Raw genomic sequence first — 57,671 nt, 5'->3', positions numbered from 1 at the left:
CAGACGAGCTAACCGCTATCTCAGGCGCTGCATTGGCTGTGGCGATAGACATCACTGCGCCTGCCAACAGTGCTGATACTGCAGTAAATGTCGCTGTTTTTTGCATGCTACCTGATGAGCGATGAATAATAATGGTCATAATAAAGTCCTTTAAAGTTATAATAAGTAAAACAAAAATGACAAACACTTAGATAAAAATACCCTCGTTAATTGACTCTACAGAGCAGGTCAACGAGGGTAGCAGTATTAATGCAGTACTAACAATAGTCATAAACAGCCAAACAATATAAGCTATCTATCGAAGCGTGTTATCAAACGATTAAATCATAAACTATCGAATTACTGATTTATCCGTCATTATTTAAATGAAAAGCTAAGCATGTGCCATGCACCTAATTATTTAGCCATCTCAACTCAACAATTATGCGCTAAAACGAATTGAGTAGAAAAGCAGCGTTGTGTAACTGCTCTCCTATAAACGATAAATTTTTGTGTACTTTACTTTATATTCCTCTTAAGAAAATTACTATTTTACTCACTATAAAAACCAAACAGATTAATCGTAAATCACTTTCATGATTTCGTATTCGACCACACCTTTTGGTGTTTCGATACGCGCTTCGTCGCCTTCAGATTTACCAATCAAACCACGCGCGATAGGTGAATTAACAGAGATTTTGCCAGCTTTAAAGTCAGCTTCGTCGTCACCAACGATTTTGTATTGTTTTTCTTCTTCGGTGTCCATGTTTTCAATAACGACGCTGACGCCGAATATCACACGACCATCTTTTGGCAATGTCGTCGGGTCAATCACTTGCGCGCCGCCAAGTTTGGCTTCGATATCACGGATACGCGCTTCACAAAAACCTTGTTGTTCGCGAGCTGCATGATATTCAGCATTTTCTTTTAAATCGCCGTGTTCGCGAGCTTCAGCGATAGAAGCGGTGATACGTGGACGGTCGACACTTTTTAACTGTTTTAATTCGGCTTCTAGAGCCGCATGTCCTTGCGGAGTCATGGGATAACGTTGCATGTTTTTTCCTTAAACCAATAACACCACACCATCTCCTAGTGAATAGTGAGATGGTGTCAGTGTTGTTGCAATGAGTATGTGAAGATATAAAAAGAATGAGGTTTAGACGGCGTCATAAGTAAATGCGCGCTTATCTATGAGCGTATATACACTGATAGATGATACACATGAACCTTACGTAATAAAAAGCATAGTCGCAGTTTAGCCACTATGCTTTTTAGGTCTGTCTTTTTAAAACTTTGTTTTTTTTAAGCACTGCTTTTTTAAGCCGTACGTTTTTTAAGCATTACTGTTATATAAAAATAGATAACAAGTTTTGCAGCAGCGATTAAACAAGCACTGCAGTTATGCTTAATCTACTGAAATTATACCGCCAAGTCAATAGAGCTATGCGATAGTCTTTGCTTGTTCATGCAAATCTTGTAGCTTATACACATCAAACGGTAAGTCGATGGCATAAGATTTACAAACCGCATCTGCCGCGCCTAAGGTTGTCACATAAAAGACTTTACCTTGCAGAGCACTACGGCGGATAGAGAATGAATCCTCTTGTGCCTGTTTGCCTTCAGTGGTATTGATAATAAGGTCGATTTTACCATTTTTCAAGGCATCGACGATATGCGGGCGACCTTCGGTGACTTTGTTAATTTGCTTACATTCAATACCGTTTTCCGCCAGTACTTTTTGCGTACCAGTGGTGGCAACAATGTTAAAGCCAAAATCTAGAAGCTGGCAAGCGATAGGAGTAACTTGTTCTTTATCGCTATCACGCACCGAGATAAAGACAGTTTTGGTTTCGCCCTCAGTTGGTAGACCTGGCAGGCGCTCATTACTACCGATAACCGCTTTGTAGAATGCTTCGCCAAAGGTTTTACCCACACCCATCACTTCACCAGTTGATTTCATCTCGGGGCTCAAGATTGGGTCAACACCCGGAAATTTAGCAAATGGGAATACCGCTTCTTTGACCGCATAAAATGCTGGGACGATTTCAGTGGTAAAACCTTGATCTTTCAATGACGTACCAGCCATACAGCGCGCCGCGACTTGTGCTAATGACGTACCGATACATTTAGATACGAAAGGTACGGTACGGGCTGCACGTGGGTTCACCTCTAGAATGTAAACCGTTTCGCCTTTTACCGCGAACTGAACGTTCATCAAACCGACGACGCCAAGCTCTTTTGCCATCGCAACGGTTTGCGCGCGCATTTTATCGCAAAGCTCATCTGATAATGAGTAAGGCGGCAATGAGCAAGCCGAGTCACCAGAGTGCACGCCAGCTTGTTCGATATGCTGCATGATACCGCCAATCACCACGTCAGTGCCGTCGCAGACACAGTCAACATCGACTTCGATGGCATCATCTAAGAAGCGGTCAAGGAGTACAGGCGCTTCGTTTGACGCTTGAACCGCGGTGCGCAAGTAATGTCTTAACTCGTCTTCGTTATAGACGATTTCCATCGCGCGACCACCAAGTACATATGATGGGCGGACTACTAGCGGATAGCCAACGTCTTTGGCTTTAACCAAACCATCTTCTAAGCTTGTCGCTAACGCATTGGTTGGTTGCACAAGGTTCAATTGCTGAATCATATGCTGAAAGCGTTCGCGGTCTTCAGCACGGTCGATCGCATCAGGACTGGTACCGATGATTTTGACGCCGGCAGCTTCAAGGGCACGCGCCAGTTTCAATGGCGTTTGACCGCCAAATTGCACAATCACGCCGTCTGGATTTTCGATACGGACGATTTCAAGTACATCTTCTAAGGTGATTGGCTCAAAATACAGACGGTCTGAGGTGTCATAATCGGTTGAAACCGTTTCAGGGTTACAGTTAACCATGATGGTCTCGTAGCCGTCTTCGCGCATGGCAAGGGCTGCGTGAACACAGCAATAGTCAAACTCGATACCTTGACCGATACGGTTAGGACCACCACCGATAACCATGATTTTCTTGTTATCCGTTGGATTGGCTTCACATTCGCTGTCGTACGTTGAGTACATATAAGCGGTGCTGGTGGCAAACTCTGCCGCACAGGTATCGACGCGTTTATAGACAGGATAAACGTTTAAATCCCAACGCTTTTTGCGTAGCTGCTTTTGTGAGACGCCAAGCAGTTTTGCCAAACGTAAATCCGATAAGCCTTTACGCTTAAAGCTACGCAGGTTTTGCTCAGTTAAACCGCCAAAGCCTAGGGCTTTAACTTGTGCTTCGGTTTTGACAATGTCTTCAATTTGTACCAAAAACCATGGGTCGATTTTGGTTAAATTAAACACTTCATCGACGCTCATGCCGATACGGAAAGCATCGGCAAGATAATAAATCCGTTCAGGCGTTGGAATGGTTAAGCGATTGTTAATCTCGCTACGGGCTTTCTCAATACTGACTTTTGCTAAGTCGATTTGCTCATCAAAACCATCATTGCCGGTTTCCATGCCGCGCAGTGCTTTTTGCATCGATTCTTGGAAGTTACGACCGATTGCCATCACTTCACCAACCGATTTCATCTGTGTTGATAACACACTGTCGGCTTGTGGGAATTTCTCAAAGTTAAAACGAGGGATTTTCGTCACCACATAATCGAGCGCTGGCTCAAAGCTCGCTGGCGTTTTGCCGCCTGTGATGTCATTTTGCAATTCATCTAGGGTATAACCAATCGCCAATTTGGCAGCGATTTTAGCAATCGGGAAGCCGGTTGCTTTTGATGCCAATGCCGATGAGCGTGAGACACGCGGGTTCATCTCGATGACGACCATACGACCCGTGTCAGGGTTGATACCGAACTGGACGTTTGAGCCGCCTGTTTCCACACCGATTTCACGCAGTACGGCTAATGAAGCATTACGCATGATTTGGTATTCTTTGTCGGTCAAAGTTTGTGCTGGGGCGACTGTGATTGAGTCGCCGGTATGCACGCCCATTGGGTCAAAGTTCTCAATCGCACAAATGATGATGCAGTTGTCGTTTTTATCACGAACCACTTCCATCTCATATTCTTTCCAACCGATTAACGATTCATCGATAAGCAATTGATGGTTTGGTGATAAGTCAAAACCGCGCTCACAAATCTCGATAAATTCGTCACGGTTATACGCGATACCGCCACCTGAACCACCCATAGTAAATGACGGACGAATGATACATGGATAGCCCATTTTTTCTTGGGTCGCAAAGGCTTCTTCCATGGTCTCAGCCGTTTCAGCACGTGGACACTCAAGACCAATACGCTTCATGGCTTTATCGAATAAGTTGCGATCTTCTGCCATCTCGATTGAATCTTTGGTCGCGCCAATCAGCTCACAGTTATATTTGGTCAAGACGCCATGTTTGTCTAGGTCTAAAGCACAGTTTAGCGCTGTTTGTCCGCCCATCGTTGGCAGGATAGCATCCGGACGCTCTTTAGCTATAATTTGTTCAACCGTCTGCCACGTAATCGGCTCGATGTACGTCGCATCAGCCATGACAGGGTCAGTCATGATGGTTGCAGGGTTTGAGTTGACCAAGATGACGCGGTAGCCTTCTTCTTTTAGCGCTTTACACGCCTGCGCGCCTGAGTAGTCAAACTCACATGCTTGGCCGATGACGATAGGGCCTGCGCCAATGATAAGAATGCTTTTTATGTCGGTACGTTTTGGCATAGTTAGGGCTACCTTCGTTTGGGTGATATTTTGAGTAATCTGTATTTTAACGATATGTTCAATAACGCTTATCGTGTCTGCTATGGTGCAGCTTGAACCACCATCTGTGCTTCAAGCTTTATATTGATTATTTGCGTATGGCTAATTATCGATAACTTACGCTTTCGCCGCTGCCATCATATCGGCAAATTTATCAAACAATGGCGCAGCATCATGCGGGCCAGGGCTGGCTTCTGGGTGACCTTGGAAGCTAAAGACGGGCTTATTGGTCAGCTCAATTCCTTGGTTGGTACCGTCAAATAATGAGCGATGGGTCGATTTAACATTGGCAGGCAGCGTGTCTTCATCAACGGCAAAACCATGGTTTTGACTGGTAATCATAACCGTACCCTTGGCCAAGTCTTGAACTGGATGGTTGGCACCATGATGACCGGTTTTCATTTTGATGGTTTTTGCACCGCTGGCAAGACCAATCAGCTGATGACCTAAGCATATACCAAAGGTTGGAATCTCTGTTTCTTCAATGATATGACGTACCGCATCGATAGCGTAATCACAAGCCGCTGGATCGCCAGGACCATTTGATAAGAAGATACCGTCTGGATTCATCGCCAGCACGTCTGCGATAGGCGTTTGCGCTGGTACGACGGTTACATGGCAGCCGCGGTCAACAAGCATACGTAGGATATTGGTTTTGCTACCGAAGTCATAGGCGACCACGTTATATTTTGCTTCGACATGCGTACCCAAATGCTTAAAGAAGCCACCCGTACCGCTATCATGGCTACCAGCTACATCGCGGTTAAGCAGCGTATCTGATAAATCCCAGCTACCGGCTGTCCATTCAAACGTCGTCGGTGTACAGCATTCTTTTGCCAAGTCCATCCCTTCGATACCAGCAAACTCTTGCGCCAATTTAATTGCTTGCTGCTCGTCATCATGGCTGATAGTTTCGCCATTAGAAGGGGTCATGATACAGCCGTTTTGAGCACCTTTATCACGTAGTAGGCGGGTCAATTGGCGGGTATCAATATCAGCAATAGCGACCGTATCATGGCTCTGTAGATAATCAGTCAGTGACTCTGAGTTGCGGAAGTTTGAGGTCACCATGGTCGCATCGCGGATGATAAGGCCTTCAGCCCAAACTTTGTGACCGTTGCCAGACTCGACATCTTCAGCGTTGGTACCAGTATTGCCAATGTGCGGATAGGTAAGCGTGACCAGTTGGCGTGCGTAACTTGGGTCGGTTAGGATTTCTTGATACCCTGTCATGGCTGTATTAAATACCACCTCACCGACACGATGACCAAGACTACCGATACTCAAACCGCGAAAAATCGTACCGTCTGCTAGTGCCAAAATTGCTTGTATTTCTGCCGATGAATTCAAGGGTTGCCTCCGCTGTTATTAGTGAGTGCTGTGCTATTTTTAGGTTAAAATAAAGCGCTGCTTTTTTGATTATTGCTATTTAACTGCGGCTAAATAACCATAATAAAAGAGACAGCGCCAAAATTTTTCCACAAAAAAGCGAGAAGACATCATAGATGAAAAGGTACAGGATTCACTAAGGGGTGAATAAGTAACTTACATCATGTCCGCTCGCTTTGGCACAGATTTTGCGCATTATACTAGAGTTTTGCGTTAAGGGCTAGCACCTTAAGGTGAGGAAGGCGGATAAAATGGGCATAATGTTAAAACGGTTGTTATTTAATCAAAAACTGAGGCAATACCAAAAGCGTCTTTATTCTAAACAGGTTGTATAGTTGATGCCAAATAAAATAGACTCGCCATATCGTTTTTACATCGAACTGACTATATCTACAAGCAATCTAAAGCCTTAAAAATTATAATGAACCGATAGGCCGTAATAGTCGGGTGCTAAATTGGTGGCGATATGCAATTGATCATCATAATAGCTTTTGGTTAAATACATACTACTGGCAACCCCTAAAGCTGCCCCTGCCAATACATCGGCCACATCATGCTCATCGGCTTCAACACGGCTATAAGCCACGAAACCTGCGCCAATATAAGCAGGGATGCTATATTCTAAGCCATAGCGTTTATGAATAAAGCTTGCGCCCTGAAACGCCATTGAGGTATGACCAGAGGGGAAGGATTTCTCATCACGGCCATTGGGTCGCTCTTTATCTATCACTGACTTTAGCACTTGCGTCGCAGCAACGTTGGTCGCAAATGAATAATAAAATTGCTGACGACCCTCTTTATCATCCATATAATAAGTGCTACCGTAAGCAGCTGCTGGTATGGCAAAGGCCAGCACATCGCCTACCTTGCTAGTAGAGCTACTGTCTGCGTGGGCAGGGATGGAAGCCATCAAGCTGGTCGATAATAAAATGATAGGGACATATTTTTTGCTGATCATCACTGCGATCCTAAAAAGGGTTGGTGAGCGTTGATTGTCCGTATAAAATTTTATGGTTATTTTATAGGGAGAAATGGCATACGACTTTATGCTAATTGATCTATTGATTGGCTGCAGCATTATACTATAAAGTTTTTATCTGTCTTTACAACTATCACGCTTTAGATCACATTTATTTATGACACGTTTTTTACGCTAGGCTTTTTTACCACGCACTTTTTACCATGTATAAACTTATATAAAAATAACGATTAAGGATGGATGATGATTTATCAATATTTAGACAAAACGCCAGAGTTTGCAGCACCATTTAATGGCTGGGTAGCTGATTCAGCACGGGTGATAGGCGATGTGTATTTGGGTCATAAAGCCAACGTGTGGTTTGGGGCGGTGATTCGCGGTGATAACGAGCGCATTCATATCGGTGATTATAGTAATGTACAGGAAAACAGCGTCATCCATACCGATGCAGGCATTGAGGTTAAAATCGGTAATTATGTCACCATTGGACATTTAGCGATGCTGCATGGCTGCGAAGTTGGTGATAATAGCTTGATAGGTATTGGCGCGGTGGTGTTAAATAATGCCAAAATCGGCAAAAACTGTATCATTGGTGCCAAAGCTTTGGTCACCGAAGGTAAAGAGATTCCGGATAATTCACTGGTGATGGGCGCCCCTGCAAAAGTGGTCAAAACCTTGACCGATGAGCAGGCGGCAATGTTAAAAATGTCGGCGTTACATTATGTTGAGCGTTGTCAAAAATTTAAAACTGGCTTAACAGAAATAGCGATGCCTGATTAATTGCTATAGATGTTTGAAAAATAGAAGTCAGAACAATTTTATGAAAAAAGGATGGCTTTATAGTGAGCAATCCCTTTTATGAATGTTAACTTATTTTTTGACATTGAGAGGCTCTTTATGCAAACGGTCGTTATGCCATTAGCATCATGATAAGCCAAATAACGGCAAAAATGATAATGCCGATAATCAGGCCGCGAAAGATATCATGGCGTATAGAATGGTCACTAAGGTAATGATTATTACCGGTATCGTCGATATTTAAGGCATTGACGCTTTCAGCACCGGCGCTTTTACCGACGATAAAACCTGTTAACGCCCCCAAAATTAGCATAAACGGCGTAAATAGCCAGAATATCTCGCCATTGCCCATACCGGCTATGGAGCGAATAACAACGATGGCAAAGTCGATAATTAAGCCGCCAAAACCATATAACAGAGCGTTTAACAGCGCATAAAGCAGACGCTCTAAAGGCGATTGATAGCTTTTGCCTAACTGCCGTCGCCTGATTTTTCTGATTGAGCGGGCAGGACGTCGCGGTCGGTTGGACAAAGCAGTTTTATCATCAGGCGCTTTCATAAAGTTCTCTATTGTTATTATTCAGCAGGCTAAAGATAAGCTAATGGGATATTAAAGTAAACAAGTTAGCATAATTTTGTTTGGTAAACAGTGGGCTTCTAAAAGTTTATTCAGCAAATTTTATATTCATCACCCTTTATTACAAGCTCTTCATTTCAAAAATAATTTATATCTAAAAAATCATTCCTTTAATAAACAAGAATAAGGTTCCATTATGCAGGCAACACAAGCAGGACAGGCGCCAAAAGAGTTGGCACTTTTTGATTTAGACCATACTTTACTCGACGTCGATAGCGATTACCTATGGGGTGAGTATATCGTTAAGCATAATCTCGTTGACGAAGCTGAGTATCGCACTGCAAATCAAAAGTTCTATCAAGATTATATCGAAGGTACGCTTGATGCGACCGAATATAATGAATTTGTCGCACAATTCTTAAGTAGCTTACCGATGGACAGGCTGCATGAGCTACGCGAAGATTATATTAAGACGGAAATCGAGCCGCACATTCGTCCAAAAGCCATGGAGGTGCTCTGTCATCATGTCGAAAAAGGTCATGAAGTAGTGATTATTTCTGCCACTAATAACTTTGTAGTATCAGCCATTGCTAAGCGTTTTGGTATTGAAGATGCCAACGTGCTATCGACGCCACTTGAGATAAAAAACGAGCGCTATACCGGCAAATTAACGGATAAGCCTAATTTTAAAGAAGGTAAAATTTACCATCTTAATAAATGGATAGATAAGCGAAAATCAGCGGGTATGGATTTTGATAAAACTTATGCCTACTCTGATTCTAAAAATGACATTCCATTGCTCGAATGGGCGGATGTGGCTATTTGCGTGTCACCCGATGATGCGCTACATGCGCACGCGCTTGCCCATCGTTGGGCAGTAGAAGATTGGTCGATTTAGGCAGTTTAACGCTATTTAATATACAGGCAGTACTAATTAGCCAACTATTTATTGTCAATCTCATTTAAAATAGCGCCATATCAGTGAGATATCTATTTAAAAAGACAGGAATACTTATGGAAATCAATCCGTATCAAGAACAAATCAAAGATTTATCTGAGCGTGGGCAGGATTTGCGGAGGTATCTTTGACTTCGACGGTAAGCAAGAACGCTTAGAAGAAGTCAATTTAGAATTAGAAAACCCCGAGCTATGGAATGATCCAGAGCGCGCGACCAAGATTAATAAAGAAAAAAGTCAGCTTGATGGCGTCATCGACGTGGTGGTTTCGCTTGAGACTACTTTGGAAGATGCGGCTGCCATGCTAGAGCTGGCGGTAGAAGCAGAGGACGAATCATTGCTTGCTGATGTGCAAGCAGAGCTCGACAATGCAGAGAAACGTGTTGCTGATTTAGAATTCCGCCGCATGTTTAGTGGCGAGATGGATCCAAACAATTGCTACTTGGATATCCAGTCAGGCAGTGGCGGCACGGAAGCGCAAGATTGGGCAGAAATGCTACTGCGTATGTATACGCGCTGGGCAGAGTCTCATGGCTTTAAAGTTGACGTGATTGAAGTATCTTCTGGTAGCGTTGCTGGGATTAAATCAGCCACGATTGAGATTAAGGGTGATTATGCGTTTGGTTGGTTACGTACCGAAATTGGCGTGCATCGCTTAGTGCGTAAGTCACCATTTGATAGTAATAATGGCCGTCATACTTCGTTTGCTGCTGTTTTCGTGTCGCCTGAAATCGATGACAACGTCGAGATTGATATCAATCCAGCCGATTTGCGTATCGATACTTACCGCTCATCGGGCGCCGGTGGTCAGCACGTGAACACCACCGACTCTGCCGTACGTATCACCCACGAACCAAGTGGCGTGGTGGTGACTTGCCAGAACGAGCGTAGCCAACATGGTAACAAAGCGACAGCGATGAAAATGCTCCGTGCTAAGTTATATGAGCTTGAGATGCAAAAACGTATGGAGTCACAACAAGCAGTCGAAGATGGTAAATCTGATGTCGGTTGGGGCAGTCAAATCCGCTCTTATGTACTCGATGACTCGCGCATTAAAGACTTGCGTACTGGCGTTGAAACCTTTAACACTGGCGCGGTGCTAGATGGTGACCTCGACCAATTTATCGAAGCAAGCCTAAAAGCGGGATTGTAAGATTAGACTATTATTAATACCATTTAAAAGACCGCTTTTAAGACAACTTTAAAATATCAACCAACATTTAATTAAGGAAAATTATGCCAAGCGTTAATAACTATTTTGATAATAAAGTCACCTCTATTGCTTTTCAAACAGCGACCAAGCCGGCTACCGTTGGCGTGATGGAAATTGGCGAGTATGAATTTGGTACCAGCGAATTTGAAACCATGAGCGTAGTCAGTGGTGCATTGACGGTGAAGTTGCCAGAAAGTAATGAGTGGCAAACCTTTAATGCAGGTGAGCAATTTACCATTGACGCCAATCAGAAGTTTCAAGTAAAAGTGGACGTAGAAACGGCTTATTTATGCACTTATGGTAAATAATCGTTTTTAGATATTTATTAGAACAATCAACGCCAAGTGTTTAACGCTTGGCGTTTTTTTTGTGGCTGTCTTTTGAGGTAAGTTTGAGTCATAAAATATTTGGTAACCGTTATAGGTTTTGACGATATTGCACCATGTCTGTTTGGCTGGCAATTACATCATAGAGTTTGCGCGCCGTAGTGTTTCCTTCTTGCGTTGTCCAATAAACACGGTTGCAGTTTCTCTTATTGGCAAAGTCATATACCTGTTCAATCAATGCGCGCCCGAGGCCTTGACCGTGCACCGCTTCACTAACGTATAAATCTTCTAAGTAACAGCATTCGGTGGTATTCCAAGTATTGGGATGTAGCACCACATGCGTGATACCTACCAACGTGTCGTTTTGCCAAGCACCAAAGCCATAAATCGGTGCGTTATTATCAAGCAAGTTGCGCCACGTCGATTCTGTCGTACTTGCTGGCAAACTGGTTTCATAAAATGCCAGATAGCGCTGCCATAAATTTAACCAAGAGTCGTAATCAGCTTTAGATAATGGGGTTATTTTTATAGAGGTATTTTTCATGATATTTATTTAACTTAAGTGGTGATTGTTGTCGAATTATGGCTGAAAAGCTCATTATTTAGAACCTTTTAAAGAGTGTTTCTTACACATCGATTACACTTTGCTCGTGGCAAACAAACAGCAAAAACAAGCGCAATTGATTATGCTAAAACGACTATTTTATCAATCGAGTATGTATTATGGCGAAGCTAGATGACCAAACAACCACGCAAGATGTGCGCCATGATTATGAATATTTGGCTCGCTTAGCCAACTTACGCTATGTTAGTGATAATGAGCCTGGGTTTACACGCAGGCGTTGGGGACGCGGCTTTACCTATAAAGATGCCATAGGTAAAACGGTGAAAGATAAAGCGTTGCGCAAGCGTTTTGATGCACTGGTGATACCGCCGATGTGGTCAGAGGTTTGGATATGCCAAGATGATAAAGGGCATCTGCAATCGACAGGCCGCGATGATAAAGCGCGTAAGCAGTACTTGTATCATCCCGAGTGGGATCGCGTGCGTGACCAAGCTAAGTTTAATGCCATGATAGGTTTCGCTGAGGCGTTGCCAAACCTACGTGCGCAAGTAGAAAAAGATTTAGAAGCGCAGTCGTTATCACGCGCCAATGTACTAGCTGCCGTGGTTAAATTGCTGGAAACCACGTTAATTCGTATCGGTAATAGCCGCTATGCCAAGCTCAATAAGAGCTATGGCCTCAGTACGTTACGCAGCAAGCACGTCAGCGAAACCGATAATGGCTTGGCGTTTGATTTCGTCGGTAAAAGCGCCAAAGAGCATCATATCGAACTGCAAGACGAGCGTTTAATTGACATTGTGCAGGCATGTAGTGAGTTACCTGGTTATCAGATTTTTAAATATTTGGACGATGATGGCAACAAGCAAGTTGTCGACAGTAGCCATATCAATGACTATCTACGCACACATACTTGCGGTCACGATTGTGAAAGCAAGATGTATAGCGGCAATTTATATAGCGCAAAAGACTTTCGTACTTGGATGGCAAGCGTTCTTGCAGCCAGTCATTTATACGATGAGCTGCAAACATCGAAAGGGCAAGCAATATTAGCCAGTGAACCCAATAGCGATGAGCGTCAACAGCTGGTTACTGCTATGGTCAAAGCGGTGGCGGAGGAGCTTGGCAATACACCTGCTGTCTGCCGCGCTTCTTATATCAATCCAGTTATCATCGAGCGCTTTTTAGCAGGACAGTTTTTTGAGCCTTATAAGCAAGCGCGCCGTGGACGTACCAAGCAATATCAAAGCTGTGAAGAGAAAGCGTTGCTAGGATTTTTAAATGGCATAAAATAAGGTTATCTTCCCTAAGAAAACCATATTAAAATTAAAAATGATACGTTATGTATTGAAATAAATATAAAAATGCGTTACTAATAGAGCATACGCAACTTAATAAGTGCAAACAATAAGTGCAAACAATAAGAGGAAACAGTGTATAGGATATGACTGTTTTACTCCTGATAAATCGCTGATATCGTCAGTGACCCTCGATTGCTAAAGGATTAGCTTATGAATACCTCTTCTATAGATACTTTATTTTCAAACGATTTGTCCTCAACCAATTTGTCTTCAGACAACTTATCTCCAAACAGTTCGTCTGCGAATACTTCTTCTCCAAACCCAACTGGCTATAGCGACTACTATAATAACTTTGATATGAACGCGCTATTAACAGAGATATTTGGTGAAAACTTAGATGACCGTCTAAATGCCTATATGGCCTGTTGTGGTCGTCATGTACGTGATGGTCGCGGCGATAATTTGGCATTAGTGCATGAAGATACTGCTGGCAACATAACGCGCATGACTTTTGCTGAGCTTGATAAGGCAAGTGCGCAAGTTGCCAATGTATTACTGTCTTATGGCGTAAAGGTCGGTGACCAAGTGGCGACTATGCTACCGCGTACACCTGAGCTGCTCACGATTGTATTGGCGACTTGGCGGATTGGGGCGGTTTATCAACCATTATTCACCGCCTTTGGTTATGATTCGATTAAATACCGTATGGATAAAGCCAATACCAAAGTGGTTTTTACCAATCAGGAAAATCGCGGCAAGTTTGAAGACTTCGCTGAGCAAACCAAAATGGTCATGGTTGGCAGTAAGAATAATGCGCAAGCTGATAATGAAAGCAAATGGTCTGATGATAATTATGCTCAGATGATGGCGACCCAGCCGCAAACGGTAGAGGCTGTTTTGTTAGATGAGGATGCGCCGTTTTTGCAAATGTTTACCTCAGGTACCGTAGGCAAATCAAAAGGCGTTAGTGTGCCATTAAGCGCGCTCTCAGCTTTTTATCTGTATATGCGCTATGCGATTGATTTGCGCGCCGATGATAACTACTGGAATATGGCCGATCCGGGCTGGGCGTATGGATTGTATTATGCGATTACGGGTCCGTTGCTGATGGGTGTCACCACCTATTTTAATGAATCGGGCTTTGACGCTGCCAATACCCGCGACTTTATGGTCCGTCATAAGATTACCAATTTGGCCTCTTCACCGACTGCGTTTCGGATGATGAAATCGAGTGGCGTGTTTGAAGACGCTCATAACGATGAAAATGCCAAGCTATCCCTACGCTGTGCCAATTCAGCAGGCGAAACCTTAAATACCGAAGTCGTCAACTGGGTGGAAACTTATCTAAACTGCAAAGTGTGCGATCAGTATGGGCAGACCGAAACGGGCATGACCTGCTGCGAGCACCATGCGTTAGCTCATGAATGCCCAGTAGGCTCGATGGGCATGGCGTTACCGGGGCATACGTTAGTCGTATTAGATGATGACATGAACATATTGCCTGATGGTGAGCAAGGACAACTGGCAGTGGTCGTCAGTCAATCGCCGGCGTTTTATTTCCGCGGTTATAGTTGGAATGAGAAAGACGCCTTTGCTGATGATTATTATTTGACCGGCGATGTGGTCGAGCGCCATAGCGATGGCAGCTATTGGTTTTCTGGACGTGATGATGACATTATCATTACAGCAGGCTACCGCGTAGGGCCTACGGATGTGGAAAATACCGTGCTTGAGCATGAGGCAGTCGCAGAATCCGCCGCCGTTGGCGTGCCAGATGAAGTGCGCGGTCATACGATTAAGTCTTATGTGGTGCTAAAAGATGGCATCAAAGGGACAGATGAGATTGCTAAAGAGATTCAAGACTTGGTCCGCAGACGTCTTTCAACTCATGCTTACCCGCGTGAGGTTGAATTTGTCGATGCGTTACCAAAAACGCCAAGCGGTAAAATTCAACGTTTCTTGTTGCGTAGCTTGTCTGCGGCATAGATTGTTGGAAACTTCGATAGTCGTTTAAGATAATAAAATAGTTAGCCTAAAAAATAGTAATAAAACATCAATTAAAGGAATAATTATGCAAATTGAACAACACAGCTTTTTGGTTACTGGCGGTGCATCAGGTCTAGGTGAGTCAGTGGTTCGCGCTATTGTCGCGCAAGGTGGTAAGGTCGTTATTGCTGATTTGAACGAGTCAACTGGGCAAGCTTTGGTTGATGAGTTAGGTGATAATGTACGCTTTGCACGTTGTGATGTGACCAGTGGTGATGAGGTGCAAGCGGCTGTTGAGTTGGCGGAAAAAGAATTTGGCGGTCTGCAAGGTTCCATTAACTGTGCTGGTATCGCTGTCGTACAAAAGCTGCTTGACCGTGAAAACAATCCAGCTGACCTTGATGCTTTTAGTCGCGGGGTTAATATCAATCTCGTTGGCTCTTTTAACGTGGCACGTTTGGTCGCGGCTAGTATTGCTAAGCGCGTGGCGAACGGCAATAATACAGAAAGCGCTAATGAGAAGAATGCTGATAATGGCGTCATTATCAATACCGCATCTATCGCGGCTTTTGATGGGCAAGTAGGGCAAGCAAGCTATTCATCATCTAAAGCGGGCGTCGTTGGTCTGACCTTGCCGCTAGCGCGTGAGCTGGCGCGTCATGGTATTCGCGTGATGACCATCGCACCTGGCGTCTTTGCCACACCGATGATGGAAACTATCCCTGAAAAAGCGCGCGAACAGTTAGAGGCATGTGTTCCTTATCCAAAGCGTTTAGGCAATCCAAATGAGTTTGCCAAACTGGTCACACATATTATCGATAATGCTTATCTAAATGGTGAAGTGATTCGCCTAGATGGCGCGATTCGTATGGTATAAAGTGATTTTAGATTTTGAGTGCAACAAATTTACCCTTAATTCATAAAGCTTGCACAAACTTGGCATAGTCTTTTGCTATCTTATCAAAGATGGTTTTATCAATGAGCGCTTACCTTTAAGAAGCAAAAACTATGTCTTTTTTCAATAAAAATAGTAAATATTCACATTGGTTATTTATCGTCATAGGTTTTAGCCTCGCTATCATTACTAGCACGAGTGCCATTGCTGCTGAGGGTGTTTCAGAGACTAAACAAGCCATGCCTAAAAGTATTATGATTGATAAAGTCTTTGTCGATAAATCTGCTCGCACTCTGCAGTTGCTAAGCGATAATAAAGTGATTAAGTCTTATCATATTGCGCTCGGTGGCAATCCTGTTGGTCATAAGCAGCAACAAGGTGACAAACGCACTCCGACAGGTTCTTATATACTCGATTATAAAAATGAAAAATCTAAATTCTATCGCTCTATTCATGTCAGCTATCCTAATGCGGCGGATAAAGCTCGTGCCAAATCACGAGGCGTTAGTCCCGGCGGCGATATTATGATTCATGGGCAGAAAAACGGTTTTGGGCATTTGGCAGCGATAAATCAGCAACGCGACTGGACCGATGGCTGTATTGCCGTGACAGATAATGAGATGGATGAAATCATGGCGGCTGTAGAGATTGGTACACCTATCGAAATTGTGGAATAAGCACCTTGTTAACATACGTTTATTCAGCTCATATTTAACGTACTATCTACCTTTCTAGATATTATTCAAATCACTCATTTAAGCTTTTTTCGATAATTTATTCATACTCTTAACATACTCATCTCTTCCTTTCTGAAAAATCCCAAACTTCCTATTTTTTCTTTTCTATCTTCCCTTGAAATTTCCCATAAATGTGCCTATTAATGTTTTATCGTCATATCATTGTTATTAGTAAGGTTTATATTGATAAGGTGATATATTAGTGTTTTGTATTGTCTATTTAATTGAAAGCAACTGACACTTATAGGCCACTAAATATTACTCAGAACAGTTAAATTGACATTGAAATATTACTTAACAAACCCGATATAGATAACAACGAAAAGCTTACGGCATCTTAATACTTATAAAAAGCCGCAGCTACTATCAGATATAAAATATTATTAATTATAAGAGGAAACAAGTATGAGATTCGAGAAGTTTACCCAAAAGTTGCAATCTGCCATTCAAGAAGCCCAAAGTCTGGCGTTAGGGCGCGATCACACAGGTATCGACCCTGTGCATTTGCTTGCCGTATTGCTGCAAGATGAGTCTAACTTGTCTATTTGCCAGCAAGCGGGCGCGTCTATTCCTGCGCTAAAAAACGGCGTGGCAAAGGCGCTCGACAATCAAGCAACCATTAGCGAGCCGACCGGCGACGTTAATTTAAACCCCAATTCGGTTAAAATTTTGAACTTGGCAGATCGTCAAGCACAAAAAGAAGGTGATGATTTTATCGCCACTGAATGGGTGATGTTGGCACTTGCTGAACAAGGTGACACCAAAAAGATATTTGAAAGCGCTGGCGTAACGGCGAGTAAGTTAAAAGCAGTCATTGAGCAATTACGTGGTGATGAAACGGTGAACAATCAAAATGCGGAAGATCAGCGTGATGCGTTGAATAAATATACCATTAACCTAACTGAGCAGGCGGAGCTTGGTAAGCTTGATCCGGTGATTGGTCGTGACGAAGAGATTCGCCGTACCATTCAAGTGCTGTCACGTCGTACCAAAAATAACCCTGTACTGATTGGTGAGCCGGGTGTTGGTAAAACGGCTATTATTGAGGGTTTGGCACAAAAAATTATCAATGGTGACGTACCAGAAGGACTACGCCGCAAAGAAGTATTGTCGTTAGATTTGGGTTCATTGATTGCGGGGGCAAAATTCCGTGGTGAGTTCGAAGAGCGACTCAAAGCGGTACTCAGCGACTTATCAAAGCAAGAAGGCAATGTCATTCTATTTATCGATGAGTTGCATACGTTAGTAGGTGCTGGTAAAGCCGACGGCGCGATGGACGCTGGTAATATGTTAAAGCCTGCGCTAGCTCGCGGTGAGCTACATTGCGTTGGTGCGACGACACTCGATGAGTATCGCCAGTATATCGAAAAAGATGCCGCGCTTGAGCGTCGTTTCCAAAAGGTGCTGGTTGATGAGCCAACGGTCGAGGATACCATTGCGATTTTGCGTGGTTTAAAAGAGCGTTATGAGCTGCATCACGGCGTTGATATTCAAGACAGCGCGATTATTGCTGCCGCGCGCATGAGCCATCGCTATATTACTGATCGTAAGCTACCGGATAAGGCGATTGATTTAATTGATGAAGCGGCAAGTCGTCTGCGTATGGAGATGGACAGCAAGCCTGAGTCACTTGGCAAACTTGATAGCCGTCTCATTCAGTTAAAAATGCAGCGCGAAGTGCTCAAAAATGAAGAAGACGCTGGTGCGCAAGCAGAGCGTAAAGCGCTTGATGCACAAATTGAAGAGCTTGAAAAAGAGTACGCTGATCTTAATGAGATTTGGCAAGCAGAAAAAGCACTGGTCAAAGGCAGTCAGCAGCTAAAAGACGAGCTCGATAAAGCGCGTATTGCTTATGATAAAGCCAGTCGTGAAGGTGATTACGAGACCATGAGTAAGCTGCAGTATGAAACCATTCCGCAGCTAGAGCGCCGTATCCATGAATCTGATTTGGCCGAGCAAAAAGAGCAGACTGGTGAAAATAGTGGTATCAAACTGCTGCGTAATAAGGTCACGGATAATGAAATCGCCGAGGTCGTGGCGGCTGCGACTGGTATTCCGGTCAGCAAAATGATGCAAGGCGAGCGTGACAAGATGATAGCGATGGAAGAAAAACTCCATGAGCGCGTCATCGGTCAAGATGAAGCGGTCGAAGCGGTCGCCAATGCTGTACGCCGTAGCCGTGCAGGTTTGTCTGATCCGAATCGTCCTTCTGGATCGTTCTTATTCTTAGGGCCTACTGGGGTCGGTAAGACTGAACTGACTAAGTCACTGGCGAACTTCTTGTTCGATAGTGAGGATGCGATTGTTCGTATCGACATGAGTGAGTATATGGAGAAGCATAGCGTCAGTCGTTTGGTAGGCGCGCCTCCAGGGTATGTTGGTTATGAAGAGGGTGGGGCATTAACTGAAGCGGTACGTCGCAAGCCTTATAGTGTGATTTTGTTTGATGAAGTCGAAAAAGCGCATCCTGATGTGTTCAATATCTTACTGCAAGTGTTGGACGATGGTCGCTTAACGGACTCACAAGGTCGCGTGGTTGACTTCAAAAACACCGTCATCATTATGACCAGTAACTTGGGTTCGCATAAAATCCAAGAAATGGTCGGCGAAAGCTACGAGGATATCAAAGCTGAGGTGATGGAGTCAGTTGGGCAGCATTTCCGCCCAGAGTTCGTCAACCGTATCGATGAGATTGTGGTATTCCATCCGCTCGGTATGTCGCAGATGTCAGGTATTGCGGCGATTCAGTTGGATCGCTTGCGTCAGCGCTTGCATGAGCGTGAGTTGGATATCGAGCTATCAGCCGATGCGATGAACAAGCTGGTGGCAGTTGGTTACGATCCGGTTTATGGTGCGCGTCCACTAAAACGTGCTATCCAGCAAGAGATCGAAAACCCCTTGTCATTGAAACTGCTGGCGGGTGATTTTGTCGCCGGTGATATCATCAAAGTCGATGTGAGCGCCGATGATAAATTGACCTTTGATAAGCTTAGAATGAGCTAACAGCAAATGCTACATGACTGTCGCTAAATGACGGTTATGCTTTAAAACAAACCCCTTATTTGCCTATATTTTATATGGGTGGATAAGGGGTTTTTGCGTTTGGTGCAAGCATTATTTTACCGTTGTTATACTTTGCCCGTACTTTGATTATGCTATAAATAATTATAGTGCAAATAAGAATGCAACAAAATTAAGGGAGATGACATCAGGATGATAAACAATAAAAAACAGACAAATACGCTAATAACATTACCGTTGATTCTTACCGCACTGCTGTTTAGTGTCTCTGCGTGCTCTAATCCTTCAGCGGTCAATACCAATAAAGATCTGACCGAGTATAAAGAAGGGCAAGCCTCTATCGATGCATCCATAGCAAGTATGGAAAAACCTAGCTTTGCAACGAAAGCCGTGACCACCTTTAATGAACCTTGGGCAATGACCGCGTTGCCTACCGTCAATAGTAAAGCAGCCAAACTGCTTGTAACCCAAAAGACAGGCGAGCTATTGATTGTTAATACAGCAACAGGTGCGAAAACAACAGTCAGTGGGATACCGAAAGTGGCTTATGGTGGGCAGGGCGGACTTGGCGATATTATCCTTGCGCCAGATTTTGCTACTTCAAACAATATATATCTTAGCTACGTTGAAGCAGGCAAGGGCGCTGATAATAATAAATTTGGTGCAAAAGTCATTAAAGCGACATTGACGGGGTCAGATACTGACAGGTCAAGCTTACAAGCCATGACGCCCATTTGGGAGCAATTTCCAAAAGTAAAAGGACAAGGGCATTATAGCCATCGCTTACTGTTTTCACCTGACGGGCAGTATTTATATATCAGCTCAGGCGAGCGCCAAGAAAAAACCCCAGCGCAGGATATGAGCGTTAATTTGGGTAAAATTATCAGATTAAATCCTGATGGCTCAGTGCCAGCCGATAATCCATTTATGAATACAAATAATGATATCGCTGACCAGTTTTGGACCACGGGTCATCGTAATGTACTTGGCATGGCTTTCGATGAGAAAGGCAGACTTTGGGCGCATGAAATGGGGCCACGCGGCGGTGATGAGTTTAATCTTATTGAAAAAGGTAAGAACTATGGCTGGCCAATCGTCTCGAATGGCCGCAATTATACAGGAACCGATATTCCGGATCACGATACACGTCCTGATTTTGCAGCGCCTAAAATTACTTGGACGCCCGTTATATCACCTTCTTCTATGAGTATTTATCATGCCGGTAAACATAATGACTTTCCAGCGTGGCAAGGCAATGCACTCATCAGTGGCTTATCATCAAAAGCGCTCATCGTGGTGAGTTTTGAGAAAAATAACGGAGCGGCAGAACGCTATCGCTATGATATGAGTGAGCGTATTCGTGGTGTCTTAAACGTCGATGGGCAAGTGTGGTTATTAGAAGATGGCGCTAAAGGTAGGCTGCTGCGATTATTGCCGAACTAGTGACTTAGCTAATAGCTCGCATCAATCGCTGGCTAAATAATCTAACTGAATAATTGCTTAAAATGTCCAAATCGAGATTTAAAATAGCCAAGCAAATTGTTACCAAAAAAATATCTTTATTGAGTTTATTTTGTAGTTAATTGATAATTAAAGGTTAGTTTGTTAAGGTGACCTTTCTTAAATATGAGATTTTAGCGAATGAACGAAGTAAAAGTAGGTAAGCTCGGCCCATTTCCAAGGGTAAATAAGCCTGTATTTATCACATCAGGCATCTTAATTGTCGGCTTCATCATTTTTGGCTCGTTATTTACTGAAACTGCCGCAGCGCTTTTTAGCTTCTTACAGGACTTTATTGCCGAAAAATTCCGCTGGTTATTTATCATCTTATTTAACGTGGCGCTGGTGTTTTGTATTTACCTTGCCGCCAGCCGCTACGGTGATATTCGTTTAGGTAAGCAGACGGAACAACCGCAATATACCCTGTTTTCATGGATTGGGATGTTGTTTTCGGCGGGTATCGGGATTGGATTGGTATATTGGGGAACCGCAGAACCCTTATACCACTTTATGGCACCGCCCGTTGGTGAGGGACAGACTGTAGAGGCGGCAAAGCAAGCGATGAATCTGTCGTTTTTGCATTGGGGGCTGCATGCGTGGGCGATTTATACCGTCGTGGCACTATCATTAGCCTATTTTCACTTCCGCCGTGGTTTGCCGTTATCGATTCGCTCAACCTTGTATCCTATCCTTGGGCAAAAGATTTATGGTAAATGGGGTCATACCGTCGATATTTTGGCGGTATTTGGGACGATGTTTGGGGTTGTGACCTCGTTAGGTCTTGGGGTTATGCAGATTAACTCGGGTCTAGAGGGTTTATTTGGTATTCCTAATACCTTGACCGTACAGTTTATTATCATTGCCTTTGTGACTTCACTGGCTTGTGGCTCGCTGATGCTAGGTCTTGATAAAGGCATTAAGCGCCTCAGTGATATTAATATGGGGCTGACCGGTATTCTACTGGCCTTCATGGTGATTTTGGGTCCCACATTATTTATCTTTGACAGCTTTATTGAAAACGTTGGCAACTATCTGGCAAACATCGTCACGTTATCGACGTGGAGTGAAGCCTATAGTGGCACTGATTGGCAAAGCGCTTGGACGATATTTTATTGGGCATGGTGGGTCAGCTGGTCACCATTTGTCGGCGTATTTATTGCACGTATTAGCCGCGGTCGTACCATTCGCGAGTTTGTATTTGGCGTGCTGCTTATCCCGATGACGATTTTGTTTTTCTGGTTTACGACTTTTGGTGGCGTTGCAATTCAGATGGAGCTATTAGCCGCTATTAGCCCTGATTTAGTCAGTCCAGGATTGGTGGCCGCGGTGCAAGCCGATACCGGTAGTGCCATTTTTAAATTGGTTGAATACTATCCGCTTACCAAACCTATCACCTTATTGATTGTGGTGATGATTGTACTTTGGTTTGTGACCTCGTCAGATTCGGCCAGCTTTGTCATCGATATGTTGACCGCTGGTGGCGATACCAATCCACCCAAAATCCAACGCTTATTTTGGGCCATTATGCAGGGCGTGATTGCGGCAATTTTATTAGCAGCAGGTGGATTAGGGGCATTACAAGCGGCGGCCATCGTGGCAGGATTGCCCTTTGCTTTGGTCATATTTGTGATGATGTATGCGTTGTTACGTGGCATGAGTCGCGACCGTCTTATCCTATATCGCAACCAGCAGCGTTACATTACTGACGAGTCAGCCGACCATAATTCAGCCAATGAGTTTGTGGATGAAGAGCTATTAAAAGGTCCGCCTAAAATTGTGAAAGGTGATTAATAGGCTGAATATCGCCGTATCAAAGATATTTTTTATACGTTGAATCATATAGTTAGCTTATATTTATTTTACCTAAATAAACAATATAATAATTGTCATTTAAAATCCTAAGATGCATCGTTATCTTAGGATTTTTAATTTTGTCTATTAACAGATGACTGACCGGATTTGATGGTTTGTAAATATCTCGTTAAGGTTGGCGTCCTAAAAAATTGAGACGACTGACTGGATCACGTTAAAGTTGGCCGATTGGGTTCTTTTCCACGGGTAAGTAAACCTGTTTTTTTAACCTCAGCGATTTTACTCCTCGCGTTTATTATCTTCGGTGCCTTTTTTAATGAATTGGCAAGCGAAGTGTTTGGCCAAGCGAAGGCATTTGTATCGATGCGCTTTGGTTGGTTTTTTATCATGGTGGTCAACTTAACGTTGGTGATGAGTATCTATCTGATATTTAGCCGCTATGGTGATATTAGGTTGGGTCACTAAAACGAGACCCCAGAGTACAATATTGTTTCTTGGATTGGCATGCTGTTTTCGGCAGGCATTGGTATTGGCTTGCTCTACTGGGGGACAGCTGAGCCGCTATATCACTTTATGGCACCGATCTTAGGTGAGTCTGAAAGCATTGCCGCGGCTAAGCAAGCGATGAACATCTCGTTCTTGCATTATGGTCTGCATGTCTGGGCAATTTACGGCATGGTGGCGTTATCGTTGGCATATTTTCATTATCGCCGTGGTTTGCCATTGGCGATTCGCTCAACCTTATATCCGTTACTGGGCAAAAAAATCTACGGCCCTATGGGTCATATCGTTGATACGTTAGCGGTATTTGGCACCATGTTTGGTGTGGTCACGACCTTAGGCCTTGGGGTGCTGCAGATTAACTCAGGGCTTGAGAGTTTATTTGGTATTCCAAATAACATCACCGTGCAGATTATCTTGATTGCTTTTATTACCATGCTGGCAGGATTGTCACTATTGATGGGGCTTGATAAAGGTATTAAGCGTTTAAGTGATATCAATATTTTCTTTACCATTGTGCTATTAAGCTTTGTCATTATTTTGGGTCCAACCCAGTTTATCTTTAACAGCTTCTTTGAAAATATCGGTAATTACCTACATCAAGTAATTCCGCTTGGGCTATGGACGAAATCTTATGAAGGTGAAGCAAACTGGCAGTCATCATGGACAGTATTCTACTGGGCGTGGTGGATTAGTTGGTCACCATTCGTTGGGGTATTCGTTGCCCGTATTTCTCGTGGTCGTACCATTCGTGAGTTTATCTTAGGGGTGTTATTAATCCCTATTACCATTTTGTTTTTATGGTTCACCGCCTTTGGTGGTTCAGCAGTGCATATGGAGCTGATGGCGGCGGTTGACCCAAATATGGTAAGTCCTGGACTGGTTGAAGCAGTGCGAGCGGATACCGGTAGTGCTATTTTCAAATTAATGGAGTCGTATCCGCTGACGGCAGCGCTAAACGGGCTTATCGTGGTGATGATTGTCCTTTGGTTTGTCACCTCATCAGATTCTGCCAGTTTTGTCATTGATATGCTGACCTCAGGCGGTGATACCAATCCACCAAAAATTCAGCGCTTATTTTGGGCAGGTACAGAAGGCGTAATAGCGGCGGTGCTCTTAGCAGCAGGCGGTTTGGGGGCGCTACAAGCCACTTCTATCGTCTCGGGCTTCCCGTTTGCGGTGGTCATCGTCATTATGATGTATTCATTGCTACGTGGTTTGAGCCGTGATAGATTGATACTTTATCGTAATCAGCAGTGGTTTATCACTGAAGAATCTGCCGAGCATAACTCAGCCAATGAGTTCCGCGATGAGGAATTATTAACCGGACCACCAAGTCTAAAGCCGACTGATGACTAGCGATGAGTAATAGCTATAATTAAAAGCTATGTAGCGAATGTTCATAGCAAGCTTGCTAAAACACAGTCGCAGTAAAATATAAAAAATCCCAGTGTTAAGCTGGGATTTTTTATGGGCGTTTAATAATTTATTGGTTTTTAACAGATGATAAGTATTTAACGATATGCTCTTAAAATCAGCATTACTGTTTTAGACATTCATTATGAACATTCGCCTTTTACATAGCTGATTGCCTCAGGGGTACTACAAGCTGAGCAGGCATTGCCCGCCGTGCGATAGCTTATCACTGAGCCCACTTGTGTTTTTACGCAGACCGGATCGTATTGCGCCGTACACATGGTTTTTTCGGGATCAAAGGTTGGACACTGGGCAACGATTCCTTTTGGAGGTTGGCTGGTATTAGAAGCGGGCGGCTGAATAGCTGTGCTATCAGGCATAGGGCTTGAGTTAGGGCTGATATTGTTACAACCCGCTAAGCCGAGCGTCAAGGTTATGGTTAGTGATAGGGCGAGGGTAGAAGGCTTTAATAGAGATAGCCATGGTTTAGATAGAGCGCTCATAATAAATATCCTTATATTTTATGTATACGTGCTTTTGATTATTCATTTTGCATCAAAAGTTTGTGTTAAAAAAGTCTATCATCAATGTAATGGTTAGTATTTAATCACAGAACATTTGCTCGTAATATATTTGATAGTAAAGGATTTATGCTCAGTCATCTAGTGCAAAACAGATAAAAAAACCCAAGCTTATAAGGCTTGGGTTATTTATGTTACTTCTTAATAAAATTCTTGAGTGAGCTTTTAGAAAGCTTACTGCGCAGGTTTATCATCTTTATTAAGCTGTACGTACTTATCAAAGTTTTGTGCATAGTCGGTCAAGTTGTCGCTTAGCATTTGGCGATATTGTTTGGTATAAAACTCAACGATATCGTCTTTTTCTTTGGCGAAATCATCACCCTTTACAAAGCCAATCGAGGCAACTGATGCGCTATAGCGTGCCGCCGCATAAAGCAGTGACGCACCTACTTGACCTGAATGCGCTTCAGGACCTAGTTGACTGTTTGCCACGCCAATAATCGCATCGGCACGCTGATAAAACGCTTGCATCTCAGGGGTGATTTCAAGAGCGGCATCAATATCATCATTTTGGGCATTGTTTGGCATATTGTCTTGAGACATAAGCGACTCCTAATAAGGGTAAGTAAATTTAAATATATCACGCCAGTCTTTAAACTTAATAAGGATAAAGACTGGATAAATCTAAAAAATGGATAAAATAGTAAACAGTCTAACCTTAGGCTTATAAACCTGCATCTGCTTTTAAGATTTCCGCTTTGTCAGTCTTTTCCCACGTAAAGGCGGTTTCAGAACCTTGGCGACCAAAGTGACCAAAGGTTGCCGTTTGCTGGTACATCGGCTGCAATAAGTTCAGCATACGCGTAATACCATAAGGACGTAGGTCAAAATGGGTACGAATCAAGCTAATGATTTCATCGTTGCTAATTTTGTTAGTACCAAAGGTATTAATTGAAATCGAAGTCGGTTCAGCAACGCCAATCGCATAGCTCACTTGTAACTCACAGCGATCTGCAATACCGGCAGCGACGATGTTTTTGGCCACATAACGTACTGCATAGGCAGCGCTGCGATCCACTTTTGAAGGATCTTTACCACTAAATGCACCGCCACCATGACGCGCCATACCGCCGTAAGTATCAACGATAATTTTACGACCGGTAAGACCAGCATCACCGACAGGACCACCAATGACAAATTTGCCCGTTGGATTGATATGATAGCGCGTACCGGCATGCAATAACTCTGCTGGCAATACTTGCTTAATAATGGATTCCATTACCGCTTCTTGCAGGTCTGCTTGCGAGATGCTTGGATCATGCTGCGTTGATAAAACCACGGCGTCAATGGCAACCGGTTTATTACCATCATATTTGAGAGTCACTTGGGCTTTGGCATCGGGACGTAACCAAGGCAGCTCACCGCCACGGCGAAGCTCAGATTGACGCTCCATCAAGCGATGGGCATATTCGATAGGCGCTGGCATCAATACTTCGGTCTCATTGCTGGCATAACCAAACATTAAGCCTTGGTCGCCGGCACCTTGTTCTTCAGGATCGCTACGATCGACACCTTGAGCAATTTCAGGAGATTGCTTACCGAGCATATTAATAACGGCACAGGTCTCGCCATCAAAGCCCAAGTCTGAGTGATGATAACCGATGCCATTTACCGTATCACGGACGATACGTTCAACGTCGATATTGGCAGTCGTGGTGACTTCGCCTGCCAGTATGACAGCACCTGTCTTAACCAGCGTTTCACACGCCACACGGGCATGTAAATCTTGGCGTAAAATGGCATCAAGGATAGCATCTGAGATTTGGTCAGCCATTTTATCTGGATGGCCTTCGCTCACAGACTCTGAGGTAAATAAGTTGTATTCGCGCATAGTGGGATCGCTTAATTGCAGGGACTGTAATATATAAAATCAGTCATTATTAAATGTTAACGGAAAATAGAAGGTAAAAGTGAATCAAAAAATTATGATATTTTACCGTGAATCGAGGTAAAACTCTAGTGTCAGCCATGACGGCTAACAATTGTAGAAATCATCGAGGCGGCTGTCTTCTTGCCAGCGGTATTCTGTATAGTCAGCGACTTCTTTTGCGCTATCGCGACCTTGTCTATCAGCAATAAAACCAAGCGCCATATCCATGCCAGCCGTGACACCTGAAGAAGTATAAAACTTGCCATCTACGACCCAGCGCGCCTGCTTTATCCAATCAACCTGATCTGATTGCTCGGTTACCCATTGCCAAGCACGCTTGTTTGACGTGGCTCGTTTATGGTCTAAAATACCTGCCTTCGCCAATAAAGCACTACCCGTACAGACGCTAAGCACCCAGTCGGCGTTATCAGCGAGCGTAGTCAGGGTCTGCAAAAACTTACTATCATTAATCAGTGGGCGTGTACCTTTACCGCCGACGACCAATAATATATTCGTTTGCTGGGCTAATTCTGCTACTGCGACAGTTTGTAAGGCAACACCATGATGGTTATGAATGATACCACCTTTCATTGACGCAAACTGAATGCGAAAATCGTTAGGTAAGCTACCAAATAGCTCAATAGGTCCAAATAAGTCCAAGGTTTCAAAATCGTCAAATACGAGTGCGGTCAGGGTCTGCATTCTGCTTCCTTAAATTAAAGTATTAAGCCGAAGTATTTAGAAAGGAGATGTTTAAAAGTCTTTAAGGCTCTAAAAATGCCGCTTTATCCTTAAACATACATTCTTCATAAACAGGACAAGCGCCGCATTTTGGGGTGCGAGCTTGACAAGTATAGCGCCCATGCAAAATCAAATAATGGTGAGCATCAACGATAAAGTCATCGGGGATACGTTCGAGCAGTTTTTTCTCAACGATTAAGACATTTTTACCCGTGGCAAGTCCAGTACGGTTGCCGACACGAAAGATATGGGTATCAACCGCCATCGTCGGCTGTCCAAAGGCGGTATTTAACACCACATTCGCCGTCTTCCGTCCGACACCCGCTAGAGACTCCAAGTCTTTACGGTTATCAGGAACGGTGCTATCAAACTTCTCAATCAAGTCGCGGCAGGTTTTAATGACGTTTTTGGCTTTGGCATTAAATAAGCCAATATTCTTAATATATGCTTTCAGTCCTTCTTCGCCTAATGCCAAAATGGACTCAGGCGTATTCGCCACCGGATAAAGCTGGTTGGTGGCAATATTGACGCTGACATCGGTCGCCTGTGCCGATAATATGACCGCGATAAGCAGCTCAAAGTTACTGTTATAATTGAGCTCAGTTACTGGCTCATCAATCGTCGCAGCCAACTTCTCAAAGAATGGGCGTACATCACGATTGGGCATCCGCCTCGATGGCGGTGTATCGGCAGTTTTATGCTTAACGGTTTTACTCATGGTATTTTTACCATTATTTTATTCATTGGTTAGTCAGGAGTAGATATTGGCTATTAAAGTTGTGCAAGCTCAGCTTGTAACCCTTCAAGCTCTGCTTGTTTGCTCTCATTAGGCCGTACGCTAAGCTGCTTTTCTAACTTCTTAATTTTACTGCGTAGCTTTGCCGCTGCAATGGTATTTTTTGCTTGTGCTTCACTGATATTTAACGATTGACTGGCGGCATTATTCAGTTTTGCCTCCACCATGCTGACCACAGGTTTGCTATTGCTGCTATCCGCCAATTGCTCACTGACGCGTCTTAGATGGGTATGATAACGCTGGCGTAAATCCTCTTGTTCAAGCGTGCGCTCAGCTGTTGATAGGGTACGCTCAACGGTGACCAAGTCAATGCAATCAACCGGGCAGGGCGCGATACATAGCTCACAGCCTGTGCATAAATCCGTAAAAATAGTATGCATATGCTTGCCAGTACCGACGATGGCATCAACAGGGCAAGCAGGGATGCATTTGGTACAGCCGATACAATCATCTTCTCGAATCACCGCGCGCACTTCTACTGGACGCTGCGAGCTTACATCTATTGGCCATTTTGACGGCTCAGCGCTAAATGGTTGTATATCGCTACTATCTTGATTGATGATTTGTGCAATCGCATCGGTCACCGGCTGACCACCGGGCACACATTTATTATGAGGCTCATTGTCGATAACAATCGCCACCGCATACGGCAAGCAGCCATCAGCATGGTCGCAAAGTCCGCATTGGGTTTGCGGCAAACAGGCGTCAATGCGCGCAATATTTGCTTGGGTGGCGGCCGGCAAGCTCTCTATGTTCAAGCTATCGAACAAAATAGGTAGATTGGTGAGACGGATATGACTGCGGTTTTTATTCATGGTGCTTTGCATTTAATGTAAAACCTTTATATCAATGCTAAGTGCTGATATTAAAATAAATAGGGTAATAGCGCTATTTATTAAGAACATCTATCTTTATAAAAAGACATCTTGCCCTTATGAATTAAATATCCATTAAAGTGAGATGCCTTGTTCATGAGCAATTTGGGCAATCAGCGCATAAGCAATGCTGCCTTTTGACGGTATTTTTGGCAAATCTGACAGGTCAAAAAAATCGGCATGTGACAGCTCATCTTCTTGTATCACGATTTCACCGCCAGCAAGAGAGGCTCGAAAACCAAGCATTAAATTAGACGGAAACGGCCAAGGTTGACTGCTGACATAGCGAATATCTTTGAGGCTGATATTCACCTCTTCTGCCACTTCGCGTACCACCGCATGCTCTAAACTTTCACCGACTTCTACAAAACCGGCAATCAAACCATATTGTAGCGCTTGCTGAGGCGTTTTTTGCTGCCCATAACGGTGATGGTGCGCCAATAATATTTGCATTGCACCCGTTTGCGGATTCGGTCGGGTAATAGCGGTAATAACGCAAGGCTGCACACGTGGATACTGGCGTAAGCGGCAAGCTTGGCAGACCATTGCACGCTCAGCGCTTGCGGCATGCACCACGGGAGCGGCGCAGCGACTACAAAACTGCGTATCTGCTTGCCAACGTAATAACTGTATGGCTTGGCTAAGCTGGTCGGATAACGCGAATGGCAGCTGCGTGATAAGCAGACGATACGCAATAAAAGCGCAAGTATCGGTGTCTGGACTGCTTTCTGAATCATGACCTTCTAAAATTCTAGGTAAATCAATATGATGGGTTATTGCATAGTCATAAGTAATGGCAATGGCCGCTTGTGATGTAAAAGTATTGGCAGTATCGGTTTCAAAATCAGCCAAACTAGCGCTATCTGCACTATCAATGCTACGCGTGCTGCTTTTTACATCGTCATTAGGTAACCAATGAGTCGGCGCTAAGCTTTCAAGGAGCGTGACTCGCCCAACTTGATAGGCTGGCTGAATGTTATGGATGTCATGAATGTCATGAGTGTTTATCGCTGTATCATTAACCGAATCTGGTAACTGAACCTGTACAGGCCACCAGCCCTTGGGCGTTTGACGACATAAAACCGTCTCGTCACGAAGTATAAAGGCGTGGGTCATAGGATAAATTTCCAAACAATCAAAGACAGACTCATATCCGCATCGATATGAGTCTGTTTAAAGTGGGCAGTTAAATGATAACTCAGTAAGTAAATAAACTAGCAATTAGGCAGCAAGCAACTGGCTTAAGCTTTGTTGCCCGACATCTAGCGCTTGTTTACTCACGGGACGATTGTTCTCAAAGCCATCTAAATGATGGTCAACGGCCATGATGACATCGGCGATATAAGCCAAGGTGCCATCATCAATCCGTGCGCCACTATCAATACGCTGCTGCAAATAACCCGCTAATTGACTGAGCATGCTAGCAGGGGTTGGCAATTGTAAAAAGCGCACCGCACCTGACACTTGACGCAGCATTTCAGGAATATTTTGAATATTAAGGATATCACGCTCAGGTTCAGCTAAATAGTCATTGATAGCTTGTTCGGCACTGGCAATGGCGGTACGGCTCTCTTGTATCAGCGTATCATAGGCGGTATTCAGCTGATGTAATGAGATATGTGGATTGTTCAAAGGCAAATAAATAGCCCCTGGGGTGTGCATTTCTGCCATGGCGATAGTGGCATTTTCAGCGTGCATCAATGCCAATAATAAATGGTCAAAATCTTCTGGCGTAGGCGCGCGCCATTTGCTCACCGCCTCTGCTGCGGTACTCAAGCTGTTTGCAGCATTTGCTAAGCCTAATAAACGGAACGCTGAACTCAGCTCGGTCAGCTGCTCAGTGATTTGCGAGGTTTGCATATCGACAGGATTGATAGAATCACCGCGTGCGTAGCTATCGACATTCTCTTTGATATTATTGATTTGTGCTTGAATAATGGTGTTTAAAGTGTCCGTCAAAGCACGATTAGGACCAAATAAGAAGCGCGCCATTTGCTCAAGTTGCGGCGTCTCTAGCTGATTGGCAGCATATTGTTCACGCAGTATTTTGGCCTCTGCTGTATCGCGCTGGCAAGCAAAGCTGACCAAGTCTGCAAAGCGTGTGTCCATTACGGGCAGATAGCTTTGGAACTGCTGCTCTAAGTAAATAAGCGTGTGTTTTTGGCTTAAGTTCAGCGGTAAAATGCTGGCAATATCGGCCACGGCGGCAGTTGCTGCTTGCCAAAACAAACGGTTAGAGTTTGCGGCTATCAAAGCGCAAGCTGCTGACATGGCATCGAGTTTTTTCTGCTCATCGTCGCTCACGTTGCCGTCTTGATTTAACAACGCAACCCCAAGGCCACTACGATAAGCGTAAGTCAATAATTCGCTATCAAGATTGAGCTCGTGCAGCGGTTGAAAGTTATTTTCAGGATTGGCAATAATGACGCTGCTGCTACCAAAGGTTGAAAAATAATCAGCGGCGATTGGTGCTTCTTGCCCGTGAGCATTGAGCTTATTAATAATAGGTAGTAGTAAAGTCGGCTCTACTGACTCAGTCAATAAGACAAACTCAATATAACGATCAAGCGTCATAATGGCTTCTGATAAGTCCATAATCAACGCCGTATCGCTATTATCACCGCTATCATAAAGCTGCTGTAAACCATGCGCGATTGCGGTGTTGAGCGCCTCTGCACCCGCCAGAGCAATCAGCTCAAAAATACAAGACAGCTGTTTTAACACAATAATAGAATCTAATAATAAAGGCGCTTGGCTATTATCATCATTAAATTCGCCCAAATGAATCTCAGTATCTTTTAATATGACTTTAATTTCATCGTGCAATAAATGCAGTGATGGCAGGTTAAAATCAGTCACACTCAAGGTTGGGGCGGTTAATTTCATTTGCGTAGAATGGTTCATAGTTGTTTTTTTCCATGACGTACTGATGAAAATAGCAATGGTTTATGATCAATTAAAAATAATATCAATAAGGTTTTAACGCTTATTGTCATAATAATCAAGACTAACTTACTTAACCGCCAGTATAAGAGGTTATTTAATAATAAAAACGATTTTAATGATGGGGATTATAACGGCTACATTTTATCTTTAAGCGCAGGATAATCCTCTGCAAGCGCCGCATACCAGCTTTGATTGGCGCTCTCATTGTTACTTGAGGTCATTAATAAACTGGCCAAATCAGCAAAGCTTGCATGGGCGGTATGTCCGCCATCGGCTTGGGTGTCGTCCTCGATAGCAAGGGTGACTTGGCCGCCGGTCATTGCCAAATAAACTTCAGCTAAAATCTCTGAGTCAAGTAATGCGCCGTGGAAAGTACGGTCTTGCTTACCGACATCTAGGCGGCGCACGAGGGCATCTAGGGTGTTTTTTTGCCCCGGATATTGCTGCTTGGCCATCACCAGCGAGTCGGTCACTTGGACGCGCTCCGCAAAGTCATGCATGCCAACTTTGGCGAACTCCATATTTAAGAAGTTCATATCAAAGGTGGCGTTATGAGCGATGATTTCGGCACCGTCCATAAAATCATACAGCGCCTGAGCGACTTGATCAAAGGTTGGCTTATCGGTTAAAAATGCCTCAGAGATACCATGAATGCGGATAACTTCTTCATCCATACCGCGCTGCGGGTTGATATAGACGTGGAGCTTTTCGCCGGTAAATTTACGCCCGACCATCTCTACAATACCGACTTCAATAATACGGTCACCCTTCATTGGGTCAAGACCTGTGGTCTCGGTATCCATAATAAGCTGGCGGTCAGATTCATGACGATGGATGGGCTTTGGCAGCAGCGGTATAAAATACGGGTTGGCACGGCTGGTATCACCATCAAATTTTGGCGTATCGGCTTCGCTACTGGTCTCTATATCAGCTGTTATGTCAGTTGCTATAGCTGCTATTTGGTTATTTGTGCTGGTGTCTGGCATCACTGTATCGCTTATTGTTTTGGTAGCATGGTGCTCATTGCTATTTTCTGCAGCTAAAGCATCTGTAGTTATCATCGTATCATGATGGTTTTGACTGTCTGTTTGACTGTCTAATAACTCCGCATCAAGCTCATCATCCATCATATCAAACCCCAATGGATCAAATTTTAGCCAATCATCGCTAGCGTTCTGGGTATTATCGGTCACTATTTGCTCTTTTTTTTTAGCAGTCTCTTGCGAGTTGATTAGGGCAGCACTTTCACTGCTAGAGGTCACGCCTAAATTTGCTAGCTCGTCCGCTTTTTCGTTGCCCGCGTGTCCGGCGTGACCCTTGACCCAATGCCAGTCGACATCACGCTGCTGGCAGAGCTCATCTAGGCGCTGCCAAAGGTCTTGGTTGGCGACGGGTTTATTGCTTGCCGTTTTCCAACCTCTTTTTTTCCAACCCTCAATCCATTCGGTAATGCCTTTTTTGACATAGCTTGAGTCTGTCCAAATCTCAAGGTTGTGCTCATGCGGACTGTGGGTCAGTGCTTGTATCGCGCCCATCAGCTCCATGCGATTATTGGTCGTTTCTTTATCACCACCATATAAATCCTGCGTACAACCATCGCTAAATATCAGGTGCGCGCCCCAGCCGCCGGCACCCGGATTGCCTTTACAAGCACCGTCGGTATAAGCAACTGTCGTATTGGGTTTCGCGGCCAACGGATTTATGGCGTTATTAATATTAAATGACTGCGCTGAAGTAGAAGTGTCTGACATAAAAGCGTATTGACCTAATAAATGGTAAACGTGGAGCAGGGCGGTTTCGGTAGTGCTATTTTTACACCAGCTAGCACGATATATTTTAGGTTTGAGTATAGCAAATCTATCCCAGCTATGGGCAGCTGGCATGCACAAAATCGTAAAAGCACAGATGATAGTAGTGATGATAATAATAACGCGGTGGTTTTCTGTTAAAATGGCTGCGATTGTAGTGCGATGGCACGATTTGATTGTTTTCTTTTTGATTATTTTTAACAGTCAGACGCTCAATATCAGCTTTTTATATGCAAATGCAGGATAACCCTATGATGTCCGTACGCCCAAACGTTTTTTATAAAAAATGGCCGCCCTTGATGGTCGCTATCACAGTCAGTAGCGCACTGTTTTTAAGTGCTTGCAATGATAGCAATACGCCAGCTGATACTAAACAGATGCAGACGGCAGCGGATTTATCCATATTTGAAGGCTGCTACACTGTCAGTCATGACGAGCCTGCACAGATAAAAGTCAGCCAACAGGGCGGCGCGTGGGTGATGCAGATGAAAGAGCCGGCAAGCGCTAAGCGCGTTTGGGATGATGCTGAGCCGTTAGAGGTGATTGCAAATAGCGATATACCCACGTATTTCTCTATTGACCCTGACAATGTCGATGCGGTCATTGGGCGTCCAGACAGAGTGTTGGTACTGGCGCATGTGAAGCCTGTCTATGCCAATATCGATCCGCTACTTGATAGTGAGTATTTATCCTACATTTATCGCGGTGCCAATACCATTTACCGTGTCGAGTGTGACGAGGTTAATACGGATATTTTAGCCAATCCTCATTCAAACATTGTGATTGATAATGTGAATGAGAGCAGCCAGTAAAACTATAGAGAAGCCTTTATATAAATAGCTCATTATCGGGTATGATAATAAGCGAACAAAGTTATTTATAAACAATCAAAGCTTTCTGTAATCAACAAATACGTCATTAGAGTCAGGCAATATGAATTTTTTTAGTTATGTGGTGTTAGGCGGATTTTCTTATGCGGCGGGTTGGGCAGTCAGAACCTATATCCTAGATAAACAGCCAAAACCTGAGCAGCCTTATAATCTTAAGCATCCAGCAATCTTAGCCTATCTTGGCGGATTTTTTATTGTTATGCTGATTATTTCATGGCTTATCGGGCGCTATTTGCTTGGACACGTTGACGTTGACTTGCCATTTATTATTGTGAATAGCTTGGTTGCTACCTTTGTATATTCATTTGGTCTGAATCCAGAAAAAGCCAATTATGAAGTGCCAGATTAACTCATACTGATAAATCACTAGCGGTTAATAAAAAGCCAAGGCTGATAAATGCATTATCGGTCGTGGCTTTTTCTAATGTATTAGCATTAATGTTTGCAGTAGGATAGCTTATCAGCAGTTAATTCTTTTTCTTTAAGTTGGTAGCAGTTTTAACCGCTGACTGGCTTTGCTTCCACGTTTGATATTTCTGCAAATCCTTTTCAATAAGTTTTAAGCAAAAGGTGAGTACCAGCGCATCGTCGATATGACCGATAAAAGGGATAAAGTCTGGGATGATATCAATCGGGTTGAGAGTATAAAGCAGCCCAACGACGCCCGCTGAAATGGTTTTGTAGGGAATATCGCGATAATTGCCTTTGTAATAATCTTTAATCAAGCTCATAAATAGCATCAAATCCTTAGCAAAACGCTCAAGATGGCTGCTATCTTTTAGCTTTTCTTGCAGTTTTTCTTCCTCATGAATGAGGTACTCTAAATCGGCATCTAAGATGTCATCTTTTTCCTGCTTATCAGTCGCTTTGTCAGCCATTATTATTATCCTTATTTAAGCGCAATTGATGTCTTTATGTGATGTCTTCATACTACAACAAAGTCGTGGCGTGCGCCAATATTGCGTATTATGAATAGGTTTAATTTGCTTGAGTTTTTAGTGTATAGAGTAGCGAAAAAGTAAATATGGGCAAGGGTTAGGCAACTATTTTCACTTGCAAACCGTTTACAATACGCAGCTGTGATGTCTAAGCAAATAGGTTGCAAAGATAAAGATGGTTCAAAAGTAGATTCAAATAAAAAACGATAAGGTAGCAGCGAGCGATGGTTTCCAAGAGTGAGTTATTAAAAAATGATAAAAGTAAAGATGCTCATACAGCGAATGACACGACGTCTGGCTTGAATCGTCGCCAGTTTTTACGTCAAGTCGGTATCAGTGCAGGAGCAGGATTATTAGTAACCCAAAGCATCACTCAGGCGCTTGCTGCCAATACTATTCAGCAAGATAAAAGCACGCAGCTTACCAAAGATGATCTGCCAACGGCATTGATGGATGAGCGCCTGACATCACAAGAAGCAGCGCCCGAAATATTGCAACCGAATACCCGCTGTATTACGCCAAGTATAGAGACGCGGCTTTTTGCCAGCTCCAATGTCGGTGGTAGTGACGAGCGTAATGAATTGGCACTAGAGCGCTTGGCCTGCGCGGGTTTTAAGGTGGATAATCCTGCGATTACCAAACGGCAGTATTTGCGCTTTGCGGGTACAGATTCGCAGCGCGCGAGTGATTTGCAAAACATCGCTACGGGTGCGATCGCAGCACCGAAACTGCTACTTGGTGTACGCGGTGGCTATGGCGCTGTGCGTTTATTGCCAATGGTTGACTGGTCGACGCTGGGTCGTATAATGAAGGAGCGCGGCACGATACTAGCAGGCTTTAGTGATGTGACCGCCATCCAGTGCGCGTTATTGGCAAAAGGAGAAATGAGCTCGCTTGCCGCGCCGATGCTCTATAGTGAGTTTGGTAAAAACAAACCCGACCAAGTCAGCTGCCGACAGTTTGCAGAAGCATTAACCAATCCCAATTTGGCTATCAATATACAAGATGCGTCGTTAACCAGTCCAAATTTACCGAGTATTCTGTCAAGTTCTGAGCCAAAAACTTTAACGGGCACTATTTGGGGCGGCAATCTAAGTGTGGTATCAGCGCTGGCAGGTAGTGAATATTTGCCACGGATTGACGGCGGTATGGTATTTTTAGAAGATGTCGGTGAGCAAGCTTATCGTATTGAGCGCATGCTATATGATTTGTATTTAGCAGGTGTGTTTAAGAATCAGCAAGCGATTGTATTTGGCGCGTTATCAGGCAGCGGTGAGGACAGTTATGACAAGCGTTATGATGTCGCTACTGTAATTCGTCAATTGCATAAGCTGACAGGATTGCCGATTTATAATGGCATGCGCTTTGGTCATATTGGTCAAAAGCACAGTTTTCCATTAGGTGCGACGTGTCAAATCAGCGCCAATAACTTCGGTGGCTATCAGTTAGCATTTAGTGGTTATCCAACGATTAAAGCAGATGCCATTCATGTCGAAGGCTTGTGGCAATCCGTTTAGCTATCAGAAAAACCTCATAAGAAATAGCAATAAAATATAAGCTAAGTCTTAAAGGTTCTAAATCGCCAAGCGTGAAAATTTATCCTGATATTCTTTCGGCGTCAGTTCAGTAGCGCGTTTAAACAAGCGAGTAAATGATGAAATATCATCGTAGCCAACTTGCTCAGCGAGTGATTTAATCGTCACATCTCCTAATTCTAACAAACGCTTTGCCTGCTCAATTCTCACCGCTTGAATATACTCAATCGGGCGCATAGCAACACAGGATTGAAAGCGTCTATTTAAGGTGCGCGGGGTGATATTCACCATGTCTGCTAACTGGCTCACCTGCATAGATTGCCTAAAATTCTCTTCGATAAATTCTTGTACCTGTTTAACCAGCTGGTCTGAATGCGGTTTATGCAACGTCACATTGGTATAGCTGTTTTGATTGCCCCGTTTACTATCAATAATTTGGGTTTTCGCCACTTGGGTAGAAATCTCGCGCCCGCAATAACGCTCGATTAATAACAATCCCAAGTCATAAAAGGCGCTACCACCTGCCGCACAGAATATATTGCCAGATTGGTCTTTTGACTGGCTTTTTGAGTGAGTGACAAATTGGTTTTCTTGCAAATCAACCAGTGGAAAATCTGCCTTAAACTTACTGGCATAGCCCCAATGGGTGGTCGCTACTTTGCCATCGAGCAAGCCTGCTTTTGCTAAAAAGAAAGCCCCGCTACAGTTGCTGGCGATATCGGCTTTGGTATTTGTCAGTCGCTGCAAATGCGGAATTAAATCACTATTTTGACTCAATACCTTATCGATTGAATCGCCAATCGTTGGGATTAATAGTAAGTCGCACTCTGTGACTTCCTGAATATCGCAATGCGCTCGCATGATTAAGCGATTGCTACATCTGATATCTACGCCGCCCAGACTAGCAATTTGCACATTAAATCTGGGTTCTACTGCCTCATCCAAAAATCGTTGCCAGCTGACGCCAGTAAATGAAAATAAATCTAGCGCTCCTGTCAAAGCGCTGCCAAGTACACCATCGAAGCCGACAATGATGACTTTAAAAGGTTTGAAGTAGGGCATAAGTGCTTATTTTCCTATGAGAAAACGTATTTAAAATGTCAGTTTATTAGCAGTTTTTCCCAATTTTGCATATCAGTTTTGTCTTATTTGACCATAATTATGTCATAAATGACAATACGGCAAGGCGTTAAATTAGATTAATATCAATGCATCACCAAATTTAATAAGTTAACGAGAATACTATGGCGGCAGATACACTTATCAATGACTTTGAGTTACCGTTCCAATTATATGATGTATTGGGCACTGAAAATTTAACCGAGCATCCGAAGTTTGCAGAGCACAGCCGCGAAACCTTTGATGCGGTATTGGACACCGCCAATAAAATCGCGACCCAGTTATTCTTACCGCACAACCATGTGGCGGATAAAAACGAGCCGCAGTTTGACGGCAAAAAAGTCAGCATGATACACGATGTAAAAGTCGCCTTTGATGCATTTCGTGAGTCAGGCTTTATCGCGGGTCGCTATAGCTTTGACGATGGTGGCATGCAATTACCCGAAACAGTGATGACAGCTGTGGCAGGCTATTTTATGGCGGCCAACCCCTCAACGACGGCTTATCCGTTTTTAACCACCGCCGCGATTAATGTTATCTCACATTTCGCCAGTGATGAGATTAAAAATGCCTTTATGCCGCGCATGTTGACGGGTGAATTTACGGGCACCATGGCGTTAACTGAGCCACATGCTGGCTCATCGCTTGCCGATATCAAAACCACGGCAGTAAAGCAGGACGACGGTTCTTACCGCGTAAAAGGCAGCAAGATTTATATCTCAGCGGGTGATCATGAGTTGTCCGACAATATCGTGCATTTGGTATTAGCCAAAGTGCCGGGCGGTCCTGGTGGTGTAAAAGGCATCTCGTTATTTGCCGTGCCGAAGTATCGACTCAATGAAGATTTATCGGTTGGCGAGCGCAATGATGTGCATTTAACGGGACTTATTCATAAGCTTGGCTATCGAGGTGCGACTTCCACGGCATTAAGCTTTGGCGATGCAGGCGAGTGCTATGGCTACCTTATCGGCGAAGAGCATTTCGGCTTGCGCTACATGTTCAAAATGATGAATGAGGCGCGTATCGCGGTTGGCTTTGGTGCAGCGATGATTGGCTATCGTGGGTATCAGTATTCGCTCGATTATGCCAAAGACAGGACGCAAGGCAGAATTGCACCGAACAATAAACCTGAAGACGCAGCAACGGCGATTATTAATCATGGTGATGTCAAACGTATGTTACTTGCGCAAAAAGCCTACAGCGAGGGCGGCATATCACTCTGTCTATATGGCTCAAACCTGATTGACCGTATCAATACTTGTGAAGATGCAACATTAAAAGCTGAGCTATCAGAACTGCTGGATTTACTCACGCCAGTGTTAAAAGCATGGCCCTCTGAATATGGTCCAAAGGCCAATGATTTAGGTATTCAAGTATTGGGCGGCGCAGGTTATACGCGTGAATATCAAGCCGAGCAATTTTGGCGTGACAATCGTCTCAATCCTATTCATGAAGGCACAAATGGTGTGCAAGCGTTAGATTTGTCATTCCGTAAGTTATGGCAAAACAAGGGTCTTGGGATTCAAATTCTAAAACGTGAAATTACTCAAGACTTAGAGAGGATTACTACGCCAGAAACCGCCAAACTTGCCGGTAAATTGATGCCTTATATGGGTCATTTGCATGAAGTGTTGGTGCATCTAAGCAAAATTCTGCAAACAGAAAAAGCACTTACATTAACAGGCAACGCACAAGCACTAATGAATATTTTTGCCTCTATCGTGGTCAGCTGGATTTGGATTCGCCAAGCTAGCAAAGCGGAACAGTTATTAAGTGATACAACCGACGTTGAGAAACAAAACTTCTATCATGGCAAAATCCAAGCAGCCAAATACTTTATCGATTGGGAATTGCCGTTAATCAAGCGCGATATTGAGCTGTTAAATAACGACAATGCGGTATGTACCGATATGCAAGCAGAGTGGTTTTAAGGGATTTTGAACCATGTTTGATATTAATAATAAATACAACTTTGAAGGAATAAACAATGACAACAATCAATAAGCAGTGGCGCTTAAAAGAAAGACCTATTGGCGCGCCGAGTGCGGAAACTTGGGATTATACCGAGTCAGAACTATCGACTATTTCAGACGGTCAGTTACTGATTAAAATCGAATATATCTCGATGGATCCAGCGATGCGCGGTTGGTTAAACGATGCCAAATCTTACATCGAGCCGGTACAGATTGGTGATGTCATGCGCGCGGGTACCGTGGGCGAAGTGATTGAAAGTAAGCATGAAAAGTTTGCCGTCGGCGATTATGTCGTAGGTCATAACGGCGTGCAGTCCTATGCAGTCAGTGACGGTACTGGGTTATACAAAGTCGATCCACAGCTTGCACCCTTATCTTATTACTTAGGCGTGCTCGGTATGCCAGGTATGACCGGCTACTTTGGTCTGCTAAAAACAGGCGCGCCAAAAGCGGGCGAGACCGTCGTCGTTTCTGGTGCCGCTGGTGCCGTTGGTAGCTTGGTTGGACAAATTGCCAAACTCAAAGGCTGCCGCGTCGTTGGTATCGCAGGTGGTAGCGAGAAATGCAAATTCTTAGTCGATGAGCTGGGTTTTGATGCGGCTATAGATTATAAAAATGAAAATGTGAAAGAAGGCTTAAAGCAAGCCTGTCCAAAAGGTGTCGATGTCTTCTTTGACAATGTCGGCGGCGATATTTTAAATGACGTCCTTACACAAATTAATCTACATGCCCGTATCGTTATCTGCGGTGCGATTAGCCAATATAACAACACTACAGAAGTAAAAGGGCCGTCAAACTATCTGTCATTATTGGTCAATCGTGCCCGTATGGAAGGCATCGTTGTATTCGATAATATCAAAGAGTATCCGGTAGCGATGAAAGACATCGCAGGCTGGATTCAAGCGGGCGATATTAAAGTGAAAGACCATATCGTTGAAGGTATAGAGACCTTTCCTGATACCTTGATGATGCTATTTAAAGGTGAGAACTTCGGCAAGCTGGTACTTAAGGTAGAGGGATAAATCATGACACTGAATACAAATGGAATTGCATCAGACGTCACTGGTAAACGTATTTTAATCACCGGCGGCGCGTCTGGTATCGGTGCGGCAAGTGCGTTATTGTTAGCCAGTCGCGGTGCGAAAGTTGTCATTGGCGATTTGGCGGAAGAGATGGGCGCTACTGTTGCTCAGCAAGGGCAAGATGCTGGTAATAGCATTGTTTTTAAAAAGGTCGATGTGACTAACGGCGATGAAGTGCGGGCGCTATTTGCTTTTGCTATGGAAACGCTTGGCGGTCTTGATGTGGTGATAAATAATGCCGGTATCGACCATAAACCGGCACCGATGCATGAGCTAAGTGACGATGATTTTGACCGTAATATCGCGGTTAATCTAAAAGGCGTCTGGCATTGTATGCGCGCTGCTGTTACTTGTATGGCGCCCAATGGCGGCGGTCATGTGATTAATGTGGCCTCCATTGCTGGTTTACGTTCTGCACCACTGCTGACAGCTTATAGCGCGGCCAAGCATGGCGTCATGGGGCTGACCAAGTCTGCTGCCCATGAATATGCACGCGTCAATATCCGCTTTAATGCGGTATGTCCAAGCTTTATCGATACGCCGATGGTCCGTAATACCATGGCGAAAATGGACGAGCGTGCCCAGCAAGCCACCATCAAAGCCAGCCCAATGCGCCGTTTGGGAGATGTCGATGAAGTATCTGGCGCCATTGCATGGCTGGCAAGTGATGAAAGTAGCTTTATGAATGGTCATGCCTTTACCCTTGATGGCGGCATGTTGGCTTAACATCAAAAGTATTTATTAAAATATTTAAAAATATAAGGAATAATGATGAAAGATGTATTTGATTTAACAGGTAAGATTGCTTTGGTTACGGGTGCGAGCCGCGGTATTGGCGAATCTATTGCCCGCTTATTGGCGTCAAGAGGCGCGCATGTGATTGTCTCTAGCCGTAAGATTGATGCTTGCCAAGCGGTTGCGGATAGCATCATCGCTGATGGTCATAAAGCCAGCGCCTTTGCTTGTCATGTGGGCGATATGGATCAGATTGAGGCAATTTTTGAGCATATCAAAAGCGAATTTGGTCAAATTGATATCTTGGTCAATAACGCCGCGGCAAACCCTTATTATGGGCATATCTTAGATACGGATCTAGCGGCTTTTGATAAGACCGTTGAAGTCAATATTCGCGGTTATTTCTTTATGTCGACGGCTGCCGGTAAGATGATGCGCGAGCAGGGCGGCGGTGTTATTTTAAATACGGCATCGGTCAATGGCTTGGTCGCAGGTGACAAGCAAGGTATTTACTCAATCACTAAAGCTGCGGTGATTAGCATGACCAAAGCCTTTGCCAAAGAATGTGGTCCATTAAACATTCGCGTTAATGCGTTATTGCCGGGTCTGACCGATACCAAGTTTGCCTCGGCGTTAACGACCAATGATAAAGTCTTAAAGATGGCGCTACATGCGATTCCTTTAGGTCGCGTCGCTAATCCTGATGAGATGGCGGGCACGGTATTGTATCTTGTGTCTGACGCCTCAAGCTATACGACGGGCGCAACCGTGGTTGTCGATGGTGGTATGCTTGCTTAGTTAGCAATGCATGTTTAAAAAACCGATGTTTAAAAATAGGAAGCCGCATGACTTTAATAGTGATGCGGTTTTTCTTATTGCATATTTCCGTTTTTTAGTTAGTGTACTGTCTTTTATATCAATACTAAGTCAATAAAAAAGGTGCAGTGCGACTCTCTTTGGATTTCGCTACCTCTTTAGGTGTGCCTTCTGCGACAATAAGACCCCCTTCATCGCCAGCACCCGGGCCCATATCGATAATCCAATCGCTGTTGCTAGCGACTTGCATATCGTGCTCAATCATAATCACCGTATTACCAGTTGCGACCAGCCCATTTAACTGTGCCATCAGCAGCGCGACATCAGAAGGGTGTAAGCCAGTCGTTGGTTCATCGAGCACATACAGCGTATCGCCGCGCTGGGTACGCTGCAGTTCGGTAGCAAGTTTGATACGCTGTGCTTCGCCACCAGACAACTCGGTCGCTGGTTGCCCAAGCCGTAGATAGCCAAGCCCAACTTTTAGCAAGGCATCTAAGGCGCGCATAATTGGGGCATCATCAATGAAAAATTCAGCAGCGGCTTCGACTGTTAAATCAAGCACTTCGGCGATATTTTTACCTTGATAAGTAATTTCTAAGGTTTCGTCATTGTAGCGCTGACCATGGCACACTTGGCAAGGCGAGTAAACACTTGGCAGAAATAGCAGCTCAACGCTGACAAAACCGACGCCTTCGCAATTTGGGCAACGTCCTTTTTTAACATTAAATGAGAAACGTCCGGCATCATAGTGCCTTGCTTTTGCTTCTTTGGTGGCGGCAAATAATTTGCGCACATGGTCAAACAGTCCAGTATAAGTCGCCAGATTTGAGCGCGGTGTGCGCCCGATGGCTTTTTGGTCGACAGTGACTAAGCGCTTGATGTGCTCCATACCACTGACTATCTCACCGCCTATTGGCGTTTCTTGTTCTTGCTCCAGTAAAGCCGCTTCATCGGTGGGCGCTTCAATCACGGTTTTTTGCCCTAGCGCATTGTAGACCAGTTCAACCAACGCTTGACTGACCAAACTCGATTTCCCCGAGCCTGAAACGCCCGTCACTGTGGTTAATACCCCTAAAGGAAATGCCACATCTAGGCCTTGTAGATTATTACGCTCGATATTGGCAAGTTTTAGCCAATGATTAGGTTGTCTTGGCTGCTGGCTTGTTAATTGCTGGGCTTTTGGTTGCTGGGTTTTTGATTTTTTATTTTTGGAATCACCATTAAAAAGGTATTGTCCAGTATAAGAATCAGAGATATCTTGCAAGCCTGCGACAGGGCCGCTATAGATGATTTCACCGCCGTGACTGCCCGCTTTTGGTCCGACATCGACTATCCAATCGGCATGGCGAATGACGCTGACATCATGCTCGACAATGAATAATGAATTACCCGCGGCTACCAGTTCATCTAACGCACCTAATAGCGCCTGAGTATCGGCAGGATGCAGGCCAGCGGACGGTTCATCGAGCACATAAACCACGCCAAATAGTTTAGAGCGAATTTGAGTGCCAAGTCTTAGGCGCTGTAGCTCACCGGGCGATAAGGTAGGCGTGGTGCGTTCAAGTGATAAGTAACCTAGCCCAAGTCTGGTTAACGCTTGCACACGCGATAAAATATCGCTGGTAATACGCTTGGCAACAATGGCTTTTTCACGATCGGGCATATCATCGCTGAGTTTTTTATTGGCAGCGTCGTTAAGTTTTAGCGCCAGTTCAGTCAAGGTTAATTGTGATAACTCGCCAATATCAAGCCCGGCAAATTTAACCGACAGCGATTCTTGTTTTAACTTTTTGCCATGGCAGCTTGGGCATTCTGAAATTTGCATAAACTGCGCCACGCGTTTTTTGGTACGTGGACTTTGAGTGGTGGCAAAAGAATGCAAAACGAAATTTTTTGCACTGGTAAAAGTGCCTTTATAATTGGGTTTTTCACCTTTTTTAATCGCCTCGCGTACTTGCTCGAGATTGTATTCTGGGTAAACCGGCACTTCTGGGGTTTCATCGGTAAATAAAATCCAATCGCGGGTTTCCTTGGATAACGTGTTCCAAGGTTTGTCGATATCGTAGCCCAGTGTGGTCAATATCCGGCTCAGATTTTGCCCTTGCCATGCCGGTGGCCAAGCAGCAATGGCGCGTTCTCGAATGGTTTTCGTCTTGTCAGGCACAAGCAAATCTTCTGTGACCTCAAACACGCGACCAATACCTGAGCAAGTAGGGCAAGCACCTTCTGGCGTATTTGGCGAAAAGGCATCGGCATACAACATGTCTTGCCCAGCAGGATATTCGCCTGCTCGCGAGTACAGCATGCGCAGACCATTTGAAATCGTCGTCACGCTACCAACCGATGAACGTACCGACGGCGTACCGCGCTGCTGTTGCAGGGCGACCGCAGGCGGTAAGCCTTCTATCGAATCGACATCAGGCTCGCCAACTTGGTCAATCAAGCGCCGTGCATAAGGCGATACCGAATCAAGGTAGCGGCGTTGCGACTCAGCAAACAGAGTGCCAAATGCCAGTGACGATTTGCCTGAGCCTGATATACCGGTAAAAACAACCAGTGCATTACGCGGTAAATCCACATCGACATTTTTGAGATTGTGCACCCGCGCGCCCCTGACTTGAATGCTTTGTGCAGCGGTAAGGTTGTGATTTTTGAGAGAAGTGTTAGGTTTTTTATGATTAGATTTCTTATTATTGGTTGTCATACAACGCTTATTCCTTTGACTAAAATCGGCTCGTTAACGCTTTGATTCAACAATACCGTGTCTATTTGATACTGTGTTCTTTTAATATCGTATCTGCTTAAAGTCATCCTACCACCTTAAAATCAAAACCCTGCGCAGGCTTACGCTTTATAGACAGAGGATAGACACAGCAACGTCAAACGATAACATTTATAAGGTTTACCCGATAAATTGCAGATTATAGAGGTTAAGAAATACGGCGTTTTGGCCGCTATTAAGCGGGCAAGTGGCGCGTTAACTGGGAATGCTTTATCATTAACTTCATCTATCAATAATTTATAAAAGTATTTTATGATTTTTATCAGCAACACCATTAGCCTGAATGACAGCGAAGTAGAGATTAGCGCCATACGCGCGCAAGGGGCAGGCGGGCAAAACGTCAATAAAGTCTCGTCTGCGATTCATCTGCGTTTTGATATTCATGCTTCGAGCTTAAGCGATGTCATTAAACAGCGTTTATTGGACAGCAAAGACAGCCGAATCGCCAAAGAAGGTGTGCTTATTATTAAAGCGCAGCAGTTTCGTACCCAAGAACGCAATCGAATTGATGCGCTTGAGCGGCTGCAAAGCTTTATTATAAAAACCACCCATGTCAATAAAACCCGCAAAGCGACCAAACCTAGCAGAAATGCCAAACGTAAACGCGTCGATCAAAAAACTCAGCGCGGTAAGACCAAAGCGTTACGCGGTAAGGTGGATTTTTAAATAAACGGCTTACTTTTTTAATAAACCAAACAGCAAAATGCCAGCCCATTTAATTGGCTGGCATTGTGTATAGGCTTATTTACTATCAAGTTTTTAGCTAACCAAGTCTTCTACTTAATTCAGGAAAGCGCTTTATCATAAATAACATCAAGAGCAGCGACACACTGGCGATAGCGGCACCAACATAGCCCACGCTTGATATCGAGATATGCGTCACCGCATAACCACCAAACAGCGCACCGGCGCCAATTCCTAAATTAATAATCCCTGAGAACATCGACATCAGCATGTCTTGCGCCGTGACATCGACCATGATGACTTTGGCTTGCATAGAGATAATCAGCAGCATCAGCGCCGCGCCCCACAGTAACGCAATGAAACTCAGCGCCCAGATAGAAGTCACGGCAAACAATAGTACCAGCATAGATATCAGCATTAATATGATCGATATCAGCATCAATCTGGTATTAAAACGATCACCCCAGCGACTGAATATCACACTGCCGGCAATCCCTGCCACCCCAAATAATAGCAAGACAACCGTCGCGGCGTTTTCACTGATGGCGCCGACTTGACGCATAAAAGGCTCGATATAAGAATAAGCGGTATAGTGAGCGGTAAAGACCAGTAAAATGAGTAGATACAAACAGACCAATAAGGGGTTTTTAAGCAATTCTGGAATTTTTCTAAAAGACCCCTCAAACATACTTGGTAACGTTGGCAACAGCCTTGCTTGCAAGATAAAGACGATAAAAGCAATCACCCCAATACCGCCAAAGGTCGCCCGCCAGCCAAACCATTGACCAACTAAGCGCCCTAGTGGCACGCCAAGCACCATCGCCAATGAAGTACCGGTCGCAAGTACGCTAAGTGCCAGTGCTTTTTTGCCTTCTGGTGCTACGCGTATCGCTATCGCTGCGGTGATGGACCAAAATATCGCATGCGATAGCGCAATACCCACGCGGCTAATCAGTAATACATCAAAGCTCCAAGCAAATACGGACAATACATGGCTGGCAATAAAAACCACAAACAAGCCCAAAAGTAAGCTTTTACGCTCAAATCGGCTGGTAAGTAGCATCAATGGCAATGACATGGCCGCGACAATCCACGCATAGAGCGTCAACATCCAGCCAGTTTCTGCTGTAGTGATGGAAAAATCTTGGGCGATGTCACTTAATAGGGCAACGGGGACAAATTCGGTAGTATTCATAATAAAAGCGCTGACGCCCATCAAAAATACTTGGAAATACTGAGTTCGGCGAGCATTTGCGCTCACCTCAAGGTTATGTTTCATATGATCCAATACAAATAAAGAAGGCGCTAATAGTGAAAATTAGCTGAAAAATAATTCATGAGTTTAAGAATAACGGCGGCATAGGTGGTAATGATGAAAAAGAGGAGGGCAAGATAGCAAATCAGTTGCGGTATGTCAGAGCCTATCATCAGACCCTACTATTTTATCAGTAATCGACGGTGTTTTTTGTAGGAGAGTCTTTAAAATTAGCGACTGAATAATTGGTTGAATGCTTAAGTAAATCCGATGCTGACATCAGTGTCAGTTACATAGTGCTTATAGTGAGGTATCGCTATTTACGCTTGAATATAGGTATGATGACGCCATAGGCATAGGCATAGGCATAGGCTAGGAATGCCTGATAACGTGATTTTAAATAATCATTGATATTTTACTAGGGCGTGTCTTCATTTCAAAAATGGCGATAAAAATGAGATAAATTGCCGTCAAACAAGAAAAATAGCGTAGATAATATCGGGATATTAACAAGCTATTTGACGATGTTTGGCAAGATTTAGCCATTTTTAGCCCATTTAGATGACTATCGAGTGAATTGAGGACACGCCCTAATATGGAATAAAAGAAAAGCAATCTATGAAAACAGACACCAATAAACCATTAGCCTTTAGACGATACCCTTCAACGACGGCGCTGCAATGTTTTGAGACCGCTGCCCGTCATTTAAGTTTTACCAATGCCGCGCAAGAGATGCACATGACCCAAAGCGCCATCAGTAAGCAAGTGGCGCAGTTAGAGGAGATGCTAAACCTGTCTTTGTTTTATCGGACGCCGCACCGGATTTCACTGACCCCTGCTGGCAAGTCATATTATCTTGAAGTGTTAGAGATTTTAAAACATATCGAGGTGGCGACCACCAATTTGATGTCGCATAGCAGTAATACCGAGCTGCTAAAAATCGTCTCGCATCCGACATTTTGTGCCCGCTGGTTGATTCCAGCACTCAGTGGCTTTAGTCAAGAATACCCGCTTATCAACCTAGATATCAAAGAATTAGTAGGTCCATTTTTTTCTGAAGACCAAAATGTCGATATTGCTTTTTTATATGGTGATGGCATGTGGAGCAATATGGAGTCTATAAAACTGTTCGATGAATACTGCGTTGCAGTCTGTCAGCCGCAGTATTTGCGAGATAAAACACTGAGTACTGAGTGTTTGACAAGTAGGGAGTGTTTGGATGACTATGTGTTATTGCAAATAAGTTCGCGCTTAAGTGCGTGGTATGAGTATTTTAAGCAACAAGATATCAGCGTCGATGGCACCTTTGTGGGTCCACGTTTTGAGACTTTCCATGCTTGCATTTCTGCCGCCTTACTGGGCTATGGTATAGCCTTGGTGCCGTTACGCTTGGTTGAGCCTGAGCTACAATCAGGCGCTTTAGTGATGGCGTGGGATTATGCGGCAAAGGGTCGCGGCAGCTATTATGTGACTTATCCTGTCTCTTCAGGGCAATCGCATAAGGTCAAAGCGGTTTTAGGATGGATTACGGCTTATTTAGCAATCTCAGATGAACGTGAAAAGGCGTTAGGGTTGGTTTTATAATGTCACTTACGTTTATTTATAACCTAAAGTATTTTTTATAGCACTGGTCTTGTTATTTTTATCCTGCAAAGTTATTTGCTGTGAAAATTTAACAAGCTAAACAAAAAAACTGCCTTGATACGCAGTTTTTTTTGTTTTTAAAGGATTCGTTTAAGGAGCTAATTTACTGGTAATGACAAAAAGGAATGCCACCACAACTATTATTCGTTTGCTGCTGGAATGATGTTTTGTTGAAATGAGTCTAACTCAAGGAAGAGATAGAGATTCATCATGGACAAGCTTTATAACGTGACCGATGCCTTTACGATGGTGCATCCGCTAACGCTCGTCAAAGGCAAAAATGCCAGAGTTTGGGACGACAATGACCGCAGCTATATCGATTTTGTCGGCGGTATTGGTGTTTTAAACTTTGGTCACTGCAATCCTCACATCGTTGACGCCATCATCCAGCAAGCCCAGTCGCTGATTCACTATGCCTACAATGCGGCAGCGCATCAGCCGTATCAAAGCTTTATGCCGCGATTATGTGAGCTTGTGCCTATTAGCGGCGAGCTGGCAGGGATGCTCACTAACTGCGGTGCAGAAGCAACTGAAAACGCTATAAAGATAGCACGCATGAAAACGGGTCGCACAGGTGTCATTGCATTTGATGGTGGCTTTCATGGGCGCACACTGGCTGCGGTCAATCTCAATGGTAAGGTCGCGCCTTATAAGCGCGGGCTCGGTGCATTAGGGAGCGGCGTTTATCATATTCCTTTTCCCAGTCCCGATAACAATATCAGCGACGAGCAAGCGATTGACGCACTCCAGCGTTTATTTATGGTAGAAACCGATATCGACAATATCGGTGCCATCATCGTCGAACCTGTACAAGGGGAAGGCGGCTTTCAATTGTTGTCGCCTACCTTTGCGCAATATCTACGTAAGTTTTGTGATGAACATGGCATGTTACTCGTCATGGACGAAATCCAATCTGGTTATGGTCGTACGGGTACGCCGTTTGCTTTTACCCATTTAGGGATTGAGCCTGACCTTATTTTACTTGGCAAAAGTATCGCGGGCGGCTTGCCCTTAGGCGCAGTCATCGGCAAGGCTAGTCTGGTCAATGGTCTCCCCAAGGGCAGTTTGGGTGGTACCTATTCTGGTAACCCAGTTGCTTGCGCCGCTGCCAATGCCACGCTCGATATCATGCAAGCCGATGACGTTTGGCAGTCAGCCAAGCATTATGCCCAGACGATTGAGACGACCATCAGCCAATGGCAGCAAGAAGGTATCTCACCTTGGTTATTTGGTCTTACTGGTATCGGTGCGATGCGTGGTATCGAGCTGCGCCATCCTGAGCATGATGTGCATCCAAGTGTGATGGCGCGAGTATTAACCAAAGCACGCGAGCGTGGTCTATTGCTGATGCCAAGTGGGCAACATCGCCATATCATTCGCTTATTGCCACCACTTACCATAGAGCCTGACACCCTAAAAGAAGGATTGGATATTCTAAAAGAGGTGCTCATCGCGCTTCCTGATGGCTTGCCTGCCGCTTAATGTTTAGGAATGCTTAGGCGTGCTTAGAATTGATAGCGCATCGTCATAAGCAAATGCTCGAAATCAAATACTTATTATTAAGCTAAAAATTTATTAACTCTATTACAAGGATGTTTATTTGTGAAAAATAGTAGCGTCAGTCCAGATAAGGATTTTATCTGCAGCGATGATATTCGCCATGATTTCTCTATGGCCATGTCAGCCATGTATCAGAACGAGGTGCCGCTATACGGCGACTTGGTTGATTTGGTCAGTGATGTCAATGCCGAAGTATTAACCTCACATCCCGATATTAAATCACAACTGCTGCATACGGGCGAGATTGAGCGTCTGAGCATGGAGCGTCACGGGGCGATTCGACTGGGTACCGCAGCAGAGCTGAGCATGATGCGCCGTCTTTTTGCCGTGATGGGTATGCACCCTGTCGGCTACTACGATTTAGCGCCTGCTGGCGTGCCGGTACATTCAACAGCTTTTCGCGCACTTGACTCGCATTCATTGCATAAAAGCCCCTTTCGCGTCTTTACCTCGTTATTGCGTTTAGATTTGATTGCCGATGAAAATTTACAACAAGAAGCCACGGCCACACTGGCGCAGCGTCAGATATTCACTACTGGCGTTATTGAGCTCATTGAGATTTTTGAGGCGCAAGGTGGCTTGACTACTGCGCAAGCAGAGCAATTTGTCCAAGAAGCGCTAGAGACATTTCGCTGGCATGATAAAACGCCGGTGGCAAAAGCGCTCTATCAGCGCCTATTAAATCAGCATCCGTTGGTCGCAGATGTGGTCGGCTTTAAGGGTCCGCATATCAATCATTTAACGCCTAGAACCTTGGATATTGATGCGGTACAACAAGGCATGCAAGCAAGAGGCATACCCTCAAAAGCCATTATCGAAGGACCACCGCGTAGAGCGTGTCCTATCTTATTAAGGCAAACCAGTTTTAAAGCGCTACAAGAAGCGGTTGGCTTTAAAGTTACTAATAACTCAGACGCTAGCCATGAAGAGTATGAGCAAGGGCATCATACCGCGCGCTTTGGAGAGATTGAGCAACGCGGTGTAGCGTTAACACAAAAGGGCCGCGCGCTTTATGATGAACTACTGAGCGAAGCTCGCCGCCAACTTGGTGTTACCCCAAATGAGGACAATGCGGCTCAGTATAATCAAATTTTAACTGAGGTATTTACCGCTTTTCCTGATGATTATCAAACTCTACACGATGAGGGGCTGGCGTATTTTTATTACCAGCTGACAGATAGCACCCTTGATTCTGAAGACGGTCAAGCGTTGTTGGCCGCCACCTTAAGCACTGATGATTTGAATAAACTGCCTAATGCTAAGCTGACTGCTCTGATTAATGATGAAGTGCTTCGCATTGAACCCATCGTTTATGAGGATTTTTTGCCTGTTAGTGCCGCCGGTATCTTTCAATCGAATCTGCAAGAGGCGCAGCCAAGCCAATATGACGGTTACTCAAGCCAACAAGAGTTTGAGCGTGATTTGGGCGCCGCCATTTACGATGAGATGGCATTGTATGAAGCGATGCAGGCGCAAAGCCTTGAGCAGTGCCTGTCCACCGTCAGTATTTAGTAAAATTTAGGCTAAAAATAGCCAGCGTATAGCAGACTTATTAGCACGTCATTCCAAAAAGGAATGACTGCAAGAAATTTATTATTTTGCAACTTAGTAGGTAGCAGGGTAATTTTATAAGTCAGTCAAGGACGTAGTAAACCATTATACCAATATGCAAGGGATTGATTATGATTAAGCAATATATGTCTGCAATGGGCGTAGAAGAAGCACACTATCAAAATGGCGACTTTGAAGTCACCACCCCAATTGATGGCTCAGTCATCGGTAAAGTCACGTTAGATACAGTCGCCGACGTCGATACTAAAATCCAAAATGCCAAACAAGCTTTTCAAGAATGGCGTGTCGTTCCTGCCCCTAAACGTGGTGAGTTGATTCGTCTATTGGGTGAAGTCCTGCGTGAGCACAAAGAAGATTTAGGTATCTTAGTATCATTAGAAGCCGGAAAAATCAAAGAAGAAGGCCTTGGCGAAGTCCAAGAAATGATTGATATTTGTGACTTTGCCGTGGGCGTATCGCGTCAGCTTTATGGTCTAACCATCGCCTCAGAACGCCCAGGTCACCACATGCGTGAGACATGGCATCCACTTGGCGTCATCGGCGTCATCTCGGCCTTTAACTTCCCCGTTGCCGTTTGGTCTTGGAATACGGCACTGGCCATCGTTTGTGGCAACCCTGTCATCTGGAAACCTTCAGAAAAAACCCCACTTGTCGCCTTAGCTTGCCAAGCGTTATTTGAAAAAGCCTTGGCAAAATTTGGTGAAGCACCAGCACATTTATCGCAAATCATATTGGGTAAAACCGATATTGGTAATGCGTTGGTTGAGAATAAAGACATCGCTTTAGTCAGTGCCACCGGCAGTACGCGCATGGGCCGAGAAGTCGGGCCAAAAGTCGCTGAGCGTTTTGGTAAATGCTTGCTTGAGCTTGGCGGTAATAACGCCATGATTTTGGCACCCACTGCCGATTTGGATCTGGCGCTACGTGGCATTCTATTCTCAGCAGTAGGAACGGCAGGTCAGCGTTGCACCACCTTACGCCGTCTGTTCGTTCATGAGTCGGTCAAAGACGATATCTTACCGCGCGTTAAGTCTGCATACGAGACGGTGAGCATCGGCCATCCGCTTGAAGGCAATTTGGTCGGTCCACTGATTGATGAAGACAGCTTTAATAATATGCAAGCGGCGTTAGAAAAAGCCCGCAATACTGGCGGTAAAGTCACGGGCGGCGAACGGGTGCTGATGGATAAATTCCCCGATGCTTATTATGTGACCCCTGCGATTGTTGAGCTTGATGAGCAAAATGACGTGGCACGTAGTGAGACGTTTGCGCCGATTTTATATGTCATGCCTTATAAAGAGTTCGACGATGCGCTAGCGATGCAAAACGATGTGCCACAAGGGCTGTCATCTTGTATCTTTACCAATGACTTACGTGAAGCTGAAACTTTCCTCAGCGACCGCGGTAGTGATTGCGGTATCGCTAACGTCAACATCGGCACCAGTGGCGCTGAGATTGGCGGCGCATTTGGCGGCGAAAAAGAAACCGGCGGTGGTCGTGAATCAGGTTCTGATGCATGGAAAGCTTATATGCGTCGTCAGACCAATACGGTCAACTATTCAACCGAGCTGCCACTGGCACAAGGCATCAACTTTGGCTAATAACAATGTGACGTGACGTGATGCTTGTTAAGTAGGCTCAGCGCCTATTTAACAAGCCAGTTATTAGCTATTTTGGTCGCCAATTATCAAGTATTTATTGTTTTAGTATGAAAGCCTGCGGAAGTGATGAATAACCATTCATGATTTCAAAACAGGCTTTTTACTCCCTTTTCAGTAACCTTTTTAGCACTTTTTTCAGCATTATCAGCAGCCATGGATTGGTTGTTTACACTACTGTTATATCCATGACAGCAGTATCCACTACTAAGGAAGGTAGGTATCTTATGATGGATGATAAACCTTATGACGAAGCTAAAGATGGCTACGGTCCGTCTTCTAGTTTTTTATTAGATATTGCACCTCTGGTGTTGACTGCCATTATTCTGATGGTGCAGTTTTTTGTATTCAAAGATTTTACCCCTCACATACCCTTAGCTTGCGGTATTTTAATCACTGGCTTGTTTATGAAGCTGCGTGGCCGTGACTGGGATGGCATGGAACAACGCTTTTTAAAGGTTGTCAAAATTGGTCTACCGGCCATGATTATCTTGATGGGCGTTGGTATGCTCATCGGTGCTTGGATTATCGCTGGTACGGTTCCCACGATTTTATATTACGGTTTTAGCGTTTTTTCTCCTTCATCATTCCTAGTCTCTGTCTGTCTTATCTGCGCCATTATTTCTGTCGCAACCGGTACATCTTGGGGCACGGTTGGTACGGTTGGTCTTGCCATGATGGGTATTGGGCTAGGCTTGGGCATTCCGCCGTCACTAACGGGCGGCGCCATTGTTTCCGGTGCTTTTTTCGGCGACAAAATGTCCCCTTTATCTGACACCACCAACTTAACCCCAGCGGCTGCCGGTATTGACCTTTGGGAGCACATCCGCGGTATGTTGCCAACCACCGTACCTGCCATGGTGACTGCATTGATTATCTATGCTTGGATTGGGATGGGCTACGGCGCAGAAAATGTCGATTTATCTTCAATCAGAGACATTCAAGCCTCACTAGCCGCCAACTATAACTTGAGCATCATTACTTTATTACCTGCTGTGGTCGTTGTCATTGCAGCGGTGATGAAAATGCCTGCCATTCCAACGGTATTATCAGGTGTGGTGGTTGCAGGCTTAGTCGCGTTCTTTATGCAAGGCGTGGGTGTGCACGACATTTTTACTGTCTTACAAAATGGCTTTGTCAGTGAGACGGGCTTTGCTGTCGTCGACCAACTGCTGTCTAAAGGCGGCGTCATGTCAATGACCTGGGTTGTGACCTTGACCATTTTTGCCTTAGCTTTCGTCGGCTCAATTGAGCATTACGGTACGCTTAAAGCCATCATGGCAAAAATCAATAAGATGGTGAAATCAAGATTTGGTTTGGTAATTACCACGTATGCCAGCACACTTGGTGTCGGTACGCTCATCGGTGACGTCTATACCACACTGGTATTGCCAGGCCGTCTACTCAAAGACAAATATCAAGAAATGGGCTACAAGCGCACGACGCTTACCCGCTCTATTGAAGATACCGGCACCCTGTTATCTCCTCTGATTCCTTGGAATATGGGTGGTAGTTTCGTCGCGGCAACCTTAGGTATTGCAACGCTTACTTATGCGCCATTTGCTTTTGCCTGCTGGTTATCGCCGCTATTTGGCTTGCTATGGGTATTCTTAGATAAATTCATTCCCCGTGAAGAACCTACTGTTAATAACGACACAAGCACGCTCTCCACTGTAGACAACGTGTAATTTAGAAGGAATATAAGATGTTGCAAGAGCAATGTTTGTGGAATATGACCGCACCTATTATTGATACTTACAGCCAGATGAATAGCGATACTGAAGCGACTATTTGTATCATAGGCGGCGGTTATACAGGGTTATCGGCGGCGATTCATTTGGCAGAAAAAGGCGTCAAAGTTATCTTGCTTGAGAGCCATACGATAGGCAGTGGCGGCTCCGGTAAAAGCGTAGGGCTCGTCAATGCAGGTACTTGGGCGCGCCCTGATGATTTGAATATTGCGCTAGGTGAAGCGGCAGGTGAGCGCTTGACAGACGCCCTTGGACAAGCGCCAAGCTTAGTATTTGACTTAATCAAACGTTATAATATCGACGCCCAAGCCACTCAAGCCGGTAATATCCACATGGCACATAACGCTAAAGGTGAAGTCGATGTCGATATTAGATACGAGCAGCTAAGTCGTCGCGGTGCGAATGTTGAGGTATTAACCGGTAGTAAATGCCATGAGTATTGTGGTACCAAGAATATCAATAAGGCACTACTCGATCACCGTGCTGGTACCATCAATCCCTTGGCTTATGTTAGAGGGCTGGCCAAAGTAGCAAAAGATCTTGGCGTCACCATCTATGAGCATTCCGCTGTTGAAGCCATAGAAAAGGTGGATGGCTATTGGTATGCAAGGACTTCTAAAGCGCGCGTGAAATCTGAGCGCGTCATTATTGCAACCAACGCTTATACCGAAGGCGAATGGACAGAAATTAAAAAGACGTTTTATCTGGTTTATTATTATCAGATTGCATCTGAGCCGCTCAGCGGAGAGGCGGCAGATCGTATTTTGCCATACAAAACAGGGGCATGGGATACACGCTTGGCCTTGTCTAGCTTTCGCCGTGATGACGATGATCGCCTATTATTGGGAACGGTGGGTGGTACACAGCTTAAACCAAAATCCTTTTATCAATCATGGGCCAATGCGGTGCAAAAAAGCTATTATCCAGATTTGCCGGCATTTAAGTGGCAGTACGAGTGGACTGGCAGTTTTGGCTTTACGCAAGATCATATTTTTCGAGTCATGGAGCCCGCTGAAGGCTTGCTGACCGCAACGGCTTATAACGGTCGCGGCATTACCACAGGCACGCTAATGGGTAAGTGCTTTGCAGATTATATAATGACCGGTAATAGAGACAGTATTCCCTTACCATTTAAGACTTTAGAAGAGGCAAAAGTTTCTTTTGGAAGCATTAAGTCAGGCTTTACTGAGCTGGGACTGACTTTATATCATGCGGGTCAATGCCTAAGAATTATTGGGTAGGGAATTTGGACAGGAAATAGTGACACACCTTAGTCTGATAGAAATGTTGAACTTTGCCTAAACCGCTAAGTAAGTTTAGGCAGTATTTTCCTTTAAATTGAATCGGCTATTTATTTTTCATGTTGAGCCGACTAT

45 protein-coding genes and 1 pseudogene (1 of these 46 cut by a window edge) are annotated in these 57,671 nt (G+C 44.4%); 26 read left to right on the top strand and 20 right to left on the bottom strand.

Annotation, left to right across the window (positions count from 1 at the left end):
- From QJS82_RS07455 to QJS82_RS07435, 5 genes are all read right to left on the bottom strand, one after another.
- A protein-coding gene (locus QJS82_RS07455; protein ID WP_281490067.1) for a hypothetical protein crosses the window boundary here: on the bottom strand, nucleotides 1–139 show its 5' portion. It extends 791 nt beyond the left edge of the window; only the first 139 of its 930 coding nucleotides appear in the window; the start codon lies at nucleotides 137–139; its stop codon lies off the left edge, out of view.
- A gap of 417 nt (nucleotides 140–556) precedes the next feature.
- Nucleotides 557–1,033, bottom strand: coding sequence for a transcription elongation factor GreA (greA, locus tag QJS82_RS07450; protein ID WP_079691347.1), 477 nt, complete (start codon nucleotides 1,031–1,033; stop codon nucleotides 557–559).
- A 387-nt stretch (nucleotides 1,034–1,420) separates the two neighbouring features.
- Entirely contained in the window at nucleotides 1,421–4,675 is a 3,255-nt protein-coding gene (gene carB, locus QJS82_RS07445) for a carbamoyl-phosphate synthase large subunit (protein WP_281490066.1), read from the bottom strand.
- 156 nt (nucleotides 4,676–4,831) lie between these two features.
- Nucleotides 4,832–6,064, bottom strand: a complete 1,233-nt coding sequence (carA, locus tag QJS82_RS07440) for a glutamine-hydrolyzing carbamoyl-phosphate synthase small subunit (protein ID WP_281490065.1) — start codon at nucleotides 6,062–6,064, stop codon at nucleotides 4,832–4,834.
- Between the two features lie 448 nt (nucleotides 6,065–6,512).
- The gene (locus tag QJS82_RS07435; RefSeq protein ID WP_281490064.1) at nucleotides 6,513–7,061 is read right to left on the bottom strand and encodes a phosphatase PAP2 family protein; all 549 of its coding nucleotides are present in this window, start codon (nucleotides 7,059–7,061) and stop codon (nucleotides 6,513–6,515) included.
- Nucleotides 7,062–7,325: 264 nt separating this feature from the next.
- On the opposite strand from QJS82_RS07435, the gene QJS82_RS07430 reads away from it, so the two are divergent.
- Nucleotides 7,326–7,862: a gamma carbonic anhydrase family protein gene (locus QJS82_RS07430; RefSeq protein WP_201565134.1), complete on the top strand. Its 537-nt coding sequence runs from the start codon at nucleotides 7,326–7,328 to the stop codon at nucleotides 7,860–7,862.
- Between the two features lie 130 nt (nucleotides 7,863–7,992).
- Here QJS82_RS07430 and QJS82_RS07425 read toward each other — a convergent pair whose 3' ends face one another.
- Nucleotides 7,993–8,439, bottom strand: a complete 447-nt coding sequence (locus QJS82_RS07425) for a hypothetical protein (RefSeq protein WP_281490063.1) — start codon at nucleotides 8,437–8,439, stop codon at nucleotides 7,993–7,995.
- A gap of 214 nt (nucleotides 8,440–8,653) precedes the next feature.
- On the opposite strand from QJS82_RS07425, the gene QJS82_RS07420 reads away from it, so the two are divergent.
- The 3 genes from QJS82_RS07420 to ppnP all read left to right on the top strand — a co-directional run bounded on the left by QJS82_RS07420 (nucleotide 8,654) and on the right by ppnP (nucleotide 10,935).
- Nucleotides 8,654–9,355, top strand: coding sequence for an HAD family hydrolase (locus QJS82_RS07420; protein ID WP_281490062.1), 702 nt, complete (start codon nucleotides 8,654–8,656; stop codon nucleotides 9,353–9,355).
- A gap of 116 nt (nucleotides 9,356–9,471) precedes the next feature.
- Nucleotides 9,472–10,567, top strand: a protein-coding gene (gene prfB / locus QJS82_RS07415) for a peptide chain release factor 2 (RefSeq protein ID WP_201625376.1) whose coding sequence is annotated in 2 segments (ribosomal slippage) — nucleotides 9,472–9,543 and nucleotides 9,545–10,567 — 1,095 coding nt in all. Because the reading frame shifts where the segments join, the coding sequence is not laid out codon by codon here.
- Nucleotides 10,568–10,650: 83 nt separating this feature from the next.
- A complete protein-coding gene (gene ppnP / locus QJS82_RS07410) occupies nucleotides 10,651–10,935 on the top strand; it encodes a pyrimidine/purine nucleoside phosphorylase (protein ID WP_201618732.1) in 285 nt (94 codons plus the stop codon).
- 109 nt (nucleotides 10,936–11,044) lie between these two features.
- On the opposite strand, the gene QJS82_RS07405 is transcribed toward ppnP, so the two are convergent.
- The gene (locus tag QJS82_RS07405; RefSeq protein ID WP_281490061.1) at nucleotides 11,045–11,497 is read right to left on the bottom strand and encodes a GNAT family N-acetyltransferase; all 453 of its coding nucleotides are present in this window, start codon (nucleotides 11,495–11,497) and stop codon (nucleotides 11,045–11,047) included.
- A 179-nt stretch (nucleotides 11,498–11,676) separates the two neighbouring features.
- Between QJS82_RS07405 and QJS82_RS07400 the strand changes: the two genes are divergently transcribed.
- The 8 genes and pseudogenes from QJS82_RS07400 to QJS82_RS07365 all read left to right on the top strand — a co-directional run bounded on the left by QJS82_RS07400 (nucleotide 11,677) and on the right by QJS82_RS07365 (nucleotide 24,627).
- The gene (locus QJS82_RS07400; RefSeq protein WP_281490060.1) at nucleotides 11,677–12,810 is read left to right on the top strand and encodes a DNA topoisomerase IB; all 1,134 of its coding nucleotides are present in this window, start codon (nucleotides 11,677–11,679) and stop codon (nucleotides 12,808–12,810) included.
- A 363-nt stretch (nucleotides 12,811–13,173) separates the two neighbouring features.
- Nucleotides 13,174–14,802, top strand: a complete 1,629-nt coding sequence (locus tag QJS82_RS07395; protein WP_438656684.1) for an AMP-binding protein — start codon at nucleotides 13,174–13,176, stop codon at nucleotides 14,800–14,802.
- A gap of 85 nt (nucleotides 14,803–14,887) precedes the next feature.
- Complete coding sequence (locus tag QJS82_RS07390; RefSeq protein WP_281490058.1) at nucleotides 14,888–15,679, top strand: SDR family NAD(P)-dependent oxidoreductase; 792 nt, start codon at nucleotides 14,888–14,890, stop codon at nucleotides 15,677–15,679.
- A 131-nt stretch (nucleotides 15,680–15,810) separates the two neighbouring features.
- On the top strand, nucleotides 15,811–16,374 hold the full coding sequence (locus tag QJS82_RS07385; protein ID WP_281490057.1) for a L,D-transpeptidase family protein: 564 nt from the start codon (nucleotides 15,811–15,813) through the stop codon (nucleotides 16,372–16,374).
- 465 nt (nucleotides 16,375–16,839) lie between these two features.
- Nucleotides 16,840–19,437 carry an ATP-dependent chaperone ClpB gene (clpB, locus tag QJS82_RS07380; RefSeq protein ID WP_281490056.1) on the top strand — a complete coding sequence of 866 codons (2,598 nt, stop codon included), beginning with the start codon at nucleotides 16,840–16,842 and terminating at the stop codon, nucleotides 19,435–19,437.
- A 210-nt stretch (nucleotides 19,438–19,647) separates the two neighbouring features.
- A complete protein-coding gene (locus tag QJS82_RS07375; RefSeq protein WP_281490055.1) occupies nucleotides 19,648–20,898 on the top strand; it encodes a PQQ-dependent sugar dehydrogenase in 1,251 nt (416 codons plus the stop codon).
- A gap of 198 nt (nucleotides 20,899–21,096) precedes the next feature.
- Nucleotides 21,097–22,746: a BCCT family transporter gene (locus tag QJS82_RS07370; protein WP_281490054.1), complete on the top strand. Its 1,650-nt coding sequence runs from the start codon at nucleotides 21,097–21,099 to the stop codon at nucleotides 22,744–22,746.
- Nucleotides 22,747–22,971: 225 nt separating this feature from the next.
- Nucleotides 22,972–24,627, top strand: a pseudogene (locus QJS82_RS07365) (BCCT family transporter).
- 200 nt (nucleotides 24,628–24,827) lie between these two features.
- On the opposite strand, the gene QJS82_RS07360 reads toward QJS82_RS07365, so the two are convergent.
- The 9 genes from QJS82_RS07360 to dnaQ all read right to left on the bottom strand — a co-directional run bounded on the left by QJS82_RS07360 (nucleotide 24,828) and on the right by dnaQ (nucleotide 34,244).
- Nucleotides 24,828–25,187, bottom strand: coding sequence for a hypothetical protein (locus tag QJS82_RS07360; protein WP_281490053.1), 360 nt, complete (start codon nucleotides 25,185–25,187; stop codon nucleotides 24,828–24,830).
- 252 nt (nucleotides 25,188–25,439) lie between these two features.
- Nucleotides 25,440–25,793 (bottom strand): DUF3144 domain-containing protein, encoded by a 354-nt coding sequence (locus QJS82_RS07355; RefSeq protein WP_193031653.1) that lies wholly within the window; start codon nucleotides 25,791–25,793, stop codon nucleotides 25,440–25,442.
- 136 nt (nucleotides 25,794–25,929) lie between these two features.
- Complete coding sequence (metK, locus tag QJS82_RS07350) at nucleotides 25,930–27,096, bottom strand: methionine adenosyltransferase (RefSeq protein WP_281490052.1); 1,167 nt, start codon at nucleotides 27,094–27,096, stop codon at nucleotides 25,930–25,932.
- A 144-nt stretch (nucleotides 27,097–27,240) separates the two neighbouring features.
- Nucleotides 27,241–27,837, bottom strand: coding sequence for a DJ-1/PfpI family protein (locus tag QJS82_RS07345; protein WP_201563552.1), 597 nt, complete (start codon nucleotides 27,835–27,837; stop codon nucleotides 27,241–27,243).
- A 61-nt stretch (nucleotides 27,838–27,898) separates the two neighbouring features.
- Nucleotides 27,899–28,594 carry an endonuclease III gene (nth, locus tag QJS82_RS07340; protein ID WP_281490051.1) on the bottom strand — a complete coding sequence of 232 codons (696 nt, stop codon included), beginning with the start codon at nucleotides 28,592–28,594 and terminating at the stop codon, nucleotides 27,899–27,901.
- 53 nt (nucleotides 28,595–28,647) lie between these two features.
- Nucleotides 28,648–29,499 carry an RnfABCDGE type electron transport complex subunit B gene (locus QJS82_RS07335; RefSeq protein ID WP_281490050.1) on the bottom strand — a complete coding sequence of 284 codons (852 nt, stop codon included), beginning with the start codon at nucleotides 29,497–29,499 and terminating at the stop codon, nucleotides 28,648–28,650.
- A 123-nt stretch (nucleotides 29,500–29,622) separates the two neighbouring features.
- Entirely contained in the window at nucleotides 29,623–30,663 is a 1,041-nt protein-coding gene (nudC, locus tag QJS82_RS07330; protein WP_281490049.1) for an NAD(+) diphosphatase, read from the bottom strand.
- Between the two features lie 105 nt (nucleotides 30,664–30,768).
- Nucleotides 30,769–32,451 carry a hypothetical protein gene (locus QJS82_RS07325; RefSeq protein WP_281490048.1) on the bottom strand — a complete coding sequence of 561 codons (1,683 nt, stop codon included), beginning with the start codon at nucleotides 32,449–32,451 and terminating at the stop codon, nucleotides 30,769–30,771.
- 176 nt (nucleotides 32,452–32,627) lie between these two features.
- Nucleotides 32,628–34,244 (bottom strand): DNA polymerase III subunit epsilon, encoded by a 1,617-nt coding sequence (gene dnaQ / locus QJS82_RS07320; RefSeq protein WP_281490047.1) that lies wholly within the window; start codon nucleotides 34,242–34,244, stop codon nucleotides 32,628–32,630.
- Between the two features lie 308 nt (nucleotides 34,245–34,552).
- On the opposite strand from dnaQ, the gene QJS82_RS07315 reads away from it, so the two are divergent.
- Nucleotides 34,553–35,113: a hypothetical protein gene (locus QJS82_RS07315; RefSeq protein WP_227670955.1), complete on the top strand. Its 561-nt coding sequence runs from the start codon at nucleotides 34,553–34,555 to the stop codon at nucleotides 35,111–35,113.
- Between the two features lie 121 nt (nucleotides 35,114–35,234).
- On the top strand, nucleotides 35,235–35,540 hold the full coding sequence (locus tag QJS82_RS07310) for a hypothetical protein (protein ID WP_201618716.1): 306 nt from the start codon (nucleotides 35,235–35,237) through the stop codon (nucleotides 35,538–35,540).
- Between the two features lie 118 nt (nucleotides 35,541–35,658).
- Here the strand turns inward: QJS82_RS07310 and QJS82_RS07305 are convergent, their stop codons facing one another.
- Entirely contained in the window at nucleotides 35,659–36,069 is a 411-nt protein-coding gene (locus QJS82_RS07305; protein ID WP_201618715.1) for a YkvA family protein, read from the bottom strand.
- A gap of 284 nt (nucleotides 36,070–36,353) precedes the next feature.
- Between QJS82_RS07305 and QJS82_RS07300 the strand changes: the two genes are divergently transcribed.
- Entirely contained in the window at nucleotides 36,354–37,646 is a 1,293-nt protein-coding gene (locus QJS82_RS07300; protein WP_281490046.1) for an LD-carboxypeptidase, read from the top strand.
- 57 nt (nucleotides 37,647–37,703) lie between these two features.
- On the opposite strand, the gene QJS82_RS07295 is transcribed toward QJS82_RS07300, so the two are convergent.
- Nucleotides 37,704–38,726: a GlxA family transcriptional regulator gene (locus QJS82_RS07295; RefSeq protein WP_281490045.1), complete on the bottom strand. Its 1,023-nt coding sequence runs from the start codon at nucleotides 38,724–38,726 to the stop codon at nucleotides 37,704–37,706.
- A gap of 182 nt (nucleotides 38,727–38,908) precedes the next feature.
- Here QJS82_RS07295 and QJS82_RS07290 point away from each other — a divergent pair, with 182 nt between their 5' ends.
- Genes QJS82_RS07290 through QJS82_RS07275 form a run of 4 tightly spaced genes read left to right on the top strand, consistent with a single transcriptional unit; the run spans nucleotide 38,909 to nucleotide 43,371 of the window.
- Nucleotides 38,909–40,714, top strand: a complete 1,806-nt coding sequence (locus tag QJS82_RS07290; protein WP_281490044.1) for an acyl-CoA dehydrogenase — start codon at nucleotides 38,909–38,911, stop codon at nucleotides 40,712–40,714.
- 56 nt (nucleotides 40,715–40,770) lie between these two features.
- On the top strand, nucleotides 40,771–41,778 hold the full coding sequence (locus QJS82_RS07285; RefSeq protein ID WP_281490043.1) for an NADP-dependent oxidoreductase: 1,008 nt from the start codon (nucleotides 40,771–40,773) through the stop codon (nucleotides 41,776–41,778).
- 3 nt (nucleotides 41,779–41,781) lie between these two features.
- Entirely contained in the window at nucleotides 41,782–42,564 is a 783-nt protein-coding gene (locus QJS82_RS07280; RefSeq protein WP_281490042.1) for an SDR family NAD(P)-dependent oxidoreductase, read from the top strand.
- A 42-nt stretch (nucleotides 42,565–42,606) separates the two neighbouring features.
- On the top strand, nucleotides 42,607–43,371 hold the full coding sequence (locus tag QJS82_RS07275) for an SDR family oxidoreductase (protein WP_281490041.1): 765 nt from the start codon (nucleotides 42,607–42,609) through the stop codon (nucleotides 43,369–43,371).
- Nucleotides 43,372–43,495: 124 nt separating this feature from the next.
- Here the strand turns inward: QJS82_RS07275 and uvrA are convergent, their stop codons facing one another.
- Nucleotides 43,496–46,093, bottom strand: a complete 2,598-nt coding sequence (gene uvrA, locus QJS82_RS07270) for an excinuclease ABC subunit UvrA (protein ID WP_281490040.1) — start codon at nucleotides 46,091–46,093, stop codon at nucleotides 43,496–43,498.
- Between the two features lie 330 nt (nucleotides 46,094–46,423).
- Between uvrA and arfB the strand changes: the two genes are divergently transcribed.
- Complete coding sequence (gene arfB, locus QJS82_RS07265; protein ID WP_281490039.1) at nucleotides 46,424–46,837, top strand: alternative ribosome rescue aminoacyl-tRNA hydrolase ArfB; 414 nt, start codon at nucleotides 46,424–46,426, stop codon at nucleotides 46,835–46,837.
- Between the two features lie 97 nt (nucleotides 46,838–46,934).
- On the opposite strand, the gene QJS82_RS07260 is transcribed toward arfB, so the two are convergent.
- A complete protein-coding gene (locus QJS82_RS07260) occupies nucleotides 46,935–48,134 on the bottom strand; it encodes a sugar transporter (protein ID WP_201565330.1) in 1,200 nt (399 codons plus the stop codon).
- 594 nt (nucleotides 48,135–48,728) lie between these two features.
- On the opposite strand from QJS82_RS07260, the gene QJS82_RS07255 reads away from it, so the two are divergent.
- From QJS82_RS07255 to amaA, 6 genes are all read left to right on the top strand, one after another.
- Complete coding sequence (locus tag QJS82_RS07255) at nucleotides 48,729–49,694, top strand: LysR substrate-binding domain-containing protein (protein ID WP_281490038.1); 966 nt, start codon at nucleotides 48,729–48,731, stop codon at nucleotides 49,692–49,694.
- 270 nt (nucleotides 49,695–49,964) lie between these two features.
- On the top strand, nucleotides 49,965–51,236 hold the full coding sequence (locus tag QJS82_RS07250) for a 2-aminoadipate transaminase (RefSeq protein WP_281490037.1): 1,272 nt from the start codon (nucleotides 49,965–49,967) through the stop codon (nucleotides 51,234–51,236).
- A 189-nt stretch (nucleotides 51,237–51,425) separates the two neighbouring features.
- Entirely contained in the window at nucleotides 51,426–52,826 is a 1,401-nt protein-coding gene (hglS, locus tag QJS82_RS07245; protein ID WP_281491690.1) for a 2-oxoadipate dioxygenase/decarboxylase HglS, read from the top strand.
- A 170-nt stretch (nucleotides 52,827–52,996) separates the two neighbouring features.
- Nucleotides 52,997–54,487: an L-piperidine-6-carboxylate dehydrogenase gene (gene amaB, locus QJS82_RS07240; protein ID WP_201565327.1), complete on the top strand. Its 1,491-nt coding sequence runs from the start codon at nucleotides 52,997–52,999 to the stop codon at nucleotides 54,485–54,487.
- Nucleotides 54,488–54,771: 284 nt separating this feature from the next.
- Nucleotides 54,772–56,232 (top strand): Na+/H+ antiporter NhaC, encoded by a 1,461-nt coding sequence (gene nhaC / locus QJS82_RS07235; protein ID WP_281490036.1) that lies wholly within the window; start codon nucleotides 54,772–54,774, stop codon nucleotides 56,230–56,232.
- Between the two features lie 17 nt (nucleotides 56,233–56,249).
- A complete protein-coding gene (gene amaA, locus QJS82_RS07230) occupies nucleotides 56,250–57,536 on the top strand; it encodes an L-pipecolate oxidase (RefSeq protein ID WP_281490035.1) in 1,287 nt (428 codons plus the stop codon).
- Nucleotides 57,537–57,671: the final 135 nt, after the last annotated feature.

Origin of the sequence: Psychrobacter maritimus, assembly GCF_029953575.1 — a bacterium.
Classification (GTDB): Bacteria; Pseudomonadota; Gammaproteobacteria; order Pseudomonadales; family Moraxellaceae; genus Psychrobacter; species Psychrobacter maritimus.
Note: the sequence above shows the minus strand (reverse complement) of the source record. Positions and strands in the feature narration are given on the sequence as shown.

Bases quoted from the DNA above. Each gene is read 5' to 3' on its own strand.
- greA (WP_079691347.1), bottom strand. From the start codon at position 1,033: ATGCAACGTTATCCCATGACTCCGCAAGGACATGCGGCTCTAGAAGCC.
- carB (WP_281490066.1), bottom strand. From the start codon at position 4,675: ATGCCAAAACGTACCGACATAAAAAGCATTCTTATCATTGGCGCAGGC.
- QJS82_RS07435 (WP_281490064.1), bottom strand. From the start codon at position 7,061: ATGATCAGCAAAAAATATGTCCCTATCATTTTATTATCGACCAGCTTG.
- QJS82_RS07430 (WP_201565134.1), top strand. From the start codon at position 7,326: ATGATTTATCAATATTTAGACAAAACGCCAGAGTTTGCAGCACCATTT.
- QJS82_RS07425 (WP_281490063.1), bottom strand. From the start codon at position 8,439: ATGAAAGCGCCTGATGATAAAACTGCTTTGTCCAACCGACCGCGACGT.
- QJS82_RS07420 (WP_281490062.1), top strand. From the start codon at position 8,654: ATGCAGGCAACACAAGCAGGACAGGCGCCAAAAGAGTTGGCACTTTTT.
- ppnP (WP_201618732.1), top strand. From the start codon at position 10,651: ATGCCAAGCGTTAATAACTATTTTGATAATAAAGTCACCTCTATTGCT.
- QJS82_RS07405 (WP_281490061.1), bottom strand. From the start codon at position 11,497: ATGAAAAATACCTCTATAAAAATAACCCCATTATCTAAAGCTGATTAC.
- QJS82_RS07400 (WP_281490060.1), top strand. From the start codon at position 11,677: ATGGCGAAGCTAGATGACCAAACAACCACGCAAGATGTGCGCCATGAT.
- QJS82_RS07395 (WP_438656684.1), top strand. From the start codon at position 13,174: ATGAACGCGCTATTAACAGAGATATTTGGTGAAAACTTAGATGACCGT.
- QJS82_RS07390 (WP_281490058.1), top strand. From the start codon at position 14,888: ATGCAAATTGAACAACACAGCTTTTTGGTTACTGGCGGTGCATCAGGT.
- QJS82_RS07385 (WP_281490057.1), top strand. From the start codon at position 15,811: ATGTCTTTTTTCAATAAAAATAGTAAATATTCACATTGGTTATTTATC.
- clpB (WP_281490056.1), top strand. From the start codon at position 16,840: ATGAGATTCGAGAAGTTTACCCAAAAGTTGCAATCTGCCATTCAAGAA.
- QJS82_RS07375 (WP_281490055.1), top strand. From the start codon at position 19,648: ATGATAAACAATAAAAAACAGACAAATACGCTAATAACATTACCGTTG.
- QJS82_RS07370 (WP_281490054.1), top strand. From the start codon at position 21,097: ATGAACGAAGTAAAAGTAGGTAAGCTCGGCCCATTTCCAAGGGTAAAT.
- QJS82_RS07360 (WP_281490053.1), bottom strand. From the start codon at position 25,187: ATGAGCGCTCTATCTAAACCATGGCTATCTCTATTAAAGCCTTCTACC.
- QJS82_RS07355 (WP_193031653.1), bottom strand. From the start codon at position 25,793: ATGCCAAACAATGCCCAAAATGATGATATTGATGCCGCTCTTGAAATC.
- metK (WP_281490052.1), bottom strand. From the start codon at position 27,096: ATGCGCGAATACAACTTATTTACCTCAGAGTCTGTGAGCGAAGGCCAT.
- QJS82_RS07345 (WP_201563552.1), bottom strand. From the start codon at position 27,837: ATGCAGACCCTGACCGCACTCGTATTTGACGATTTTGAAACCTTGGAC.
- nth (WP_281490051.1), bottom strand. From the start codon at position 28,594: ATGAGTAAAACCGTTAAGCATAAAACTGCCGATACACCGCCATCGAGG.
- QJS82_RS07335 (WP_281490050.1), bottom strand. From the start codon at position 29,499: ATGCAAAGCACCATGAATAAAAACCGCAGTCATATCCGTCTCACCAAT.
- nudC (WP_281490049.1), bottom strand. From the start codon at position 30,663: ATGACCCACGCCTTTATACTTCGTGACGAGACGGTTTTATGTCGTCAA.
- QJS82_RS07325 (WP_281490048.1), bottom strand. From the start codon at position 32,451: ATGAACCATTCTACGCAAATGAAATTAACCGCCCCAACCTTGAGTGTG.
- dnaQ (WP_281490047.1), bottom strand. From the start codon at position 34,244: ATGTCAGACACTTCTACTTCAGCGCAGTCATTTAATATTAATAACGCC.
- QJS82_RS07315 (WP_227670955.1), top strand. From the start codon at position 34,553: ATGATGTCCGTACGCCCAAACGTTTTTTATAAAAAATGGCCGCCCTTG.
- QJS82_RS07310 (WP_201618716.1), top strand. From the start codon at position 35,235: ATGAATTTTTTTAGTTATGTGGTGTTAGGCGGATTTTCTTATGCGGCG.
- QJS82_RS07305 (WP_201618715.1), bottom strand. From the start codon at position 36,069: ATGGCTGACAAAGCGACTGATAAGCAGGAAAAAGATGACATCTTAGAT.
- QJS82_RS07300 (WP_281490046.1), top strand. From the start codon at position 36,354: ATGGTTTCCAAGAGTGAGTTATTAAAAAATGATAAAAGTAAAGATGCT.
- QJS82_RS07295 (WP_281490045.1), bottom strand. From the start codon at position 38,726: ATGCCCTACTTCAAACCTTTTAAAGTCATCATTGTCGGCTTCGATGGT.
- QJS82_RS07290 (WP_281490044.1), top strand. From the start codon at position 38,909: ATGGCGGCAGATACACTTATCAATGACTTTGAGTTACCGTTCCAATTA.
- QJS82_RS07285 (WP_281490043.1), top strand. From the start codon at position 40,771: ATGACAACAATCAATAAGCAGTGGCGCTTAAAAGAAAGACCTATTGGC.
- QJS82_RS07280 (WP_281490042.1), top strand. From the start codon at position 41,782: ATGACACTGAATACAAATGGAATTGCATCAGACGTCACTGGTAAACGT.
- QJS82_RS07275 (WP_281490041.1), top strand. From the start codon at position 42,607: ATGATGAAAGATGTATTTGATTTAACAGGTAAGATTGCTTTGGTTACG.
- uvrA (WP_281490040.1), bottom strand. From the start codon at position 46,093: ATGACAACCAATAATAAGAAATCTAATCATAAAAAACCTAACACTTCT.
- arfB (WP_281490039.1), top strand. From the start codon at position 46,424: ATGATTTTTATCAGCAACACCATTAGCCTGAATGACAGCGAAGTAGAG.
- QJS82_RS07260 (WP_201565330.1), bottom strand. From the start codon at position 48,134: ATGAAACATAACCTTGAGGTGAGCGCAAATGCTCGCCGAACTCAGTAT.
- QJS82_RS07255 (WP_281490038.1), top strand. From the start codon at position 48,729: ATGAAAACAGACACCAATAAACCATTAGCCTTTAGACGATACCCTTCA.
- QJS82_RS07250 (WP_281490037.1), top strand. From the start codon at position 49,965: ATGGACAAGCTTTATAACGTGACCGATGCCTTTACGATGGTGCATCCG.
- hglS (WP_281491690.1), top strand. From the start codon at position 51,426: ATGGCCATGTCAGCCATGTATCAGAACGAGGTGCCGCTATACGGCGAC.
- amaB (WP_201565327.1), top strand. From the start codon at position 52,997: ATGATTAAGCAATATATGTCTGCAATGGGCGTAGAAGAAGCACACTAT.
- nhaC (WP_281490036.1), top strand. From the start codon at position 54,772: ATGATGGATGATAAACCTTATGACGAAGCTAAAGATGGCTACGGTCCG.
- amaA (WP_281490035.1), top strand. From the start codon at position 56,250: ATGTTGCAAGAGCAATGTTTGTGGAATATGACCGCACCTATTATTGAT.